Source organism: Methylobacterium sp. ARG-1 (assembly GCF_001262595.1).
Lineage (GTDB): Bacteria > Pseudomonadota > Alphaproteobacteria > Rhizobiales > Beijerinckiaceae > Methylobacterium > Methylobacterium brachiatum.
Window position 1 is genome coordinate 1 of the sequence record NZ_LHCD01000031.1, and the last position, 57189, is coordinate 57189.

Sequence of the window (57189 nt, forward strand, 5' to 3'; positions counted from 1 at the left end):
TGGTGTGCGGTGGTAGGCGGTGATTGTTCCGTTGCGTGGATCCCGCTCTACGCCGCTCTGCTGACTGCCCAGATCGACCGCCAGCATCTCGCTCAACACGCCCTGACCATCTGAGGCTGCCAGCACGCGCCGATGCGCGTCGACCAGCAGGACACGGGTCCGGCTTCGATCCTCGGGCGACACGCGTACACCCTCGACGATCGTGCGCGCTTGCGGCTCCCAGTCGAAGTGGATCGCCAGCACACCTACCGGGCGCCCCTTCGTCTCGCCACCCTCGCGCACGCTCGCCGCGTAGGTCGCGACCTGTGCCCCGTGGAGACCAGCCTCCCGGCGCACGTCGGCACAGATGTAATCGTCCCCGGAGGATAGACGGGCTGCTTCTCGGAACCAGGGTTCACCGGTGACGCTACGCCCGCGGACGTCCGGGTAGCGGTCCGGCCGGCCATTGGCGAGGACGCGTCCATCCAGGTCACACAGCCAGAGATCGAGGTAGACGGTGTAGGCTGACAGGATCACACCGAGACGCTGGCTGGCATAGGTGACAGCAGCCTCATCCGGTTCTGCAGCGCAGGTCGTCACGGCTGCGTCCGTCGCCCACCAACGCACGTCGCAAGTGCGCTCGTAGAGGTTGCGATCGATGAGCTCGACTGCGTTCAATGCCAGATCGACAAGGCGCTCGTCTTGGGCTCGGCCGGCCATCGCCCGAACGGCCTGCTGCAGATCACTGACACGACCTGAAAGATGCGTCTCCAGCTCGCGAGCGAGTGTCTCCACCTCGCTACCGATGGCACGCACCTCCTGAGCGACGACGGAGAAGCCGCGCCCCTGCTCCCCGGCACGGGCGGCCTCGATGAGTGCGTTGAGGGCAAGCATCTTGGTCTGCGCGGTGATCTGTTGAATGCGGCCGGCCTTGTCCTGCGCGATGCGTCTGACCTCTTCCGTCAGAGCGGAGACCTGGGCGAGCGTGTCGGGAGTCTCCTGCTTGGCCGAAGCCGCAGCGACGTGAAGGTTGGCGTAACGCATTGTTGTTCGCTTGATCCTGGTGCCGTGCGAGCTGTATGGCCTCCGAGACGTTCCGGAGAGGTTGTTCTCACAACACTGCAGCAGGATGGAGACTGCATTAACAGAGATAACGAAGGGTAAATACGATCTCTATACAGCAAAATCGATCGTTTTATACCACTGGCGGTTGTTGTGGCTTTAAGTGTAAAAGCGGACAAACCTGAATGGGTCTGAACCTCTGATCTTGCTGTGGATGAGGGCATCGCTGACGAGCGCCACCCTATCATCCTTCTCGACGCGGTAACCATGGCTGCCGTACCCGCCCGTCCAAGAGGCGAGAAGCAGGTGCAGAATGGGTGATGATGTAGCAGGTATCCTGCTGACCCTGGCAACTGGGAACGCCGAGCTGCGTGAGCAACTTGCCGCCGCGCAGGACATGCTGATGGAGACAGCGGTCAACGCTGGGAACCTACACGCTCTGATCGAAGCGGTTCTGGCTGAGCGGGATGCCTGGCGGGCGGAGGCTGGGCGGCTCGCAAGGAGCGGTGTTCAGGTGGCGTAATCGTTCAGTCGTCTCTTGCTTGACGTGGGTTGAGACGATGCATCGATTAGAGACGCTCCTGGTTGGGATCGCGAGCGGAATGCAAGACGGCCGGTGTGTCTGATCCGCTCTCGCCCCCTCGGTATGGACTGGCTTAGCTCGTCCTGAACGAGGGGCTACTTATGAACCGACACATCGCCGCAATCTTGCTCACAACGGTTGGGCTGGGCGCATGCCAAACAGATAGCCCAGGACCGCAGCAAGGCGGGTCAGGCCTCCGGGGAGCCACGCTTCTCCAGGAAGATGTCGCACGCCTCAGAGCAGATCGCGATGCCCGTCGGATCAGCTACACGGAATGGGCCGAGCGCACCCAGGCGGCCGCACGAGCAAGTGTGCCGCTGAGCCAGCAGGAGGAGGACGCGCTGGAGTACCGCAAGCAGCTCGCGCGCCGTGTCGATGCCGGCGAGATGACGCCGGCGCAGTTCGATCACGAGAATGAGCGCGCTCTGCAGCGGCTGAAAGCTCAACGAGGTCGAGCCTGATCAGCGACAGCCTCTCACAGGCCTGCTACAGCAGCGTTCTTCCCGTCAGTGCGCCCCAGGCGTTCGCGACACCGTAAGGCGTGTCGGCGGGTAAGCTCGCGACGACAGGTGCTCTCCGGGCCAGTTCCCCGCAGAACGCCCGTGAAGCCTTGGCCGGGCAGTCGCGTGAGGGTCGGTGCAGCGCGGGGGATCTGGACAACGCAGGCGCCGGCCCATGGCCCCTTATCGTGGGCAATGCGATCACTGAGTGAGAGGGCTGCAAAGGCCGCCCTCCCAGCCGAAAGTTAGCGGTTACCGGGGGCTCCGCTCGTTCCGTTAGGCTTGGATCCCGATCCTGCGTCGTTCGCCCCAGTGCTATTCATGGTGCCTGAGCGGCTCATTCCGCCGGTCGAGGGACCACTACCGGCAGAACCAGGTGACGATCCAGAGCCAGCATCGTTCGGACCGGTGCTGTTTGCGGTTCCAGAGCGGCTTGCACCCCCTGAGCTGCCCTCAGCGGCGAATGCCGGGCAACTAAGGGCAAGGATGGCGGCGATGGCAAGCACTGCTTTCATGGACGTATCTCCCTTTGTATCCGCCGGGTCGGACGTGAGAGCCGCCGTGCGGTTTTAAGGCAATTGCCTTACTGCGAAGCTGTTCCTTTGCCGGCGACTGACACCTCCGCGGAGGCTGGCGCTCCTGCTGTGGACGAGGCCTGCGCCGACGGCTCCCCAGCCGATATCCTTGTCGACGCGGTAACCATGCCGGCCCGACGCATCACAATGGCTGGTGGCGCAAATTTCAGCCTACCAGCCGTCGACAGATCGCTCCTAGCGGCGATGTTCGCTGCTCGCGCTCATTCGTCTGGAAACGTAGTCACCGGAGCGCGACTCCTGACCGAAGACCAGCCAGCCGAGACCAAAGCCAATCGCGCCCGCGATGAACAAGCCAGTCATCGTACCGCTGTCCACACCGCCGATAGCGCGACTGCCCTGGCGGTAGTAGCGGGAACCATACTCGGAGGCACTGTCCCAAGCGTCCGAGGCCCTGCTTGTGGCATCCCGCAATGTCTCCCTGGCCTGATCGGTGACGCCAGCACCGCCGCCGGATGAGCCACCAGCTTGGCTCGATCCCGGCCGGCCGTCAGATCGTCCAAGCGGATCGTGTGTGCGGATGTCTGCCATGTTCAGCTTTCCTCCTGGGCTCGCGTTGGAGCGGATTGGGTGCGCATTATCCAACAGAGCACCTAATGAGCGGCCGGTGGACCGGATTGGCCCCGCGTTGGATCGAACACGCGAGGAATGAACCGTGCAGCGGCGGAGGTGATCCCTGCCAAATGAAGTTTGAGTGCCCTGCCGGGATCGCACCGGTACGCCTTCTCAGGCGTAGGGACCGCCGAACAGGTCGCCGATCGCCTTCCTGCGGAACAACATGCGCCAGCGCCGCCGCTGATGCTCCGGGCGGTCGTGGATCATATGTGGCAGCCCTGGCAGAAGGCCGCGAGGTTGGCGTCCGCGTTGTTGGCGGTGTCGTGATCCCGGTGGGCGGCGGCCAGGACGACATAGGTCCGGCGGGCACGGCCAAGGATATCAGTGCCCGACCTGATCCGGATCCGGCGCCCCCATCCATCGCGCCAGCGGCCAGCCTCAGCGTCCCACCAGCGGCCATCGCCGAGGTGATAGACCATCTTGCCCGTGCGGTCGCCCGCAGCTCTCACAGCGGCCCTGGGCTCGGCCGAAGCGGATCGCCAGCGACAGCTCCCGCCAGTCGATCGGGTAGAAGTAGCGGTGCTCGGGCCGGATCGGCATGATGGCGGCTGTGCGTGGCCTACGGTGAAGAAAGCGTAGCCCTTACCTCGTCGCCCTCGGCTCGATGGCTTCACCCAAGCGCCCAGAAGAACGAGAGCGTACCTGCCAAAAATAAGGTTGAGGAGGCGACCACGGCTAGGCCCTCACGATGGTAGACGACGAAAGCTCGGAGATGGCTGAGCATGAGGGTGCCGGATCAGAAGAGTGAGCATCACGCTCATCCTGAACCTTGACCGATTAGGGGCATTCTTCGCCGTCCACAGGCGGTCATCGAGCACCGTCGCATCAGAGCCACACGCGGCTGGATGTGCTGGTGCACACGCCCCGGTGACCGGATTATGCGTACTCATTTCTTCGAGGCCGTCGACGCCCCCTCGGGCGGCCCGATCCAGCGGCGCAGTGACCTTCCAGGTTGCTGCGCCGTTGTCGTTTCCTCAGCCCCGATGGCGCTCGTGCCGCCACAGCGCGATGGCGACACGGCGAGCCTCGTAGGATCGCCGGAGCGGTGTCCCAAGGTCGCCTTGGCCTTCGGGGGTGTAGGCGTAGATCAGGACGCCCTCCGGCCCATAGTTTCGGCGCATCTCAGCGCGCCAACGACCATCTGCTGTAGCGAGGGCCGCCTCCGTAAGGGCGAGACGGGTACGGTCGGGTGAGAGGGGTTGTTGAGCGATCATGTCGCCGAACGCGCCGATCTTGCGGGAGGTTCGCGAGACCGTCTCGACAACCTCAGGGGGGCATGCCTACCTGTGCAGTATGCGCTACGCCCTCGCCGCCGCCATGCTTCTCATGGCTTAATCAGCCAGCGCCGAGCCGTGGACCAAGCACCCAGATTTGAGCCGTGACGTAGTGCCGATGGCCGAGTCGCCGGACGAAGGCCCATCGGGCGAGCGGAACGCCAAGGGCTATTTCGAACGGCTGGATCGCGCGGGCTTCAGCTGTGACGCTCAGGACAAGGCGCCTCGCCGCGTCGTCATCCAGTGCAGCAACGGACGCGGAAACTCCCTCACCTATCGCGGCGCGTTCGTCGGGGCTGGCTATCTGGATCTCACTGAAGCAACGGTAGACGGACACCGCCTGAGCAAGCCCGAACTTATCAGGCATCAATCGGGCGTCTGGAGCGGGGAGCTTCGATCCCCGCCCCGGTAGGCACGCTCTTGGTCTCAAACCGTCGCCGACTGCGCGTTCTGCAGCGCCAAGCTGTGCATGTTGCCGAACGCGCTTTTCATGATGCGGGCAGTCTGCCGTGGGTTTTCGGCCCCCGTCACCGTCGTGGTTTGATGGAACGTCTGGTGGACCGCCTTGCTAGTGCTGCCGCCGTTGTTGACCACAGAGCTAGGACCACCGGGGATAGGCGCCATGGTCTTCAGGGGGTCAAAGTCCGGCATCTGCATCATGCGCGGCACGCCCGGAATGTGGATCTGCGGCGCAGCGCTTGAACCGTCCGTACCCTTCACGTCTATCTTCGGAGCTGTGATATGGATCGACGACTGCGCGGCCCGCTCGACCGCTCCCGGCGCCGGCTGTCTCTCCAGCGGCATGGTGGAAGCCTTCGGATCGACCTTGCGCATTAGCTCGACCGCTGTCGCATTCTTGGCGCCAACCAACGAGGCCCATTCATTCCGCAACCCGGTCGAGTTGGCACCGCGCTGCCGGGCGAGTGACGTCCCCCCATCGCTTTGGTCCGACGTGAGTGCGAGTTTTCCGGTTGTGTGAGACCCTGACGGGAGGAGCGGAGCCGTGAAGAAGAGCAGGTTCACTGAAGAGCAGATCGCCTTCGCGCTGAAGCAGGCCGAGACCGGGACACCGGTCGCGGAGGTGCTCCGCCCGAAGCCTAAGCATGTGAGTTCATGAACTGATCGCCCGCCGATCGTGGCGCAAGTGGCGGAATTTTCCACTGTAGCTCGGCCCCGCCTCCCGATCTGATCACGGGTTGGCGGGGGAGAGCCAGCGTGCAGCGAAAACACCTGTTTTTGCTCGGTGTACTCCCTGCACGTGGTTTGGGTCAGGCTGCTGCGCGTTCCACTGTCTCAGCAAGCTGGCTCGCGATTGCATCCCCCTGGTAGATCTCGTCTACCGCCTGCTTCAGTTTGGCTGCGTCGTCGGTGCGGCCGAGGGCTTTGGCATAAGCTGCCGCCGAGCCGAAGCCGGCTAGACCGTAATGCGACATGCGCTGGTACTGCGCGATGATGGCGACGTCGCGCAACTTGCCGTCGCCCGGCGCTTCTTTGACCCCATGCTTCAGAGCTTCGGCCACCAGACCCTCCATTCCCTTGCAATGCTCGGGTTTGGTCTCGCCGCCGTTGGCTTGGATCAGACCTTTGAGCACATCGGTGTGCTTCTGGATCCCGCCCACCGACTGCTCCAGCATATGCTTCAGCTTCGGGTCGCTGACTTGGCCGCCAAGCTGCTGCACGGCCTTGACCATCTGGTCGTTGGCCGACCAGAGATCCTGCATCTCATCGAGGTAGACTTCTTTCAGGCTGCCAGGTGCCGACATCGTTTCCTCCAGCTCGTGCTCAATGCCTCGCAAACCGAGTGAGCATCACCGCGTTCCTGCAGTTAGGCTGGCCGCGTCGTTCCGCCCAGCAACGATTAGATCCGAAGGCGGTCCCTGCTTCGTCTGGTGGAACGCAGATAGGCAGCCAAGGTTGTCGCCCTTGATGCCTTCGGTCCAGTCAACGAGACCGTGTAGTTCAGGAGAAACGATGGCGGCCGATCCGAAGCCTCTCAAGCTATGGGACCGCGACAAGGGCAAGGTGGTCGAGGAGTTTATGCCTGACCATCAGACCACATATGAGACAAGGCCACTCAAAGCACCGGGGCAGTGGCTCCGCGCCACGCCAGCCTTCGACAAGCTCTACGCGCTCTACCAAGACGCGCCCTGGACACGACGCAGCATCGAGCCGTTCGTGCGCGAGTACAAGATCGATATGAGCGAGTTCGAGCCGCGTCGATACCGCTCCTACGCCGACTGGTTCGTGCGCGAATTCAAACCGGGCGCTCGCCGCTTCCCCGACGGCCCAAACCAGATGGGCGCCCCGGCCGAAGCGCGCTACTTCGGCTGGGAGCGGTTCGGGCCCGAGCAGCGCTTCCCGGTCAAGGGGCAGTCGCTGGCGGCAGAGGATATCCTCGGTAGTGCCGAGCGTGCGAAGCCCTTCCTCGGTGGCCCCGTCCTCCTAATGCGGCTTTCACCGGTGGACTATCACCACGTCCACTACCCGGACGACGGCCGAACCGTGGAACATCTGCGGCTCGGGCGTAGTCTCTGGACTGTGGCGTGGACGGCCGTCCAGAACATGCCCGACCTCTACATCCGGAACGAGCGGCAGGTGAACATTCTGGAGACCAAGCACTTCGGGCGGCTCGGCTTCGTCGAGTTCGGTGCACTTACCGTTGGTCGCATCGTGCAGCGTCACCCGCTCGACCAGCCATTCGCGCGCGGCGCGGGGAAATCGGTGTTCAAGTTCGGCGGCTCCGCGGTGGCGATTTTTGGCGAGCCAGGCGCTTGGAAGCCCGCTGACGACATCCTGGCCCATACGCCCGAGGGCATGGAAACCATCGTGCGCCTTGGCGAACCTGTCGCGACAAGCGTTGAGGCTGTGCCCTAAGCCCCTCCCACTGGTCGTTGCCAGCGGAACCATCGCGTGCCGATTGTCCGCACCGCTCAACCTTTTACCCCGATCTTGCGGCCGTTCATGGCGCGCGGAGATGCCATGACACGTGCTGATATCCTCGCTGCTCTCTGGTATGGACAGGACCCGTTCTCGAACCCGCCCGCTGACCTTCGAACGTTGGATCTCCAGGGGTGGCGCAGCCAGCATGCCTTCCTAGACGACGCAGTTCGCGAATGGCGGCCGAGCGTCATTGTGGAGGTCGGCACCTGGAAGGGTGCGAGCACCCTCTACATGGCCAAGGCGATGGTGGAGTACGAGATCGCGGGCACAGTCATCGCGGTCGATACATGGCTTGGTGCCGTCGATCACTGGGCCGAACCCAGCCTCTTTGCAGAACTCTCGACTGAGCACGGCTACCCGAGCCTCTACCGGACGTTCTTGGCGAACGTCTTGCGTGAAGGACTGGCCGATCGAGTGGTGCCTCTACCGCTCGACTCGGTGAATGCGGCCGAGTTGATGCGCCTTCGTGGGGTGCAGGCTGACGTGATCCACCTTGACGCGGGCCACGAACAGGCTTCTGTCGCCGCTGATCTGCCAGCGTGGTGGCAAGTCCTACGACCCGGCGGTATGTTCATCGTCGATGACTATGACTCATCGGGCGGGCGTTTCCCCGGCGTCCAGCAAGCGGTCGATGCGTTTTGTGCCGCGCAATCCGTTGCAAGGCTATGGCCCTTGATGGGCAAGTGTAAGTTTCTAAAGCCGATGGTTTAATAGAGGGCGCAAGATAGAGGAGGGTTGGCCGGGTTGAGGTGGTGTTTAGCTTGGTATGAAGTGATCTTCGGGGCTGTCCGCGGCTCGGCCCCGCCGCCTGATCTGATCACAGGTTGGCGGGGGAGGTCGACGATCTCATCAGCGGATGGAGCTTCTATCTACGCGTGATGAACATCCTCACTTATCAACTCTGACAACCTGTTCGCTGATGAGATCTTATCTCGCCTGGATCGCCGTCGTGGATCTTTCGTGATTGATTTATCCCTCGGTATTGTCCTCTGAAGACTGTAAATTAATAGCCTCCATCTTCTTCGCAAGCATATCAATGGCGTCTTGCACGACAGGCGGCCACGGCACCCTGTTGTCGTGCAGAAACCGGGCAGCGCCCACCAGCGCCGTGAGGGCGCCTTCAGCGAACGGGCGTCCCATCGCCTGTGATCCAAGAATTTGATTGGCGAGTGTCGTCGATAGGGTAAGAACTTCGGCCACCTGGTCGGACCGTACCTTAACGTCGCTCACGCAATTTACCCCTCGTTTTGATCTGATCTTCAAAGAGCGTTAGCTTGCATCATCGGTAACTTCAGGGTGCCGGGCATTGCTCCGTAGAATGAGCTGCGTTTGATAGCGGTACTGCCCACAGCATGTCAGCCAGCGCTGCTGTTTTTGACCTCTCACGCGACATGGCCATCTGGTGGAACCAGATCGCAGCCCCGCTCTCCGCACGGGTCGATCTACCCTTCCGAGGGAACAACCCCATCGGCGTCTGACCGAGCGCATGTCAGTCACCTAAGCGCCATCGACGCCGTCGGTTTCCTTTCGCAGGCAATAAAACTTTTAAATCGTCAAAATTAATATCGTCGTTTCTAACTTCTACTGAAATTACCTTGCGGTGTCTAAGCATGTTTTCGTAGCGAGCAAACTGGGGAAGCCTTCGATATGATTTTTCGAGGAAATTAAAGATTGCAGCCTCTGCACCCGTGGGGCGTCCGGCAAGCATCCACAACGACAGCGAACTTACAATATAGATGACAGTGCCTAAAACTACTAAGAATACCAGCTCGGCAAGTGCCGGAACCATATTGCTCTTTTCAATTAGGCCATATTTTGCAAATAAAACTGTAGCTGCCATCAGAAAGGCGCTTATGATACTCCTCCATGCGCTCAGCAATTGCGTGTGAATGGGCAGAGCAATTATTGTTTGTATTGCAAATGCCAAATAGATGTTAATTACAATTTCTGATATGAGACGAGCTGCAATCAATCCATAGAAACCAAATTCGACAAGTCCAATGATCAAAATTGGCAACTTAATACAAAACTCTATCGCATGTCGTTTTACGAGCAAGTGCATTTCATCGAAAGCAATCAATGCTGGCGAAGACGGGATCACAAACACTGTCGGTATCAAGCTTAGCGAGAGCCATTGGAATAGCCAGACCGATCCAAGGAAATTTTCCCCAAGAATAATTCTGATTAATAGATCTGCAACCAGACTTTGCCCAACAAGTATAGGCAATCCAATCATGGCTGTGGCGTTGGCCGCTGTTTGATAACTTTGGCGGAATTTTGCGCGGTCCCCAATTTGATGCGAGAAGGCCGCAAGCAGTGGTGCTCCAAGGGGTGAAAAGATAGAATTTACGACAATCACGGCAACGTCATTGGCTGTTGTGAATAGTCCCACACTGTTAGGCGACTGCAGTTTACCAAGTATAAGTCGCTCTGATTGCCAATTAACCGCACTAATTATTTGGCTTGCACTACTAAATTTTACAAATTTGATAAATGTAGGCATCTCAGCGAGTGAAAATGTGGGTCTGTAGGGAGCGAAAACATAAGATAATGCCGCGATGGAAATTGCGCACCCGACAGCGCCAACCGGCATCGCCCAGTAGCTATCTGTGCACAGTGCCATACTTATAGAAAGTATAAAAGCAATTATTTTGCTCAATATGTCAATTTTTACATCGCGCGAAAAGCTGAGATTTTTATGGTAATGCGCCAATTTGGGGCTGCTAAGGCTGCGAAATGCTGGGCCAATCCCGAAACAACAGACAAGAGGTACAAGCCGATTATCGTCATATAAAAAAGAAATGGGAAACGCCAAGCATAAAGCAATAAAACTAAGAATTAGGCCGCGTAAAGCACCAAGTGTAAATGCTGTGTCGTAATGCGATTTGCGCTGCTCCGGAAGCCTAACAAGAATTTGATGAATTGGCAATTCCAAAGCCGTCTCTAATATCGTGACTATACTTGATGCAATTGCCACCAATCCGAAATCACTCGGAACTAGAATTCTAGCAAGTATGATGATGGCGACTAGATCGACCAATCTAGTGGATAATTTTGTGACAATCAGTATGAAGCCACTCTTGGCAGTCTTTTCGCCTACAACCATAAAAACTCTCGCGCCTTATTTGCAGGGAATTATTGGCGTTCATATCGATTATTCAGGTAGACCATCGTCTTTTGACCTTGATCGTGCGATTTGAACTCTGCCCCTTCTGCCCCTTCTGCTGCGGGTACCTGACGTCGTTCCCAAGAGTGAACTCCAGGCCAGGGGTGCGCAACGAGCCCGTACATCGCGATGGCAGTCACGATGAGGCTGAACCACCTCGTCGAGACTGTGCCGCCGATCTGCTCTCATCAAAAGGTCACAGCTCATCCCGCCGCGCCGTCGCCTGTTCCTGCCCCCATCCGCCAGAGCACACCACGCGGATGTCCCCGTGCGCTCTGTAGGTGAAGACCTTCCGGTTGGTGTCGAAGGCGCGCCAGCTTTGGATCGTGCCGCCGTGCCAAGACCGACCCTTCTTCGTCTCGTGCAGATAGATCCGTCCGCCGACCGCTTCGTCAGCGCGTTGGTCGGAGACGGTCCAGTTGCCGCTTTCGTAAACGTCCGGCCCGAGCCTGGTGTGGTAGCGTCCCTGCGGGCAGATGAAGTGCAGGTCGATCATGCGGACATCCGTCGAGCGATGATAGCGACAGCTTGGAGGCCCGCAGCCACGGCTGCCCATGCTGCACCATAGCTACTCCACGTCCCCTGGTCTCGCATCGCATCGGTCAGTGGCTGCCAACCTCCACCGTCGACCGTCAGGACGATATTGACTGGAACAGGAACGGCTGCCGAGAGCCACCAGAAGGCGGCTGCGCCCGCCGCAGCGATGGCTGAAAGCACGTCCAGCACGAGCGAAAAGCTAAATCGGCGCATCAACGCATCTACAGCTCATCAGCGGGCTTGCCGCTCTCGATGCACGTAAGACGCCATGACGACGGCGGTCAGCGCGGTCGCGGACGCGATGTAGGCCACTTCTATAAGGCTGATGATAAAACTCTCCGGTCGCACAAGAGCCAGCCACACCATGAACAGCAAGCCCGCGATCGGCACGCTGAGAGCCAGGACGCTGATCACGAACACCAACCAGTGCGGCATTGCCTTAGGCTGGCGCGGCGCCGGCAGGTTGTCATCGCTGATGCGTGTCACGGCGCCTTCCGCTCTCGGAACCTGATCCCGGCTCCGCCGCCGTTCTCGGGGATGAACTCAAGGCCGGCGGTTTCGAAGGCTTCGACGGCAGCCTTGTTGTTCATGGTGGTCAACCGCGCGTCTTCGTCCTTCGCCTCAAAGGCGCCGATCGTAGACTTCGATAGTCCGGAAGCGGCAGCGAACTCGCCTTGACCCCAGCCGAGCAGCGAGCGCGCGGCTTTGCACATGCGGGGGCTCAATCGGGGTAGCATACGCGCTCCAAGCTATATTTTTTTGCAGGTCTGTCGACACGATGCAGTTGCGGTGAGATTGTATTCCTGCATCCGGGATACAGCAATGCCCCACCGCACCGTCTCCTGGAACACCCTCTCCCGCAGCCTGCACGACAGTCGCCCGGCCATCGCCCCCGGCATGCTCTCCGCCAAAGCCCGCATCGACATGACGGTGCGCATCACCCGCCGGCCCCTGTTCGTCGCCGGTCAGTTCGACCGCGGCGCCATCATGTCGGCCGCTGCTTCCGCCGCCCGCGCCCATCAGTACCGGTTCAGCTGCACTTGGGGCGAGGCCATGTCGGTCTGCCTCACCGCCGCGTGGCGCGCCGCCAAGATGGCTCGCCACATGGCTGCGCACTAATAGAATGAGTCCAGAAGCCGTTTTCGGGCTCCTGATCGCCTGAAAGCCGAGATCGACCAGACACTTGGGCCACTGAGTTGACCCTCCCTTTTTGACCACCGCCACGAGCCCTCACCGGAGCCCGAACGATGACGCACGCCCGCATTCCCGATTTCAGCCAGCCCGTCTCGGTTCGTGCTGCTACCAGCGCCCGGCGTCCGCTGCCGGTAGACCGCCGATACATCGCCATGCCCGACGAGACCCAGCCCGGCACGATCGAGGCCTGGGAAGCCGTCTATCCGGTCCGCCCGGACACCGCGCACAGCCGCAGCCTCCGCTTCCTCGACACCGCCGGTGAGCTGCTGGCGGCCGTCGCCATCATCGGCGGCGGCATCGTCCTGACCGGCTTCGCCACCCTGCTCTGACCCGACCCGCAACCGAGCGGGCCGGTCGCCCGCGTCCCTCACATGAGGATACCGCGATGTCCCTGCGCACCTCCCTGAAGAACCTGATCCGTCGCGATCCTGCCGCCGGCCTGCGCGAGCGCGCGGCTGAGCTGCGGGCCAGCATTCCTGCGCCCAAGCCTGAGGCGCCCGAGCCGACGCATGCCGACCAAGCCGCACGGGCTGGCCTGACCGGCGACGTACTGGCAGGTAGTGGCATCGACCACCGCGACGGTACGGTCTCCTATGCCGACGCTACCGGGAAGGTCTCGCGCCGCCCGATATCGTACTGGGTCGGCTTCAACGCCCTGCAGATGCACAGCCACGTCCAGGGCGAGATCGCCCGCCGACGCATCGTCGAGGCCAATCCGCTCCCGGCTGACGAGTATAAGGCTTGGGACGCCAGGATCCGGCGCGAGCTGCGGTCCGATGCGGTGTTCGCACTCGCCTTCTATCCCGATCGAGCGTTCAAGGCCGCCCAGGACCTGCGCAGCGGAGCCGAGCCCATCTCTGCCGAAGTGCGCGCTTCCGGCGACGCCGACCTGATTGCGCTCGACCCGGAGTGGGAGGCCGCCCGAGACCTCTACGCCCAACGGATCCAGGAGCAGAACGCGGTTTCAGATGCCGCCCAGCCCGGCCCGTCGCACGATCAGCCTCATGTCGAATGGGCGCGGCAGGTAGCCGAGTGGCGCGAGCAGACCGGCGTCGAGGCTGCCGAGGAGGCATCGGCCGAAGCGCTCGACGCTCTGTGCGAGATTGAAGACCGTATCGCTGAGCTGCCGGCGGCGTCACTGGCCGGCCTTCGCCTCAAGGCCCACGTCGCCCAGCGCAACGACGACATCGAAGTGGACTGGCCACAGAAGCTGGGCGAGGGCCTGACCTGGGAGCTACTCGCGTTCGGCGCCGACGGCTTGGCGGGCGAGAACCCCGCCGGAGACGCCCTGCTGCTGCAACTCGGCCGCCAGTTCGAGGCAGCCCGCCAGCGCGAGACGGCGGCGTGCGACGCTTGCAACGCCGCGCAGGAGGAGGCGGACCGGCATATGCCCGAGCGCCCGGCCGCTCTCTTCTTCAGGGCGTCCGACCATCCGCTACGCTTGGGCAAGTTCCTCACCCACCCGGATCACCTCGAAGGCACGGAGGTCACGGCCGACGACATCGCGTGGATGAAGCGCAAGCCCTACGTTCGCGAGGTTCGCCGCCCCGTGCGCCCCGAGGACAACCTGCCGGCGGACGCGCGCACGGTCGTCGAGACCTACCCGTGGCCGGAGGCTCAGGAGCGGGCGGACGAGATCGTGACTGCCTGGGAGGCGTGGCATGCTGAGAAGCTGCGGATCCATGGCGAGTACGTCACAGAAACGATGGACGCCGCCGCTAACGAGGCCGGAGACCTCGCGACAGACCTCGCGCTGCGTATCGCCGAACTGCCAGTGCGCACCGTAGCCGGGTTCCGGGTGAAGCTCAGAGCGCTGGCATGCTACAACCCGAGCTTCTTCTACCTAAACCCGCCGGAACTACCCGATCCGGATCAGGCGCTGTCGCACTCGCTCTGGCGCGACGTGCGGGATGAGGCGGCGACGGCCATCGAGCCAAAGGCGGCCTTCACCCCGCCCGCTAAGCCCTCGCCTGTGTTCGCGGCGATCGCCGACGGCGCCCGATCTGCTGCCGACGACGCCCTGTCTGATGCCCGGGTCTCGCCCGAGCTGCGGAAGGCTGTCGAGGCGCATTGGGACGCGACCCTCGCCATGCTGCTTGAGACCGACGAGAGCAACGAGGCGTCGAACGCCCGCTGCGGTGCTGTCGAGCAGACCGCCGCCGCCCTTTGCGCCGTCCCGGCCCGGTCTTTCGCCGACGTGCGGTGCAAGCTGGCGTTCCTGCTGCCCGAGATCCTGCCGGACGTGAACGGCAGCGTCCCGACCGCCTTCCTAGAGAACATCCGCGAGGACGTGGATCGATTGGCGCAGCAGACCGTGCCCGCTCCTATCGGCACCAGCCTTGTCGGCCAGATCGACTTCGCCTCCGGCTCGATGGAGGATCTGCGGTCGCTCCGGGACATAGCAAACACTGTGGGTGAGATGGCCTACGCCATGGCCTGGACGGGACGGTGCAAGGCCCACGCCATGGCGATCGCTACAACGCTGCCGGCAAGCTGATGCAGTGGCTCGGTGATGCCCTGGCCGACGTGGCGGATGAAGCCCGCAAAGAGGCTCAGCGGCGCCGGCCGACGACGCCGAACGAGCGCGAAACCCGTCTGAAGATCCTCGCGGGCCCGACCATCGAGAACGGTGACCCTGACGAGATCGCGGCATTCGCCGGCCAGATGCTGGCTCACACCGCGGCCGAACTGGCCGGGCGCTGATTGGCGCCCGCCATCCTTCCCGTAGCCGTGCGTACCGCCCCGGCCGGTCCCTGCCGGGGGACTACCAGTCCCTCCCAGCCCTCGAGACCAAGATCATGAGCAAAGTCGTCCCCTTTCCGGGTCACCGTAAGCTGCCCGCTGCCCAGCCGATCCCACGCGAGGAGTTCGAGCGGTTGGCAGAGCTAGCCCTGGATATCGTCGACCGCATCGTGTCCATCTTGGACAGCGAGGACGGTGATGCTGACCGCGAGGACGGCGGGGATGCCGAACCCAGCCTCGGGTCCCCCGAGAACCATCATGGATTGCAGGTCGTGTGGATCCGGGGCACCGATCGAGATCTTGAAATCGAACGGTGCCAGCCGGATGCGAGCCTCTGATCCGTCTTCCCTAACCGCCGCGCTCTCACCCATATCCATCAAAGCTCGGTGCACTGGATCGGCACGGTCCGGTTGGTCGTGGCACGGTGTCGGACGCAGAACGTCGCCCCCGTGCCTTTGCAGACGTAGGAGGCCGGATGCCGGCAGGCGGGCATCGTGCATCCGACCACCTCCACGGGTTCGACCCTGGCCCCAGCCGCGACCCGCTCGGCCTTCGCCGCTTGGAACCCCTGGATAGGGGTGGAGGATCGATGTGTGGATGTTTCCAGGATTATGGGGGGCTGCCGAACGGCCCCCTCCCCTAAGTGCCGTTCGGTCCCCCTCCCCATCGCCGGTTCGGCCCCCCGGACCAGGCGTGGTTCAGTCCCCCGATCAGGAGCTAGTTCGGTCCCCCTGGGGGGTGAAATCGCTCCGTTCAGGCTCGAACGACAGAGTTGGGCCTCGACCTCGCTCTTCAGGTACGGGAACCCTCCGGGGGTGAGCTGGACACTCTGCGAGTTCGGGTTCGGCAGGGCGCCGCGGCGCAGGCCGGGCGGCACTCTATCATCCTCGACCGGCCGAGCAGGTCTCGGGACAGAGGCTGGTTCGGTCTCATGGGCCGTCGGTATCGGCTCGGCATCGGCGACACCGATCGCGCGTGGCTTCGGCTGGGTGCCTGTGGGGACCCCGCCGTGCGGATCGCGCACTTCGCGCTTTGCCCTTTCTGCGTTCTCCTTCGGATAGATGTGCCGCATCGATTTGCCGTTGCGCACCTCCATGACGAGGACGACGTGCCCGTTCCGCTCAAGCTGCCGCAGGCCCTCGATCACCCCCGACGGACTGATCCCGAGCATCTCGGCCATCCGGCCGTTCGTGCGCCAGCATGCGGCGGTCTTCGAGTTGAAAGCGTCGGCGAGCAGGGCGCCCATCCGCACGCCCGGTAGGCCGATGCCTGCGCCCGAGATGACGTTCACCAGCCAGGGGCCGATGGCGCTCCACTTCTGCCCCTGCGGGTACGTGATGACCCCTTCCTTTGTCTCGCTGAACGGCATGGCCCGATCCTCCGACGGGCCGATGACCGACTCGGACAGAAGGAAGCGAAAACCGTCGAAAATCGCGAATGTGGTTTCGTTTCAGGGCATCCGCACGCCATTACGCTCACGAACGGCCGGTATCGACCTTTTGGCCGGCTGACCTCAACGCGGGCAGCCTCACGGATCGAGATATTCAGCTTGACTACGAAGCTCGCGATTGGCGCTCTGCCTCGTGTTAAGGATCGGGCGCAAGGGCGTTGAGCTGAGCTCGCATCGCCTTGCCGGGTCGGAAGTGGATGGCGGTTCTAGCCTCGACCTCCACCGCCTGACCGGTTCGCGGGTTGCGAGCGGCGCGGGCTTCCTGATGCCTGACCTCGAACGCGCCAAAGCCGCGCAGTTCGACACGGTCGCCATCCACCAAAGCAGCGCCGATGCGATCAAGGATGGCGTCGACGACTGCATCGACATCCTTGGCGTAGAGGTGCGGGTTCTGCTCCGCGATGCGGGCAACAAGCTCGGATCGGATCATGAAAGTTCGATGCCGAGTCGTTCACTGGACCGCAACCGCGCCATGGCCTTCCCGATGACAGGCCGCGTTGCGTATCAGCCGTGCTGGTCACATCGGATGCTCCCTCGCCCCGTGAGCAGATCGGGGCGGGGCCGAGCTTTAACCGCCCTGCAGGCTATCGGCGAAATCGTCGGGGATCTCGCTGCAATGACCGAGGTTTGTGACGCCTTCCGGTTCGCTGAGATCAATGTCCGCCACAATTATTGGGGCAGCCACCTCAGCATCCTTGACGATGCTCTCAGTTCATTTCAGATGCTGTGACGTAGCTTCTTGGTTCAAACGCACGCCTTGCCATTCGGCAGCACCACCTCATTGTAGGTGCTCTTGTAAGTCTGTCCCCCCCGCACCGGCCAGGGCACGCTCGCCTTGAACGTGAACTGGTTGTTCGCCCCGCCGACGAACCGCATCACGTTGCTGCCGAACATCGCTGGGTACGGGACACTCACCTCGGCCAGCACGTAGCGCATCCCCGCCAACTGGAAGCCTTCCGGCACCTTCAAGTCGGTCGCTGTCCCTACGGTCCGCGCCGTCCCATTGTTCGTAGCATAGCTCGAACACACGCGCGGTTGCTGGCCGGCGCCATCGATGGTCACACCGAGCACGCTCACCACGATCCTGGCTGCACTGTTGGGATACGGCGTAAGCACGAGTTTGGCCGATGCCAGGATGTCGGTCATCGTCGCCGAAGCCATCGTGGCCTGGGTGTCCCCCTGGGAGGTGAGATCCGCCACCGCACGCGCTAGGAGGGTGACCTTGCGGTAGTGGTCGATCGCCCGCCCGAACTCGGTCACGCCGAACAGCAACGCCAGCATGACCGGCAGGATCAACGCGAACTCGATCGCCGATACGCCGCGATCGTCATCCCGGAAGCTTGAGACCGCCCGTCCGTGCTGGCTCATCCCGTGCATCAACCGCCTCCCCTCCGGTTCAGCAACCCTGCCCCGATGACGTGTCGTAGGGCTCGGTTCGAAACACAGCCGTGGATTGAAGCAGCCGCGCGCCATCGCTGAAGCCGGGTAGCCCGGCGTAGAGAAAGCTGAATGCCACGCGGTACTTGACTGCCGCGGTGAAAACCACGATCGCCCCCGGCTGCGCGCAGGCGTAGCTCTTGCCGAAGCCCTTGGCCCAGTCGCCGGACTTCGTGTCCAGCGGCGTCGGCACAGTGCCGTTGGCGAAGGAGTCGCTCAGGGCGACATTCAGCTTCAACGTGTTGCAGTCGAACACGGTGGCGACACGCGACGTGCTCGTGCCGCACATGGCGGTCTTGATGTTGGCAAGCAGGGTGCTGGCGTCGGTTTGCCCGGTGTTCGCAGTCTGGAACTGGCCCGTGTAGATCGTCCGACCGGCGCGCTGAAGTGCATCGTCTAGGTTCCGTGTTGCCCAGACCATCAGCGTGGTTTGTAAGATTACCGCGAGCAGGGACAGAAACGGCAACGCTACCAGCGCGAACTCGACCGCAGTCGCACCATCCTCCGTATGCACCAACCGAGCGATAGCCGAACGCGGGGCTGACGAAATTGGGCGACCAGGAAGATCTCGGCGACGGGGCATTCGAAGCACTCAGAATAGGTTGTATGCTACGACATTGGGCACGCTTCGGCGGTCTATTCGACGATCCGAAGCTTCTTGTCGGAGACTTTCACGAGCGTCGGGCAGGAGACGATGACACGAATATCGTCGTAGTCGCGGTCACTGCCCGCGTTTGGCGGGCGATCCTCCCACCCGTAGTACATGTACTTCCCGTCGCTACAACTCGTTGTCGCGGTTGCGGGATTATGCGTCGTGTGGCTGTTGGGCAGGATGCCGCCACTCGACTTGTTCTTGCACTGGTTGGAGTTGTCGCAGACAATTGTCTCTAAGATTGGATTGGCGTTCATATCAAGAGAATTCAGGCTACCATTCGCGTAGACGCGATAGCCCTTCATGCTCATCGACTGGATGCGGAGCCCGGTATCGATGGTGGTGTCGGTGTAGTATTGATAGATCTCCTGGTTCTTGTCGTCCCAGGCCGAGCGCGTGTCGCGAGCATTGCGGACATTGCGCAGCATGTAGCTCGGTGCTTCGTTGGCTCCGCAGACCGGCATGGCGTTCTTCGAGTAGTCGGTTGGCGGGCTGCCGTTATCGGCAACGGCGACCATGCCTCGACGCCCCTTGTCGGCTTCAGCCTGTCTCTTCGGGTCAGACGAGTAGCAATAAATATAGATCCGGTTGTAGTCGGCGGCCTCAGGCGAAAGCTGGCTGACCGTTGGTGGGGCGGTCTGGTAGACTGGTGCGACCCGGTTGACGGTGGTCGCGGTGCTGACCGTGATCTGCCGAGGCATGCCGGGCAGAAGGTGTAGTAGACTGGTCTTCAGCGTCGTCGAGATCGTCACTCGATAGTTCGAACCATCGACCCACGTACCGTTGACCTGAAACCCGCTAGACGTGTTGCCCGAGCCGAGTCGAGACGTGAGTTGAGCGTTGGCGAGGCGCAGGCCCTCGGTGGCTGCCGCGACTGTATCCGCGTTAGCGACAAGCAGTGCAGTGGCATCGGCGATGCTGGACTCGACGGCTCGGACGCGCACGGCGTTGCCATAGTCGATGGCTAGCCCCCCAGCACCGAGGAGCAAGGGTAGGCTGAAGCCGAAGATTACGACGACGTTGCCGCCTTTGCTTTTTTTGAGGAAGGCCCATAGGGCACTCATGGCCTGTCGCACGAATACCTCCCAGCGCGGCCAGCCCTCGAAGCTGAGTGGACGTTGCTGTATCGTTCATCACGCATGCGCAATGGATTTTAAAATTGAGTTTTAGTCCATCGATACGCGGGAATTAGAACTAAATTCTAACCCTGTAATACGTGTGTTGGTTAACTAAATCTAAAAACACCGCATTTCTCTATGATTGTTGTGCTGCCTAGTACACCGTTCTCGTCGTCTGCTCCTACGACTGACAAGACAGTTTGAAGCTACATCTCCATCCGGCTCGGCCCGAACAGCAGCAGCTCACAGTACAGTCGGGGTGGCCGCCATAATGGCAGCTGCGACAGCGTTCCTGATCGTCTTCTCCTGCGGACCGACTCGGTTCGCGACTTCCGAAGGGCTCATCTTCGAGGCCACAAGCGCGGCGATGTCCAGACTGTGACCGCTGCCGAAGTGATAGGGGCCCGCCACGGGATCCCGCATGTACAGGTCGATCGCTGCGACGATCTCGGAACTGCTGATGCGCCCGGCCCTGCGCAGGTCGGCGATCGTCAGGAGTCTGGCGTGCATGGTCGCGCTGATCATTCCCTGACGTTGACTTAACCGTGCCGCCCGGCCGACATGGGCTGTTCCGGCCGGGCCGCCTTGGCGAGTCGAGAGCCGGCAATTCAGGAGACCGTCGCCGCGAGATAGACCCTGAAAAGCCAACAGCCCCTTCCCGGCAAGGAAGAGGCTGCTGAAAACCTGGGGCCTGTGGGGCCGGTGTCACTACCCCCCCACAAGCCATGAGACCCCCCGGGGTGTCAAGACGGTGACCCTGACCCAGCAAACTGGTCCGCGCTGAACGCAAGTTTTTCGGGCGTCCTCAACCCTGAAGGCGGGTGGATGCCATGCCTTGCAAACGCTTTACGAACGAACAAACCGCCTTTGCCCTGCGGCAGGCGGAGAACGGTGCGGCGGTGGACGAGGTCTGCCGGAAGATGGGCGTGTCCGAGCCGATCTTTTATCGCTGGAAGAAGCAGTTCGGCGGCATGGGTGTGCCAGAGACTCGGCGGCTGAAGCAGCTGGAGGATGAGAACGGCAAGCTCAAGCGGCTGGTCGCCGACCCGACGCTGGACCGCTCCATGCTGCAGGAACGTACTCAAGGATCAGTGGTGAGGCTCGCCGCTAGCCGCGAGGTCGCCGATCACCTGCAGGTGGCCTACGGCTCGAGCCGAGCGTCGGGTCTGCCAAGCCACCGGTTTGGGCCGCTCGTCTCAGCGTTACTGCATGCGCCGATCCACAGGTGGATCTGCGCATGCGGCTGAAGGAGCTCGCTGCCGCACGGGTGCGCTACGGCTACCGACGGCTGCACATCCTGTTACGAAGGGAGGGCTGGGAGGTGAACCATAAGCGCACCTACCGGATCTACCGCGACGAGGGACTTTCGATTCGGTCCAAGCTGCCCAAGCGCAAACGAGCCTGGCGCTATCGCCAGGGACGACCGGTGATCGGTGGACCTAACGAGGTCTGGGCCATGGACTTCATGTCCGACCGTCTGTTCGACGGGCGTCCATTCCGGATCCTGACCGTCGTCGATTGCCACACGCGAGAGGCGCTCTCACTGACACCGAGAGCCAACTTCCGCGCCTTCCAGGTGACCGAGGCGCTCGACGCCTTGGTCAGGCTGAGGGGGCGGCCGAAGAGCCTGCGGGTCGACAATGGGCCGGAGTTCGCCGGCCGCATGCTCGACCAGTGGGCCTACCTGAACGGGGTCGAGATCGACTTCTCACGACCGGGCAAGCCGACCGACAACGCCTACATCGAGTCGTTCAACGGTCGCCTACGAGCGGAATGCCTGAACGCCTCGTGGTTCCTGTCGCTGGCCGATGCCCGCGAGCGCATCGAGGAATGGAGGTGCCACTACAACGAAGATCGACCCCACGCGGCCCTGGGCGGCTTGACGCCCCGAGCCTTCGCCAACCAATCTGTCACAGCCCGGGAACTTGCATAGGCCGTGGACCACAAACGGGGTCAACTCCATGAGGACCCGGAGGCTCACCTTTCGGCCGGACCAAAATCCGGGGGCCCTCAACACGGTCGGACCCCGCTTCCGCTTCAGGTGCGATCCCGAATGATGCTCCTAGGATTTGGTGCAGCCTACGAGGATTGAAGGCAGCTCTTCGATCAGAACAGCGAGACGTGGTGAAGCTACCCAATCCCGCGCACTCAAATCGGGTGCGCTTTGCGAAGGTCGGCCGTAACCTTGCTGTGTCCTGCAGGGCAAGTCGAGAGCTATAAGATGTCGATCGCCGTACCGAACGAACCGCCCGCCTCTTTTACACCGGACGCCTGGGCCTTGGCGATCATGCGCAATCCGAACGTGAAAAAGTCGGCCGAGCATATCGCCTGGTTGATTTCGTCAGATGTCGCCTTCTCGACGGAAGGGTGCACAGCTGATGACGCCGATATCGGCGCTCGGCTTGATCTGGCTCCCAATAGCGTCAAGAATGGACTTATTGTCCTGCGCATACATGGCTTTATCACGTGGTCGCGCTGCAGAGTCGACGGCGCTCGCGTTCGTACGATCCGCCCTGCTTTTTCCCGATGGAAAACCGGTCCTGCTGAGACAGGGCCTCTAGGTGACGCTCCGGCCCCGATAGCTGTCGCCGCGCCTTCGCCTGCGGGGGACAAGCCTCCGCGTCGACCTCGCCGATCCAACACGACCGTCTGCCCGATGCCTGAGCCGCTATCGGCTCAGACGGACGTGCCCACCTCGCCTGATCACATCGCCCCGGAAATCGCCTGCACGTTCGCAGATCGCACCCAGAATGGGTGCGATGCCGACCCGTCCCCCGTGGAACCTGAAGCGAACGAAGATGCGGCCGACAGCACAATCGGAGACGACATCTTGCGCATGTTTCCTGATCCGCCGTCGTCGAACAGCACCCACGATGGGTGCGATGCCGGGGTGATTCCGCAAATGGCCACCCTGCGTGGATCGAGGAAGCGCTACGATCGAAGCGTACCTCTCTGGGTGCAGCCCACCGACGTCCAGCATGCCCGTGCCGCGTTCCATGCCGAGCGCCTTCCCTGGGATCCTCGTTGCGAGCACGATAGCTGCAGGTCGCCGTGGATCGCCTCGATCTGCGCTGAATCCGGGGCCGTGTTCTGCGCCCAGCATTCCGGGTACGCGAACCTCCCGGTTGCGCTCGCGCTGTTTGGTCTCGATCGGCGGCGGTAGCCGAGCGTTTTTCGTCATCCTCTGTCAGCTTCGTCCAGAGCGGATCTGAGACGTCCGCCATTGCTGGCAACCGTTACTGTCAGTCGCAGTAACGTGGGGGTGACTAAAATGATCGGTGAAAACCAGACCCGTACACCGGAGACGGAACGTGATTTTCTCAAACGCGCCGATAATCTCGCGAGGACGGCGGCGGTGGAGCTCGGACTGACATGCGAGTACACTCCGTTCGATAAGGTCGTCGAATGGTTTCACGGCTCGGATTTTAGATGGAAGCCGTCGACGATCCGAGTGTATCGAGCCGCCATCCGTTGTGCCCTGGAGAGCTGCTGCCAGAACCCGGATGCTCACGACGAGGCAAGTGCGGCTTTGGCGCGATTGAACGCCGAACCGGTGCGTCCCATGCCTGTCAAGGGCGCGAAACCGAGAACGAGTGCGCGGAAGCGGAAGTCGGCCAGCATCGCCGAGATGAGGGAGATCTCTGAAGTGTTGCTGCAGTCGCAGCACCGGTACGCTGCTCTCGCCCGCCACATGCTTTGGCTCAATACCGAACTCGGCCTGCGTCCGATTGAATGGTCGACCGCCCGCCTGGAGGGAACCACCCTGGTGGTGACGAACGCCAAGGCCACCAATTCGCGCGCGAACGGCGAGGTCCGCCACCTCGACTTGAGCGATCTCAAGCCCAGCCTCGCTACCATGGTCAAAGAGCTGCTCGCGATGATCGAGGCGGCCTTGGAGACCAGCACTTGGGTCGAGATCGCCGCGGGCATCCGACACCTGTTCTCGTGGGCCTCCGCGAAAGCGGCCAAGGCGGTGCCTTCGTTGCGGGGCGCGAAGATCAGCCCCTATACGACCCGCCACATTGCCGCTGCACGCGCCAAGGTTGCGATGGATGAGGCGAGTGTCGCCGCCTTACTCGGACACAACTCGACGCGAACCGCTCAATCCCACTACGCCCGCCCGCGCACAGCGAGGGGGTGGACGCCTACGAGGGTCGGAGTCGATCCCTCTCATGTGAAGACGGTCCGGCGGACGTATCGGGCAAGGGGCGCGAAGCTCACATCCACCTCACCCGAGCCGCTCAAGATCTGACGCGGGCGACACCGGCCCGGGCAGATCCATGCCATAGCAGCCTTGCGATATTCCAAGCCCAGAGCGAAGCGAGCCTCCCGGTCCCTCTCACCGGATCTCGCAGGCCAGCCATCGATCTGGCGCCGCGACGCTTCCTACGAGCGTCGCGGCGCCAGATCTTTTTTGCTGGTAGCTCATACAAGTCGCCACGGCTGTTGGCCGGCTCCGAGCGGATTGAGTGGTCTGCGGGCGGAAGCGGTGGGCGATCCCGGACCCTGGCGTCCGCAGCCGTGCTCGATCGCGGACACAGGGATGCAGACGTCCTGCGCGAAGCGGTGCGGGACCATGCGCTGGAGACCCCGGCTGACCCGGACGCGGTTCCGGTTCTCTCTAGGCCGCGAGATGAGGGTAACTTCGTCGGCGCCCGTTCCCTAGCGTTCGCGCCATGCCTTGGCGATTTGATCCGATAGCGGTTTGATCAGGTAGCTCAGCGCCGAGCGCTCGCCGCTTTGGATATAGGCGTCCGCCGGCATCCCGGGGACGAGGCGCACCACGCCCAGGCGTGCCAGATCGGCCGTGGTGAGGGCGATGCGTACCGTGTAGAAGCTCGCGCCCGTCTTGGCATCCTGGCTGATATCGGCGGAAACGCGGGTGAGCTCGCCCTCGATCTCCGGGGTTGTACGCGCGTTGAAAGCGGGAAGGCGAATCAGGACCCTCTGACCGAGATGGACGCTATCGATGTCATGCGGCTGGATGCGGGCTTCGACCAGCAGCCGATCGGCGTCGGGAACGATCAACATGGCGGGCTCGCTCGGCGTCACCAAGCCGCCGACCGTATGGACACTCATCTGGTGCACGGTTCCGTCCTGCGGTGCCCTCAGCTCGATGCGTTTCAGCAGATCCTCGGCGGCGACGCGCTTCTCGACGAGTTCCGACCATTTCGCCCGGATCTCGCCCAGATCCTTGCCGACCTCGGTACGCATGTCGCCGTCGATCTGTAGGATCTGCAGCTCGGTCTCGGCGATCCGCCCGCGGGCCGACGCGGTGGAGGCCGTGAGCTGGCCCCGCTCGCCTTCCAAGCGTGTCGCGTCCCGTTCAAGCGCCGTGACGCGCGACAGGGGGACGAGATTCTTTGCGTAGAGGTTGCGAACGCCTGCAAGCTCATCCTTGATAAGCGCGATCTCACGCGTCTTGGCGGCGGCCTGCTCGATCAGCCCGGCGATCTCTTCCTGGAGCTGATTGACGCGCTCCCGCATCTGGGCGCGTTGCCCTTCGCGGCCGGCCAAGCGGGCTCTGTACAACCGCGTCTCACCCTCGAGCAGATGGGCTACGTCAGGTTCGCGCGCCGCTCGCGCGGCGATGCCGGGCGGGATGGCGAGCGCCGTCATGCCGTCGCGTTCAGCTTCGTCGCGCGCCCGACGCACCGCGAGCTCGTCCAGCGCCTTGAGAACTATATCCAGGTTGGCGCGTGTCTGCGTCTCATCGAGGCGCACGAGCACGTCGCCCGCCTTCACGTGCGAGCCGTCCTGGACATAGAGTGCGCCGACGACCCCACCGGTCGGGTGTTGGACTTTCTTCACATCCGTTTCGACCACCACTTGGCCCGGCGCGATCACCGCACCGGCGATCTGGGTGAGAGAAGCCCAGCCGCCGATCCCGAGGACGAGGGCCAGCGAAAGGCCGATGCTGAGGAGAAGGTGGGCCCGGATCGAGCGAGCGGTGGCGTAGCCCGGTTCGGGCGGGGGCCCGAGATGGATCTCAGGGGTGAGCGTGTATCCCGAGTTCATCAAGCGACCTCCCGGAGCGAACCCGTCTCGTCGGGAACCGGGCCCGGTTTCAAGACGCGCGCGAGCACCTGATCCTTGGGCCCGAACGCCCGTACGCGTCCATCGGCGATCGCCAGGACCAGATCGACGCCGGCGAGCGCCGAGGGGCGATGGGCGACGACGATGCAGATACCGCCGCGCAGGCGCACCCCGAGGATGGCCCGGGTCAGCGCGAGCTCTCCCTCGGCGTCGAGATTGGCGTTGGGTTCATCGAGGACCACCAGAAACGGATCGCGGTAGAGCGCCCGCGCCAAGCCGATGCGCTGGCGTTGTCCGGCCGACAGGCCCGTCCCGCCCTCTCCGAGCGCGGTATCGTAGCCGCGCGGGAGGCGTAAGATCAGCTCGTGGACCCCGGCTGCACGCGCGGCAGCAACCACGGCTTCTGGCGACGCATCCGGCTCGAACCGGGCGATGTTCTCGGCGATCGTGCCCGCGAACAACGCGACCTCCTGGGAGAGATAGCCGAGGTGCGGCCCGAGGCTCGCGCTCGTCCATTGATCTAAACTCGCACCGTCGAGCCGAACGGTCCCGCGCATCGGCGGCCAGACGCCAACGATAGCCCGGGTCAACGAGGACTTGCCTGACGCGGACGGACCGATGATCCCCAATCCCTGTCCGGCGACCACCGAAAAGGTCGCGCCCTGGAGTACACAGCGCCCGGTGCCGGGCAGCACGAGACTCACGTCCTCGACGGACACGCTGGTCACGGGGGCGGGAAGGCGATGCGGCTGAGCCTCCGGGGGAATGCGCGCCAACCCAGCGGCGAGGCGTCCCCAGGCTTGCCGCGCGGCGACGATGCCTTTCCAATTGGCGATCGTCAGCTCTGCGGGAGCCAGTGCTCGTGAAACGAGGATCGAGGCGGCGACGATGATCCCGCCGGTTGCCTCCCCACGGATAACGAGCCAAGCGCCGATCGCCAGGACACCCGATTGGAGGGCCGTGCGAAGCGTCCGTGCGAGGTTGCTGAGGAGACCGGTCCTATCGGAGGTCGTCAGCACCGTATCGCCGTAGCCGCCGTTGGCAGAGCACCACCGGGCGATGAGACGCTCCCGCATTCCGAGCGCAGCCACAGCTTCGGCGTTTCTCCGCGCGGCTTCGGCGAGGCCGAGGCGGGTGGCGCCGTGCGCGGTCGAGGCCCGGAGAGGATCGCGCGTCGCATGCTCCGACAGCACGGCGATGGCGGCGAGCACCGCACTCATCGCCAACGCTGCAGCGCCGATCAGGGGATGGAACAAGAAACAGATGGCGAGGTACACCGGTATCCACGGGAGATCGAACAGGGCGCCGGGACCCGACCCACTCAGGAAGGCGCGCAGCGTATCGAGATCGCGCAGCGGCAGGAGGCCTTCCCCGAGCGTCGTCGCGTCCGACGGGACCACGCCCGGTGGCGTCCGGAGGGGCGCCCGGAGGATGAACTCGAGGACGCGCTGTCCCAGGGTCTGATCGAGCAGCGCGCCGGTACGGACCAGGATGCGGCCGCGCAGGACCTCCAACCCCCCTTGGAAGGCGTAGAGCAGCAACGCCAACGCGATCAGCCCGACCAAGGTCGGCAGCGAGCGGCTCGGCAGGACCCGATCGTAGATTTCCAACATGAAAAACGAGCCGGTCAGCATGAGCAGATTGATGAGACCGCTCAGCAGCGCGACGCCGAGGAAGCCCGCGCGACAGCGCTTGAGCGCCCCGGAGACCTCACAGGCCACATGCGATTTAGACACCGGCCCACCCCGAAATTCGGCCCGCCGACGACCCTCGCCGACGCCTCCCGGTGGTGAGTAACAAAGATCAAGGGACTATTAACCGTGTTGTGAAAATCCGGGTTTAGGGACGGGATATGGTCCCCTCGCGATGAACCGGCTCCATGTTCCGTATTTCAATCCCACGAGCGACGGCTTTGCTGACCGTGCTCGCGCTCACCGCGTTCCTCGGGAACGAGAACGGGTGGTGCGCCAGTGCAATCGAGCGCGGAGATATCACGGAGGCGAACAGAGCCGCTCAGGCGCGGATGGATGCGTTCCAGGCACGCCAGCAGGTTTCAGCTGAGCGGATCATCCGCTCGATCTGCATCGGTTGCCTGCCCGTCGTTCACGTCAGCATTCCACCGACGGTCGATCGCTCGGGTGCCGGGGTCGGCACAGAGGCCGCGACGGCGACATCCGACGCGGCCAAGCCTCGCAAGCATCCCCGACAGATGGCCGCCGGCTCACAGCATCGGCGCATCGGACTGCGGTCCCTGCAACGGATCCTACTCGCCGGCCTGATCGTCCCGGACGAGGACTAAGGCGGTCGTGCGCTTCGGATGATCCTCGCCCATTCAGGCGAATGATCACTCCGCCTGGGCCAAACGATCCCATATCATCGACGGTGCCAGGGATGCCGCAACGACTCTTTTCCAAAGTTCGCCTCTCGCCTGGTGGAGGACTCGGGATCCGGCGGATGTCGCCGGTTCTCGCCGCGCTGGCGGTGACGTTCGCCGTACTTGGAGCACGCGCCGCCTATCCGACCCCGTTTCTCCGGTTGCAGGCGTTGGCCTTCGACACGCTCCAGCGGGGGGCCGGTCGCCCGCTCTCCGATGGCGGCCGGGACGACGTCGTCGTGATCGACATCGATGACGCGTCGCTGGCTCAGATCGGTCAATGGCCGTGGCCGCGCGATACCGTGGCGGCCCTGATCGAGATCCTGCAGGACAGCGACGCCCGTGCGATCGGGCTCGACATCGTCTTCTCGGAGGCCGATCGCACCTCCCCCCGTCGCCTCGCGGCGGACTGGACCTCCCGGCTCGGTCTCGCCGTGGTGTGGTCCGACGGCGCGACCGGTCGATCGCTGCCGGACAACGACGACGTTCTGGCGCGTGTGTTCGCCCGCGGTCGCGTCGTCGCCGGCTTCGGTCTGATCCGGGACCCGAACGGAGCCGGGCGACCGAAGGCAGGTGGCCTCCTCCGTCAGGACGCGGCCCAACTCGAGGCGCTCCCGCCGTATCGCGGTGCGATCCGGAATCTGCCGGCGCTCGAGCAGGCGGCCGCCGATCAGGGGAGCTTCATGGTCGCCGGGGAGACCGACGAGATCATCCGGCGCATGCCGCTCGTCCTGAAGCTGGAGGATGCGCCGATACCCTCGCTGGTGTTGTCCGTCCTTCGCCTCGCCCACGCGCAACCGACCTCAGTCCTGTTGAGGGGCGTGCGATCCGCCGGCATGACCGGGGCGATCGTCGGCTATGATCTCGAGTTCGCGGGCCGGAGGATCCCGTTGGAAGTCGACGGCTCGATGCGACTGCGCTTTTCCGAGCGGGGCGAGCGCTCGACCGTGTCGGCCGCGCAGGTCCTTGCAGCGAGGCACGATCCGGAAAAGCGCGAGGCGCTGCGCCGGCGGATCGCCGGACGGATCGTCCTCGTCGGGGCGAGCGCTCTGGGTCTGGTCGATCGGCGTGCGACCCCGTTCGACGGCTTCGAACCGGGCGTGAACATCCACGCCGGTGCCATCGAGCAGATCATGCGCGGAGACATTCTGGTTCGTCCGTACTGGGCGGGGTCGGTCGAGACGTTCCTCGCGGTCGCGGTCGCTGTGGCGGCGGCGACCCTCGTCGCCGTCACACGCCTGCGCTGGCCCGTCGGTCTGCTCGCCGCGGCGTTCGCGGCGACGGTCGGCCTAGTCTGGACCGGGTATCGATGCGGCGTGCTCATCGATGCGAGCGTGTTGCTGGGGCTGCCTCCCCTGGCTTTCGTGATCGCCGCCCTGATCCGGCACTACGTCGCCGAGCGCGAGGCGCGCGCCTTGCGGTCGGCCTTCAAGCAGTACCTGTCCCCCGATCTCGTGGAGACCTTGGCGCGCGATCCCTCCGGGCTCCGCTTGGGCGGCGAGGAGCGGGAGATGACGTTCCTGTTTACCGACGTCGAAGGGTTCACGAGTTTCACCGAGCGCTCCGAGCCGTCGGAACTGGTCGAGGCGCTGAATGCCTATCTCGACGGCGTGTGCGCCGTCGCTTTTCGCCACGGCGGCACCATCGACAAGATCGTCGGCGATGCCGTCCACGTGATGTTCAACGCGCCGCTCGATCAACCCGACCATGCCTCCCGGGCGGTCGCCTGCGCCCTCGAAATCGATGCGTTCGCCCGGGACTTCGCCGCACAGCACGCGAGCGGCTTCGGCGTGACGCGGATCGGCGTGAACACCGGCCCGGCGGTGGTGGGCAATTTCGGAGGCGCGCGGCGCTTCGATTATACGGCCCACGGGGATGCCATCAACACGGCGGCGCGCTTGGAGGCGATCAACAAGCGCTTCGGCACGTCGATCTGCGTCTCGCGGGCGACCGTCGAGAGAGCCGGGAAGGTCGCCGGCCTGCGCTTCCGGGCGGTCGGTGGGATCATCTTGAAGGGCAAGGCCGCCGCGACCGAGATCTACACGGTGGTCGCGCCGACTAGGGCGAATGGGGCGCATCTCGACAGGTACGATGCGGCGTTCGCAGCGCTTGCCCGGCGAGATCCGGGCGCGTCCGAGCAGATGCGGCGCGTGTACGCCGACGATCCTGGAGACCCGTTGGCGGCGTTCCACGCCGGCCGGTTGGACGCCGGCGAGAGCGACGTGGTCTTGAACCGCGCGGCCTGAATCGAGCGGGTAATCCTCCAAGCCCGGCCCAGGATTCGCACGCGCCATCACCGGATCCTTAAGCAGCCCCCGGCAGAATGACACGCGGCGGCCAGTCCCGTCGCCGAACTCCCGAGGCGTCGATGCTGCCGACACACGATCCGATCGATCAAGCGCGATCGTCCGGAACCTTCGGTCTCGTCGAGGCCGTCGAGCACCCGGGTGGCGCCGGCGCGGTCATCGCGGTCGAGGCCGAACTCCTGTTTCGGGGGCACTATGCGCGCGTCCAATCGGATCTCGTCGTCTCGGACGCGCACCACCGCGTCGTGATCCACGATTACTTCGACGCCGCCATTCCTCCCGTGTTGCGATCACCCGACGGCGCCTCCCTCCCGGGGGCGCTGATCGCCTCTCTCGTCGGCGCCCAGCAGGCGCGGGTGGTCGGCGAGAACGCCCCGGAGGCACCGAGGGCGATCGGCCGGGTCGAGAGTGCCAGCGGCGGCGCCGCGGTGCTGCGCAACGGCGTCACGGTGGCGCTGCACCCGGGCGATCCGATCTACAAAGGCGACGTTGTCCAGACGGATGACGGCGGCAAGCTCGGGCTCACCTTCGTCGACGGGACGGCGTTCAACCTCGACGGCGAATCCCGCATGGTCGTCGATGGCATGAACTTCCAGCCTGGCGCGGCCGGGAACAGCGCCCTGTTCAGTCTAGTCCAGGGCATTATCACCTTCGTCGCCGGTCAGACCGCGAAGTCGGGCGACATGAAGGTTGTCACCCCATCGGCCACCATGGGTATCCGCGGCACCGCGGTGCACGTCGAGATCGCGAGTGATCACGGGGCGGTCAAGTTCTCGGTCATGACCGAGCCGGACGGGCATACCGGACGCTACGATGTGTTCGACCGCGACGATCCTAACCATGTCCTGTTCACCGTCTCGGATCCCGCCACGGTGACCACTGTGACTCCGAACGGGCAGGGACAGGTCGCAATCAACAGCGCCTCGAAGACCGCGGTCGAGACCGATCACGAGACCGGGTTCCTGAAGAGCGTCTTCGCGACCGTCGCGAGCGGGGTCCAGAACCCCCTCGTCGCCGTGCCGGGCCCAACCTCAACCCCAACGCAGACCCACGCTCCGGCCGCAGGGTCGTCAAGTCCCCCGAACCTCGTCGCACCCCCGACGATCGCGCCGCTCCCGGCCTCGCCCACACAGCAGGGATCGCCCGGCGACCATTCTCAGGCCGAGCCTCGGACTGTGAACCCCCTCCTCGGTTCCTCGGATGCGCAGAGCTCGAGGGCTCAGGACATCACCGTCCCTGCGAGCGTCGCTACGATACAAGAGGCCGCGCTACATTCGAGCGCCACCGCTCAGGTGCAGCCGCAGCCCGCCACGGAAACACCTCCGTCTGTGCTAGCCGGCGCTTCGAGCACAGGGAGTGTCGCGGTCGCGTCGTCCCAAGTCGCGCCGGCCGCAGCGGCGGCAATTCTCGCCCCAGAGGCAGCGACGCTCGCGGTCCCGGAGCCACAAGCGGTCGTTCAGGTACGGCCGGAGATACAGAACCCAGCACCTGAGCCGCCCACAGCCTCTTCCGAGCCGACACCGTCTGCACACCAGGTTGCGCTCCCGGCGGATCTCAGCACCCCGGTCGCTAACGCGGCTGTGGAACCCTCAGAGCCAAGCGTGACGGGATCCGTGCCGGTCGGAATCGGGACGGCCGTCGGTATCGGCTCCGCAACAACGGCGCCAACCCCCGACCATCCGCTCTCTGTGGCTGACGCCGCGGGCGCGGTGATCGCCGCCGCGCGGTTGAGTGCCGATCCCGCACACGGCCTTCTAGCCAACGTTTCAGGGGCCGCGGTCGCCTCGATCGGTCCCGTCGGCGGGGCCAGCGTGGCGATGGCGTCCGGTCCGCTGACCCTCGCCGGCCTGTACGGCACCCTGACGGTGCTGGGCGACGGCAGCTACAGCTACAGCGCCGATCACGCCGCCGCGTTGGCAGCCGGCGGGACTGGGATCGACAGGTTCGCCTACACGGCCCGAGACCTCAGCGGCCACACCGCCACGGCCACGCTCGCCCTGACCGTGACCGGGGTGAACGATGCCCCGGTGTTCGACGGGGGCGCGACGCCCGGAGCGACCCTGAGCTTACCGACCCCGGTGGGCTCGGGTGTCGAGCACGCCGCGGGCAGCCTGCACTTCAGCGACCCCGATCTCATGGACCGCCCGACGGCCTCGGTCGTCGCGCAGACGATCAGCGCGCTCGATGCCTCGGGCCACACGCTGAACCTCACCGCCGCACAAGCCGCGGTTCTGGAGCACGCCTTCACGATTGCGGCGTCCGGGGCGAGCACGAACGCGGGCTCGGTCGCCTGGAGCTACGACCTTGCGGACGCGGCGTTCGCTTTCCTCGGCGCCGGCCAGACGGCCCGCGTGACCTCGACGATCGCGGTCGACGACCACCACGGCGGCGTCGCCACACAGGACGTCGTCATCCGCTTGGCGGGCTCCGACGCGCCACTACCGGATCCGCCCGTGACCGGCTCGGTGCCGGTGGGTACGGGCGGCGGTGCTGACACCAGTCCGACTCCCCCCATCCCCGGCCATCCGCTGTCCGTAGCTGACGCCGCGGGCGCGGTGATCGCCGCGCGGCTGAACGCCGATCCCGCACACGGCCTCCTGGCCAACGTTTCAGGGGCCGCGGTCGCCTCGATCGGTCCCGTCGGCGGGGCCAGCGTGGCGATGGCGTCCGGTCCGCTGACCCTCGCCGGCCTGTACGGTACCCTGACGGTGCTGGGCGACGGCAGCTACAGCTACAGCGCCGATCACGCCGCTGCGTTGGCAGCCGGCGGGACTGGGATCGACAGGTTCGCCTACACGGCCCGAGACCTCAGCGGCCACACCGCCACGGCCACGCTCGCCCTGACCGTGACCGGGGTGAACGATGCCCCGGTGTTCGACGGGGGCGCGACGCCCGGAGCGACCCTGCACTTGCCGACCCCGGTGGGCTCGGGTGTCGAGCACGCCGCAGGCAGCCTGCACTTCAGCGACCCCGATCTCACGGACCGCCCGACGGCCTCGGTCGTCGCGCAGACGATCATCGCGTTCGATGCCTCGGGCCACACGCTGAACCTCACCGCCGCGCAAGCCGCGGTTCTGGAGCACGCCTTCACGATTGCGGCGTCCGGCGCGAGCACGAACGCGGGCTCGGTCGCCTGGAGCTACGACCTTGCGGACGCGGCGTTCGCTTTCCTCGGCGCCGGCCAGACGGCCCGCGTGACCTCGACGATCGCGGTCGACGACCACCACGGCGGCGTCGCCACACAGGACGTCGTCATCCACTTGGCGGGGGCTGCGGCGACCGTATCGCCGGCTCCGTTCGCCCTGGCTGACATCGGCGGTGTCGCCAAGGGGGAAACCATTACGGTGGATGCGCAGCACGGTGTCCTTACCAATGATACCGGCCACGGGGCGAGTGCAAACCTGAGCGTGAGCTCCCTCGCGAGCGTGAACACCGGGCTAGCGGTCCCGGTGATTGGTCCCCTGGCCGTTCCCGTGTTTGGCGATTACGGCATCCTTACACTCTCCGCCGATGGGAGCTATAGTTACCACGCTTATTCCGGCGCACTGCCCTCGGGCATCATCGCGCAGGACGTTTTCAATTACCTCGTCGCCGATCAGCAGGGGCAGAGTTCGAGCGCAAGCCTGACGATTACAGTTAGTAATCCGAGTATGGCTTACATCGCTGCGGCCGGGAGCAATAATGGGTCCGGTCAGACATTGTCCGGATCGAGCGGTCCGACGGTACTGGACGGCGGCAACGGCGACGATCACCTCAACGCGGGCAATGGGCCAACCGCGCTGATCGGTGGTCCCGGTGATGATGTCATGACCGGCGGTGCGGGGCCCGATATCTTCGTGTTCGGCGGGCAATTCGGACATGATACCGTCCACGGCTTCGACGTCACCAAGGACGTCCTTCAATTCGACCACGCCGTGTTCAACTCCGTCAGCGCTGTCTTGGCGGCAGCCCGCGATAGCATCGGCGGCGTCGTCATCACCGACCCACTCGGTGACAGCCTCACCCTTCTGAATGTCACGAAGCAAGCGCTGATGGCGCATACTGGCGATCTCCACATCGTGTGATCGCGTCCGCGTCGCTTCGTCGGCAATTAGGGGCTTCTTGACCATCCTCGTACACAGCTTGTCGCCTCGATACCCCGGGGCGCAGGCTGTGCGACTGTTTGAGACTGACGGCTCCGTGCTGACGATGGGCGCCCTCCTTATCGCAATGGCGGCCAAGCATTTCGTCGCCGATTTTTTGGTCCAAACCGAATGGATGGCGCGTGGCAAGGAGCGACTGGGTGGCTGGGGGCTCCCGCTGGCGGCTCATGCCGGGGTACACGCACTCGGCACCTTGGCGGTCGTAGCGATCTTCAAACCAAGCTTATGGTGGTTGAGCGGGATCGATCTGATCGTCCACTGGCTGGTCGACCGCGGTAAGACGCTCTGCGCACATCGATTTCAGTTTTCGATTACGGACGCGCGGTTCTGGTGGCTGATCGGCTTCGATCAATTCCTGCACCAGGCTACAAATATCGGCCTGTCGTTAGTGATGGTGACTCTGTAACCCCCTCGTCCGAGCGGTGCCCGGGCGCGGGGGGAACCGGTTCTTAACGGCATGCCTTCCGTCCGGCAGAGGGCGCGTCGACGCTCCGGCGATATTCAGGTTTGCTCGACCTGCGCTAAGATCAGCTGCGGGGGTATAAGCCCGAGCATATCGCTCTGCCTCACCGGCACGCCCGACTTGATTTTGTGCATGGCGCCCGCGTGTGAAAGCAACCGAATGCTACAGCCTGCCGCCGGCTGCGGATGTCGACATCGATCGGCAACAAGGCGTCCTCAAATCGCGCCGTAGGATGGTTCCTTTAGAGGTTTCTGTGAGGCTTTCCGCGCCCAAGCTTGGTCGATCTCTAGCCGCGAGTCATCGTGCCCGTCGTGTCACCGCCGTCATTGCATCGCGTGCACCTCTGCGCCGGTGTCACACTTTTCAGCGAGGGAGACGCGGGCGATGCCGCCTACCTCATTGAGGAGGGGCGCCTGGAAATTCTCGCGACGCGCTCGGGCGGCGATCTCGTATTGGCGTGCCGCGGGCCGGGCGAGGTCGTCGGCGAGATGGCAATCCTCGATGGTGGAAAGCGCTCGGCCACCGTCCGGGCACTGGCAGACAGCGTCTTGATCGTCATCACGCGCGAGCAACTGGCGCGGCGAATTTCCGGAACGGACCCCATCCTCCGCATGTGCTTGAGCGTCGTACTCGAGCGCTACCGGGCAACGGTCGCGCGGCTTGAGGGCGCCGGCTGTCGACCGGCCGCTCCACCTTCATCCGAGACACACAACCCATCTCCATACTTTCGCGAAGCCATCGAAACGCTGCGGCTCGAGCAAGAAATTCAGTCCGGCATAGATCGGGCTGAGTTCTTCATGGTGTTTCAACCGATCGTGAGGCTTGAGACAGGCCATACCGTCGGGTTCGAAGCGCTGATGCGATGGCAGCATCCGGAAAGAGGCTTGCTCCCGCCTTCGCAATTCATCCCGGTGGCGGAATCGTCGGGACTGATATCCCGACTGACCCTGGTTGCCTTGAAGATCGTCGCCGAGCTGATCCCTCGTTTGCCAGATTGCAATGGGCGCGACGGGCCTGGGCCTGGGAAGCTGTTTCTGAATCTAAATATCGCCGCACAGGATCTCTTTGAGGGCGACTTTCTCGATTTGGTCGAGAGTTTGGTCCGGGGTGGGAGATTTGAAACCAGCTCGCTACGCTTTGAGGTTACGGAGAGCGGTCTTATAAAAGACCCCGATCGTTCAATCGCAACGCTCCACAAGCTCCGTGAGTACGGATTTGGAGTCGCTATCGACGATTTTGGGACGGGATATTCCTCGTTGAATTATCTAAGCACGCTGCCTGCCACGGCTATCAAGATCGATCGCGGCTTCGTCCGATCGATGATGGACGATCCCAAAAGCTTTAAGATCATACAGATGATCGTTCGACTTGCCGACGAGCTTGGACTACCGGTCGTGGCGGAGGGCATCGAGCGGCCGGAGCAGGCCGTGGCGCTGAACGGAATGGGATGCGTGTATGGGCAGGGCTACCTTTACGGTAGGCCCATGCAGTTTATGGAGGCTTTGAGTTCGGTTGTAGATCTGCCTCGGTAAAATCCTGATTTATTTTTAAAAATCTCATTTTCTGAGCTTGGCCGGTTTCAGACACGGATGTCGACGACCCGCCGCTGTCCGCCGACAAGTCCTTTATCTGCGTGATCCTGCAGCCCGGTCACGATCGATCGAGATATTTCGATCAGAACCCACTGAGGTTCGTGTCGACACTCGAGCGCTGCAGCGGCGCGCGCCGATTGAATGATCTCTGTGGCGCGCACGACGCCGACCGTGTTGATCGAGGCGGTGATGGTCATGGCTCCGGCCTCCTCGGACGAAAGGGGACCATGCGACCCATGAGGGGCGCGTTTATCGAATTCGATCAATTCGATGGATCTGCTGGGAGTCGTGGCTGCACAGCCCGTTGGTCTGCAGCATCGGCAGAAATCAATCCAACAGCGCCGCCAAGGTCACGCTTTATCCGCGAGTGATGTATGCGCGCGGGGTTGACTGGCCAGCTGGAACAAGCTGCGCGAATGGCCGGAGGAGGCGAGCCAGGGCGGCGCTCCGACCATCTGGGAGCGAAGGTCGATTTCCAAGGTCGGACGCCGACGCATCACCCGACAGGCTGGCCGAGTTCGCTGGGTTGGCGACCGCGCTGGTCGAACGCATGCTCGAACAGCACGTCGCGGGCATGATGATTCAGCCGAAGCAATCCTATATGCTCGCGACAGCCACCCAGATGCTCCAGGCCAACGGTGTAGTGTGGCCATCGTCCTTCGAGCTGGTCTTGACAAAGATCGCCCGGCGCGCCGAGCTAGTCCCGGAGATCACGGAGGTTGCGTCCCACGGCGATGATGTCGTGGTGCATATGTCCCAGTTTCTCAGTGACGTTGAGCGCACCCAAGGCAGCCGGCGGTGGACGACGAGGACTGCGATTTCGAGCACTCTACTTTATCCGGACCATACATTCGCGAGGATGAGATGGTCGATGTGGAGATTTTTCGGTGCGCGGGTACGCAGGATCCTTGGCGGTTGACCGTCGTCCACATGTCCAGCGGTGCCACGGAATGGCGGGAGCGCTTCGCGACGGAGCTGGACGCCTACCGCGCCTTCATGGAGGCCGTCGAGCGGGACGGTCTCGCGTCGTTTGGCGCCGCCGTCAGCCGGATAGTGCACTGATCCGGACCGCCGCCCGAGGGGATGAGCGTCGAGCGTGATGGCCAGTGCACCTGCATACCGGCTCCGTCGATGATCCTCCATCGCCCGCGGTTCGCGCCTCGCACGAACGCCTGACGGCTTCAGCGCTTTCGATTGGCTCGCTGTCGTAGCGCACCATCGGATAAGATCACCGGTCCAGCTGATTGCAAGCTCCGGTGCTGTAACCCTGCCGCCACGGCGCCTCCTAAACGGCAGCCTGCCCCGGCCACCCCGGGTATTCCTAGGTATTAAGTGGTGGCGGTGTCATCGGTCCGTCACGAAAATTCTATGCCAGATAAACGCAACTCTCAGTCTGTATAATTCGCAGGCGTGTAGCTAGCGATCGGTCTAGAGAAGGTAAGGGAATCCGAGTCGATGCCTCAAAAGATTCCGTCCGGCGCGCAATCGACTCCTTTTACGATCACGACTCCCGATACCTACACCTTGGACGCCGGTACGACGCGGACACAGACCGCCGGAATCGGCGTGTCGGTGACGGCGGCGGCCGGACCTGTCACGGTCGATATCGAGGGCACGCTCAACGACACCGCATCAGGCCAGCGCGCGATCAACGTCGCGAACAACCCGATCGCCGGCACGATCGCCATCGGTGCGAATGGCCGCGTGCAATCCCTCAACCAGGACGCCATCCGCAGCCAGTCGGTGAACGGCAAGATCGATCTGACCAACCTCGGCCAGATCGTCGCCAGCAGCGCGAACTTTACGCCGGGCGTCGGCGGGACCAACCCGGGGACCGAGTTCGCGATCACCTACAACGCCGCCCTCGGCGCCGCGGGGGCGCCGACCACCGACTTCATCAGCGGTGGGACCCTCACCAACGGCGCTCCCGGCAACACCGCGGCGCTCATTCAGAGCGATAACGGCGACGCGATCCGGCTGGGCTCACACCAGACTCTCGTCAATTACGGCACGATCAACGGCAACGGACCGGTCAACGACGCCGCGACCAACAACAGCCTCAACCCGGTCGGTGGCAGCACCTCGACCGCGACGACCTACGATGTCTCCCGCGGCGTCCGGATCAATCAGGACAATGCAACAAGCGATCGGATCGATAATTTCGGTACGATCACCGGCGCCCAGCACGGCGTCGACGTCGGCGTGACCGGGGCGACGAACATCCGCGTCGTCAACGAGGCCGGCGGGCAGATCATCGGGCGCAACGGTTCGGGCGTCGGAGCCGACACGACGGGGGCGTCGGCCACCACGGTGCAGGTGACGAATTCCGGTCTGATCCGCGGCGCCTACGCCCCGCAATACGATCGAGCAGGCTACCGAACCGTGGACGGCGACGGCGACGGGGTCGACATCGACGGGGGCGCCACAATCGTCAACCGCGCCGGTGGCACCATTGAGGGGACGGGAGCGGGCGGCTACGACAGCAACGGGCGCCTCAACAACAGCGAAGGCATCTCGATCGGTGGCGGCAGCGTCAGCAACAGCGGCACGATCCGCGGCGCGGCCTTCGGGATCGTCGTCAACAACGACTCGAACCCCGCCGGCAGCCGCAGCGGCGTGGCGGCTACGCAGATCACGAACAACGTGGCGGGCACGATCACCGGGCAGAACGGCTACGCGATCCGATTGGAGAACAAGACCGGGACGGCCGCCGACAACGACACGATCACCAACTTCGGGACGATCACAGGGAACGGCGGGGTGCCGTCCGGGACGGTTTTACGTCAGGACGGCGCGGCAGATCCCGGCACCGTCGGGACGCTCGACGGCCGGACTTACACCGCCGCCGACGCGGGGTCTTCCCGGTTCATCCGCGGGGACGGATCGGCGATCCAGACCGGCGAGGGCAGCGATACGCTCTCCAACTACGGTGTGATCACCGGCAATTCCGGCCGCGCCATCAACCTGGAGGGCGGCAACGACACGCTGAACCTATACACGGGATCCTCCGTCGTTGGACGCATTGACGGCGGTGCAGGGACGGACACGCTTAACCTACGCCTCGATGATAGAACCGGTGCGGACATCGCCCTCGGCGCCAGCAGCGGCGCCACGACGGGCAGCCTCGGTGATGTCGTCAACGTCGAGGTGCTGGCTGTACAAAGCGGCACGTGGACGGTTCAGGATGCTCAGACCTACGCCTCAGGGATCACGGTCGGCCGGGGCGCTGGGTTATCGGTCGGTGCGAACGGGTCTCTGGCGGGCGATGTCGCCAATGCCGGCACGCTGGCCTTCGCTCACACCGGAAATCTCGCTACGACGGGGGCCATCTCTGGAAGCGGCTCGGTCGTGCAGGCGGGGACCGGGACCCTCGCGCTGTCGGGGGCCAACACCTATTCGGGCGGCACGACGATCCAGTCCGGGACCCTAAACCTCGGGGCAGCGACCTCGGCGGGCACAGGGGCGATCACGTTCGCCAGCCTGTCGGGTACCGCCACCGCACGGCTTGGGCTCGACGTTGCCGCCCAGCCAACGGGCAAAGGTGCCTTCACCAATACCCTGACCAACTTCGGCTCGGGGAACGAACTCGCTCTAGCCGGCCTTACCGACCCCAGCGTCAGCTACAATAGTGCCAACAGCACCATCACTGTGACCGGGACCCGTACGGGCGGCGGGCAGGTGAGCGAGAACTTCATACTGTCGGCTCCGCGCGCGACCAGCTTCACGGCAGCCGCCGACGGCCAAGGCAATACGATCGTCCGCGCTGCAACAGCAACCAACCCTACGACCCCACCCAATCCAGCTCAGCCGACGAGCCCGGCGGCGGCAGCCAATCCGACGGACGCCGCTCAGCCCACCAATTCCGCTCCCTGCTACGTGACCGGCACGCGCATTCGTGTGCTGCGTGAGCGTACGATCGTGGACGCTTTGGTCGAAGATCTGCGCGTGGGGGACCTAGCGCTCACCACCTCCGGCAAGCCCTGCCCCATCCGCTGGATTGGGTCGCGCAGTTATCCGGGCTTCACCGCCCCGCAGCACGACCGTCCCGTACGGATCAAGGCTGGGGCTTTGACCGAAGGCGTTCCCGCCCGCGACCTGCTCGTCTCACCCGACCATGCCTTATGGCTCGACGGCTTGTTCGTAGCTGCCGGTCACCTCGTCAACGGCACCAGCATCACCCGCGGCGAGACGATTCGCGACCTGACCTATTGGCATGTCGAGCTAGACAGGCACGACCTGCTCCTGGCCGAGAACACCCCGGCGGAGAGCTTCCTGCCAGCCCCGGGCGTACGCCGCCAGTTCGACAGTCAGGACGCGAACGACGCCCCGGCATCGCCCGTGCCCTACGCCCCACGAACTGAGCTCGGGTCGGCCCTCGCCGGGTTGCGCCGGCGCTTGATCCAACGTGTCGGCTTCTCGAGCGAGTCCGATGGCATCGGCGTCGTGCGGGCGTGGCTAGACCTGTGCGACGGCACCCGCGTCGCTGGCTGGGCTCAGGACACGGCGTACCCAGACGCCCCTGTGTGCCTAGACATCGTGGTAGATGGTGCAATCGTGGCGATGCCAATGGCCGCCGAGTACCGGGCCGATATCGCGGCGGCGGGGATCGGTGACGGCCGCCACGGCTTCGATCTCACCTTGGCGATACCACTGGCGATGGGCGTCCCACACATCGTCGAAGTACGTCGTTCGATCGACGACGCGGTGATTTGTGCGATGGCCGCAGACGCGGCGGGCGTGTGGACACCCTTGTTGGCGGCGTGATCCGTGAAGTCTGAACATACTGTCAAGGGCGGTTCTATGAGATCAGCGTCCGCTGTGCGAGCAACCGCGCATCACCTTCCAACCCACAGCCGGTGTTCTTTCAGCGGAGGCGGGTGTTGTGGCACTGAGGGCGAGCTTCGAACGGCTCTGCCCCTTACGTAAAGAGCGCAAAGGCCTACCCAGCGTACGCTGGGTAGGCCTTTCGTTTTGGTGATCTTTCGCTCGTACCGTGAACGGCTTTCCGGGCTGCTGAAAGACTATGGCCATACGGGAACAGCTCGAATGCCGCTCGCACGTCTCGCAGTGCTTTACCTCGGTGCCGACTTTAGGCGTGATGATCGGCAAGTCGGCCATCGACCTCTGCGACCGGATCCTACTAATGGGGCGGCTGCAGGCCGCCTTTGAGGCCCGTTGCAGGATCAGGCCGAGATCCGGTCGATGAGGCTAGAGAGCTGAACGATAAGAAAGGGGCCATGCACATCCTTCGGGTTCATTGCGAATCGAGTCCCGAAGCAGCCTGTTGAGAAAAGTGTCGCTAAGCGGCCTGGATATTCTGAACGACCTGCAGATCCAGCCAGAGGTCCAAGCGCAATGGGCCCTGCTTGCGGAATGCGACCCGCGCACGCTGCGCTTGGCCATCGCGGAGGAAGGTTAGATGCTCGGGAATGCCGCCAGCCGTGAGCACACGCACATGAGCGCCACGATCGTCGGATGCCAGGATCGAGCAGGGCACGTCGAAGCTGCCGAGCCTGATGGTCGCCGCTGGATGCCGGGAGGCGTGAACGAAGTGCTTGTTGGCCATGCTGTACGCGTCCTCCTTATCGGAGATGACAGACTAGGCCAGATCTGATGCGTTTTGTGTCGCAGCGCAGCAACGGCGCTGGCAAATGCGTGAATGCTGCCATCCGTAATGTTTCGACCCTGAGTTATATGCGGTTCACATGCCCCATCAAGGTTATGCCCTACGTCATAACCTGCAGACCGCTTAGCGTAGTTCGCGGCCAAACCGGACCGTGCCGCGCGCAGGGCGGTCGGACAAGCGGCGGGTCGCGGCGTTGGTTCGATGCCTTTGTAATGCCGGAACGTATCGCGATGCAGCATCTCGATCACGCTGACTGTCTCAGCCTTTATGGTCGGTCGGCCTGTCCCGCCATTGCTGCCGCCGCTGCTTTCAGCCCCCATTGCACCAGAGCTTGAGCGTCGTAAGCGGATTTGGCCTCGGCATAGCACCGCAGTTCAGGAGCATTGCCTGAGGCCCGGAAATGAATCGACCGGCCGCCGTCGAGCCCGATCCTGATCCCATCCTGTTCATCCACCGATTGCGGCGAACCGATCAGCCGGAGGAATTCGCCGCGGAAGGTTTCCTCGCGGAGCCGTGCGAGAAAGGCGCCGCTTCGCTCCGAAGGGGTGTTGGGCAGCCGGTCGCTCGCCATCTCCCCCGCGTCGAGTGAGTTTATAAGATCGGCCAGGGACGTTCCCGCCGCGCGCGCCGCGGCGAGTGTCGCGAGGATCGGTAGCATCGCGTCCCGCGTCGGCAGAGCGGCCAGAGTCTTATCTCCGAGGGTGACGTCCGATCCGAGCAGGAATCCGCCATTCGCCTCGAACCCCACGACGGCCTGCGCGCCGGCGCTCTTGGCCTGTTCCATGCCGGCAATGACGAAGGGTGAGCCCACCTTGGTGCGAATGACACGGCTAAAGCCGCCGGACTGCTCGAGAGCCGAACCTGCGGTCACGGGCACCACGACCGTATCGGCACCGAGGTAGCGCGCGGTGATCAGCCCGAGCACATCCCCGCGCACGATCCGCCCAGCGCCATCGGCCACCAGGGGCCGGTCCGCGTCGCCATCCGTCGTCACGAGCACGTCGAAGTCGCCGGACGCCATGACCTCCATGATGAAGGCAATGTCCTCTGGTCGATGCGCCTCGGTATCGATCGGCACGAATCTGTCCGACCGGCCGATCGGCGTAACGCTCGCCCCAAAGCTCGCGAGCAGATCGGTCAGTAGGTCGCGAGCGACCGAACTCTGCTGATAGACCGCGATGCGTACGCCCTTCAGGACCTCGGGGGAGAAAGCTTCGCTGTAGCGTTGATGGTAGCGCTCGGTGGCACCGGGTTCTGATGGTGTCGGAGCCGATGTCGGCAATTCGCCAACAGCTGAGACATCTCCCAGAGCTGCCAGGATGGCAACTTCGTCGGCCTTGGTGATCTCACCGTCGGGCCGATAGAATTTCAGGCCGTTGCGGTCCTCGGGGATGTGGCTGCCCGTGACCATGACGGCGTAGGCTCCACGCCGCATCGCTTCGAGAGCGAGGGCTGGGGTCGGGAGAGCCCCGCAGTCGATCGCCTCGAAGCCGGAAGCCGCCGCAGCGCTCACCACCGTCGCGGCGATGCCCGGACTGCTGCCGCGCAGGTCCCGTCCGATCACGACTTGGTGGAGGCCACCATCTGCTGAGGCGGATTGGAAGAACGCGCTGGCGTATGCGTAACTGGGCCAGCCTAGTAGATCCGTCACGAGACCCCGCAAGCCACTCGTTCCGAATTTTAGACTGCTCACGGCATTTCCATGCGTTCAGGCGCCGGGATGCACCCATAACCTTCATGCCGTGAATCGCTTGCCGCCACAATGGTCGACACCGAAGGCGACGTGCTCCCTGCGCCAGGCAAAGAAACAGGGGAAGTCGATCTCAAACGCTATGCGTTTTGCCCGATAGATCCCTTTCGGGTCGGTTTCACCTTCATTAAGTGGTTCAGCCCTGTATTTTACTAACGACGTGCTTAACCAAAAACAATCCAATGGCTGCAGATGTCAAGCCAAACATGATAACGTACATATGATCGACTTGAATGCCTGCATAGGGATAGTAAGCTGACCGTACCCATTCGGCCAACTGCATGGCCGGATTGAATTTCATCCAATAATAGACTTTCTCAGGCATATAGCTCGGCAGAAACATAACGCCGCTGGAGACATATAAGATAATACTGAACAGCGCGTAGCCGATCAGCCATCCCGGAAAGAAGCCGATGATCGCCACGTTGATCGTACCGATCCCGACACCGAGGATGATCGCGGCCACGTAGCCGCAGACGGCAGTAAGCGGGTCGGCTGGGATCGGGTCGGTCCCGATCACGATCAGTACGGAACTGACGACCAACATGGCGAGGAACCCCGTCACGATCTCAACGAGGATACGGGAAAAGATCAGATCGAACAGTTTAACCTGTGGGTAGTAGGTCAACGGTCGGTTCATGATCACAGATTTCATAACCTCGCGGGAAATGTACTGAAACACCAGCACCGGGACCGCGCCCGTCGCGAAGAACAGCGCCCTGTTGTCGCCGAGCGGCGCCGCGAGCTTCTGGAAGGTATAGATCGCGATCAGCATGAAGACGTGTACGCAGGGCCAGAGCACCACCACTCCGTAGCCCCAGATCGAGGCGCCGAAGCGCGTGCGCATGTCGCGCAGAATCAGCGCGTGCAGGACATGCAAGTAGGACTCGGCCGGGCTCTTCTGCGTCTGCGTCTGAGCCGTCGGGAGAGCGGACATCGGTGTGGCCTCTGCGTTTCTTCGCCTGCTTCGGCGAAAAACTGGGCTAAAGTGCGTTGGCCGGATGCACGGAAGCGGCTGTGCCTATGTCGTCAGGGTGTAATAGTCGCGCATCAGGTTTTCGTACTCGGCCGCCTGGATCGGCATCGAGAGCTCGCCGCCGGACGAGATGTCGATCGCCATCAGCCGGTCGTTGAGAGCGGCGGGGTTGTTCGCCAGGGCGTAAGGCAGGACCTGGCCGTTCGGATGGGCGCGCAACCGGTCGCCCTGTGCGCCAAAGTTGAAAGCCACCACCGGCAGGCCAGTCCGTAGCCCCAGGGTCAGGGCATACGAATAGGCCTCCGGCCAGATCGCCGGAAGCAGGATTAGGTCCGCAGAAATCTTGGGCAGGAGGTCGAGGATCTCCGCGTCCTCCCAGTGGTCACCGGTCTCGGCGATCTGCAGGGCCGCCCGTGCGACCCGATCAAGCGTCGGGTCGTCGGTCGAGTAGCGGCCCGTCTCGGTGACCCCGGCCTGTTCCAAGCCGCTCCTCAGTGCTGGGTCGGAGTAGCCTACGATCGCAAACCGCAAGGGTAGGCCTCGCTTGCGGGCGTCGGCAGCTAGAGCTTGAAGCAACAGACCGCCTTCGGGGAGGCTGATCGCACCCAGCACCGCGACGCGGCGCACGCGCCCCGGCCGCCGCAGCGCGGTCGAGCGCACCCGGCGGTCCGCCTCGACATGCGGCCGCACCGTGATCGCCAGATCCGGGTACACGCCCCCGATCCGCCCCGCCGTGTCGGCCGACGGCGCGAACACCCGCGCCGCCCCGGCCAGGAACCGCCCGAACGCCGCCCGCCGCTCCGCCGGATCCGGCTCCTCGTAGCCGTCCGCGTCCGAGGCCAGGCAGTCCCGGCACAGAGACACCGGCGCCAGCCCGCAATAGCGCCCGTCCGGCATCACCAGGTGGTTGCGGTGGCACACCGGTGAGAAGTCGTGCAGCGTCCAGGCATACGGCCGCCCCGAGCCGGACACGAGATCCATCAAGGCGCGGGCCGCGTTCCAGCGCAGCCCCGCCAGCGAGTGCACGTGGATCAGCAGCGGCGCCAGCTGCGCCACGAACGCCGCCACCGCCTCGGCATCGCGGGGCAGGTACAGGCTGTCCAGGCTCGGCAGGTACACGAACTCCCGGCTGCGATACGAGACGTTGACCTGGCTGTTCCGGGCCCGGTCGACCGAGAGCAGCACCACGGCGGTGCCTTCGGCCTTCAGCCGGGCGATCATGTCGTCGATGTGCCGCTGGATGCCCCCGCCCCAGCTGTGGGTCACGAACAGCACCGCCCGGCCGCGGAAGTGCCGCGCCAGCCGGTACAGGTCGAGCCGCGCCCGGCCGCGCCGGCCGGGATCGGCCTGGACGAACTGGCCGACCGCGGCCGGGTAGTCCGGGTGCTTGGCCAGCAGCGCCGCCTGGCCCTGGTCGTACTCGCCGCCCGGGTCGAGCCCGAACGAGATCTGGCCGGCATGGTAGACGTACACGTCCTCGGCGAGCAGGTTGGAGAACCCGGCCTTGCGGGCGCGCATGCACCAGTCGTTCTCCTCGCCGTAGCCCTTGCCGAAGGCGACGTCGTCGAGGGGGCCGACCGCGTCCAGTGCCGCGGCGGTCATGTACATGCAGAACCCGACCCCGGTGGGCACCTCGACGGAGCGGCCGCGGTTGAGCAGCTTGGCGGCCTGGTCGAGCTCGGGCCGGGGGATCTCCAGCGCCATGGTGTTGTTGGCGTTGAAGCGTGGGTAGCTGCAGATCGTAGCGTTGTTCGACAGCGGCGTGACGCTGCCCACCGGCGGGCGCCCCTCGATCTCCGCAGGGGGTGTTTCGGCGTGGGCGACCAGCCGGTCGAGCCAGTCGCCGAACACCTGGGCGTCGGAGTTGAGCAGGACCACGGCGCGGCCCTGGCGCAGGGACAGGCCGCGATTGACCGAGCGGACGAAGCCGAGGTTGTCCGGGTTTTCGACGAGGTGGAACAGGCCGCGGCCGGCGAGGTCTTTCAGGTCCACGGTGAGGTCTGGGTCGGGGGATCGGTCGTTGACGGCAAGCAGGGTGAACGGGGTTTTCTGCGGGGCGGACAGGCAGGCATGGATGGCGCGCAGGGTCTCGCCGCGGCCCTTGTAGACGGGCATGATCACGACGACCCGGGCCTGGGCGAGGGTGAGGGCGCGGGGCAGGCCGTCCCAGTCCCGGGGCTCGGGGGCCTCCATGGCTGGCCAGCTGCCGAGATCCTCGGGGCAACCCATCAGCCCGGCGGCGCGACCGGTCCGCACGTAGTGCAGGAACGGCGATTCACCCGGCGCGAACAGGTGGCCGTAGGCCCTACGGTAGAACCGGGTCGAGAAGGCCTTGCTCGGATCGCGATCTTCCTCTTGGCCGTGGGACAGGAAGTGGATAGCCGGGCCGTTTTCGAAGCCGCGCGTGTCGGGATAGCGCTTTAGATACCAGGCCGCGTCGAAATAGGGTTCGATCAGCCAGGCCTGCTCTAGCAGGTCCGCATCCTCCGCCGCGGGCGGCGTATCGTAGCCAGGATCGAAGGCGTCGCTCGAGAGATCGGTGCCGCGCAGCAGCGCGGTAGCGAGATAGTGGACGAAGGGGGCGATCCCCGTCGGCTCAATGTACGGATGATGGGCGCGGTAGGCCCAGCCGTTGAAGTTGGCGCGTGGGTTTCGGCCCCGGCGCCAACCGGTGTCGCAATAGTCGCGGACCGCGTCGACATCCTCGGCGAGGCCGTAGCGCTGCCGGTAGAACACGCGGTCGAAATGGGGCGCGATCAGTCCGATCTGCAGGTCCAGGGACGCCGCCCGGTCCAGGGCCTCCCGACCGATCGCGTCGAGCCAGCCCAGGTCTTCAACGGGCGGACGCGCTGGAGACAGGCCGCAGACGCCTAGCAGCGCATTGAGGGTCGAGCGGCCCCGGCCCGGATCGCGCAGCTCCCGCCAACCGGTCCTCGAGAAGTGCACGTAGGGCGCTAATCCCTGCACGTCCGGGTAGGTTGCCCGGTACCAGACTTCGTCCACGGCGGGAAACTTTGGCTGGTCCTCGCCCAAGAAGGGTGTGCCGCCGGAAAGCAGCGTCTCGGCGACGTACCGGAAGAACGGGTCGCCGATCACCGCCCGGCTGCCGGCCCGCGCCTGCACGAAGCCGGCCGGGTCGAAATCCTGGCGCGGGCTGCGCATCGCCCGCCAGCCACCGGCCACGTAGCCTTGCAGCAGCTCCGCGTCGGAGGCCGCCTCCGACCCGTCCAAACCCTGCCGGTAATAGGCGGCGTCGAAATAGGGGGCCAGCGTCTCGGACTGGAGGGTGAGGGCGTCCTCGGGATCGGGCCGGGCCGGGCCGCCGTGCAGGACGTAGTGCACCAGCGGGTTCTGGGTCGCGTACGAGATCCCCCGGGTCAGACAATAGGCCAGGGTGTCGAAGCGAGGCGACGGCTCGCGGCCCTCGCGCCAGCCGGAGGCCATGTAGTGGTCGACCGGGTCGACGCCGGCCGCCTGCAGGTCGGGGTTGTTGGCCAGGTAGAACGCGCCGTCCACGAGGCGGCGGGCCAGGCGCTCGGCCTGCCTGATGTCGGGCTTGGGCAGGTCGCCGCCCTGGGCGCGCTGCGCCGTCACCCAGTGCAGGAACGGGTTGATGCCGGCCCTGGCCAGATACGGGCGTGCGGCGAGGTAGTCGGCGGTTGAGAAATCCGGTCGCGGGTCCCGGCCCTCGCGCCAGCCGGCCGCGAGGTAGTCCCGCACCGGATCGACTGTGATGCCGTACCAACTCGCGTAGAAGCCCGCATCGACATACGGCTCCAAAGCCGCGATCTGCTCCGCCCCCGACGCGATATCGTTGGCCGGCGGAAGGCCGCCGCTGGCTGCGAGCCGGACCAGCGGATTGCGGCTCGAACGCGCTCCGGCGGAACCAGCCCAGCTGTGATACAGGCCGTAGAGGGTCTTCAATGCACCGCTCTCACGCCGCCGCACGGAGCGCTTGATCCGGGATGCGGATCCCACCGGCGGCTGAGTCGAGGCCTGTAGCTCGGATGAGCATGATTTCGCGGGGGCTGTGTCGAGGCGGATCATCGGGCTCAGCGAGCGGCTCGCCGGTGGACCTCGCCTATCGGAACACGCGTCCGCGGTAAATATGAGGTTTCGGGCTCGCCGCCCTGCCCTGCGGTCCGACGATCAGATCAGGTCCGACCGCCAGGTGACGTCCTCGCGCACGATGCGCGCGGGATTGCCGGCGGCCACGCAATTAGCTGGCACGAGTCCGGTGACGACCGCGTGCGCCCCAATGATCGCGTTATCGCCGATGGTCGAGCCCTTGAGGAGCGTCGCCTGGTTGGCGATCCAGACATGATTGCCGACGCGGACGGGTTTTGCCGGGTTCAGCCGCTCGCCCCCGGTCCGGCTGATGATCGAGTGGAAATCGCTCGTCGTCATCCAGACACCGGACGCGATCGAGCAATCGCTCCCGATCTCGATCACCTTTGCCTCGACCGGGTTGAGATGGACCAGCCCGGTGAAGCCGGTTCGGTCGCCGATGCGAAGCATCGAGCCCGGGCCGATATAGATGTTGGCCATGCCGAGCCGGACATCCTCACCGATATCGAATTTGCAGTTCGACTCGATGACGATATGCATGTCCTTGTCGGAGACGCAGCCGCGTCCGATCCGGATATAATTGTTATCGCCGTTGATATATATCTTACCGGCCTGAGCATGTTGATCGCGGGAGTCGATGTCGATGACATTGTTATCTCCCTTATCGACGATATTCAGTGGCATGGATGGCTCTGCGAGGTCGGCGTCATGTCTGCCCATTTACGACTCGGACCGTATCGGCGATTCGCGCGATGCGCCCCGAAGTCACAAGAGCGAATTCGGCGTAGGTTGGACGGTCTCGGCCGGGCGGGATCGCGTATCATTGACATTCGGGAGTTCCGCTGGCGCCGGCCAGGTCCAGGGGAAACGTTTCCGATGTCTCTAGGACAGACGACCGGTTTCTCACAACTCCGCCCGCTGTTGACGCTCGGAAGGTCCTATGACCTATGGCCGCCAGCGGACGCGTATATGCGGTGAGGCCAGCCGATGGCTGAAGACAATACCCTGACGAAGGCCTTGGTGGACGTGCGGGCGCGGAAGGCCGCGCTTCAGGGCGACTATGACCGGATCGCGGCGGAGCTCGCGAAGCTGCGGGCGGCGGAGGCTGCGTTGACGGCGATCGTCGAAGGAGTCCCGCTGAAGGATCCCGCAATCCTTCACACCTCGGACCTGTCGGGGGCGTCCGGTGAGGACCGCACCTCGTCGGGGCGCAGCGGTCGCCGCGGGGCCCGCGGTCCCCGGGCAAACTCGGCCAAGGGACGGTTGAAGGCGTTGCTGGGCAGCGCAGGTCCGCAGGGTCTGTCGCATGCCGAGATCGCCGAACGGCTGTCCGATGTCGCCCCGAACACCCTCAATACCTACCTCAGCATGATGGTGACGGGCGGCGAAGCGCTCCGGAAGGGCGATTTCTTCACGGCCGCCGAGGGATCACAGGACGATCCCGACGACGCTCAGGACGAGGCCGACCGGGACGACGAAGCGCCCGAAGGCGAGGATACGGATCACGAGGCCGCCCCGGCTCACTGAGCGGGCGGCGGGCCGAGGGCGTCGGCGCGAGAACGGTTTCGCGTGACGGTCGACGTCGGACCACCGCCATCGGCCTCCGTGCGGGGGCGCCATCGCCGCCACGGCTCGCGACCGCGGCGTCGGCCTGCTACCATCATCCCGCCGTTCCCATCGGGGCGGCGTCATCAAGGGCAGTGCGCCATGCGGTCGATCCTCTTGCTCTGCTCCCTGCTGCTCCTGCCGACGCAGGCCTGGGCGGCCTGCCGGTGCGCCTGCGTCAGGGGTGTGATGCGGCCGATCTGCCAGCAGACCGATATGGTCGAGCCGATCTGTACGGGGCTGTGCACGGATTCCGTCCGCCCCGAGACCGTCGTCAAGCCGCTCTTCGGCGGGCAGCAAGCCTTCGGCCCGGTCGAGTCTTTCGACCCTGCGCCCCCCGGTCTGGTCCAGAAGGACCTGAACCTGAGCACCGACACGCGCGGTAATCCGCTCGGCACCGCCGGTGTCCAGGGCGGTAGCGATGCGTTCTCCGGCTCCGCCGCTGGGGGCGCGTCATCGCGCTAATGAGGGCCGGGTTCGAATCGCCCCGGTCGGTCGTCGGATTGTGCTGAAGACCGTCGGATCTGCGTTTCCAGGCGGTCTCAGGCTGGAGCCGACAGGCGCCGGATGATCGGCAGCATCAAGGCGCCGGGCGGGGCGGCCGGCACGGGAAAGATCGTGGCGGTCTGATCCGTTTTCACCCGCGGCAGCCGCTCGATCACAATCCGCAGATTGGGAATCGTCCGGGCCATGGTCGCCGCCAGGGTCTCGCCGGCCGTCTTGGCCATCACGTATTCCAGGGTGTCGCGCGGCGCCTCGTCGATCGCGGTGGTCGAGGGATAGAAGGCCGCCAGGCCGTCGCGCCGTTCGAGGCAGAACAGGCTGAGATCGTAGAACGCGTAATTGTAGATCCGCATCATCTCTTCGAAGCAGGACGGCTCGAAGGGCGCCCGCTTCTGCCGGAAGATGCGCGGGGTCGCGAAGTGATACAGCTGGGACGGCTTCATCGAGAGGGATTGCAGCTGCGGCGCGACCGGCTGGGCGGCGTCGTAGTGCAGGACCTGGCATCGCCCGCCGCCGTCCCGGATCTCCTGGGCGATCGTCTCCGCCGCGTTGGCTCCGGACGCGTAGGTGATGCAGACAGTGCCGCCGCCGGCTGCCAGCAGCTTGGCCGTCGCCGCACCGAGGCCGCGGGATCCGCCGACGATAAGGGCGGATACGTCGGAGAATTCATCCGGGCGGACCAGGGCCGCGAGGTCCGCCCAACGCTCCTGCTCGACCGGGCGCGGGCGCACGAAGCTCTCAACCCGGGCGTCGAGGCCCGGCCCGCTGGCTTGGGTCGTCACCGACTGGACCATCGGTTGAAACCGCTTCACCGCATAGGCGAGGTTCGATCCCTCGGCCGTGTCCGTCAGCGTCACGTCGATCTTCGACAGGATCGAGTGCAGGCCTGGCACCACCATGCCAACCAGGGTGGAGAGGCCGCCGAGGGTCGCCACCCGGGCGGAACCGATGGCGCGCGCGAGCCGCGGCACCAATGCGGCGATCGCCTCCGGCTCAGGGAGCCGGAAGGCCCCCGACGCCCCGGTGATGGTCTCGGGCTCGACGGTGATCGGCTCGACCGGGATCGCCGCGGCTGCCGCGTCCACGGGCTGGGCGTGCGGTCGCTCTTCCCCGAATGCCGCCTGGATCGTCGCCACGCGGACGCCGTCCACCGACAGCGAGAGACGCAACCGTCTCGCATCCGCCTCGTGCACCACGAGTTCGCTGCGGTCCCCAACCAGCACGAAGCGCTCGAACCGCATCTGCAAGGTGCTGAGCCGCGCGAGCGGGTAGGCATCGGCGCACGCATCGAGCGCCCACAACGCCGCGTGAACCCCGTGGACCGCCTGCCCCCCGGCGAGCGTCCGCCGTGCCGCCTGGGCATCCATGTGCATCGGATTCACGTCGCCGGTGGCCTGGGCGAACGTGATCTGGTGCTCCTGCGACCACATCCGTGATGCCAGGGAAGCGCTGCTTGAGCCGGCTCCGTCCATCGCGACGTTCCTCATCGACTGACGCTCTCGAGTCCGCGCGCCCGGGCGATGCGGGGCCGGATCCCGACACGGCCGGCCCCCTTGCTTTATGATATCGGATCTCGCAAGAGGGCGGCGCTCGCATAGTCAGGATGGGGCCGGTCGATCGCCGGAGGGCAGGCATCCGTTGGGATGTCGCAGGGACCGGTATTAGGGATGACCACGGCTCGCGCACTGTCGCTCGGCTTCGTCGGAAACGTCGTCACCAACCCGTTCGGGAAAGTGTCGGGGCGCCTTGCAGATCTCGCCCAGGTCGCATGCGAGCATTTCCCCATCGGGCAGATCGAGCAGGTTCTCGCTGGCCCTGCATCCGTCGACACCCTCATCGTCCATCTCGACCATCGCTGGTTCTTCGATGTCGCTCCGGACGAGACAGCTCTCGCGCGCGCCCGGGCGCTGGCCGAGCTGGTCTTCGCTCGCCTCGCCCACGCGCCCGGGACGGTCATCCTCAACACCGTGCCGTTCGTGCCGGTCTCGTCGGTCGAGAGCGACCTTCACGGGCAGCTGGACGCTTTGGCGCGCGTGAACGCGGTTTTGTTCGATCTCGCCCGCGCCAATGAGCGCGTCAGCGTCATCGATGCGGCGGGAGCCCTGGCCAATCTCGGCTTCGCCAACGCGCTGCGCGAGCGCAACCGCTACCTCTATCAGATGCCCTATGCCCCCGCCGCCGTAGACGCGCTGGTCGAGCGCTACGCCGACGCGATCGCGGCCCGGCTGCGGGCACGCCGCAAGGTGGTGGTGGTCGATGCCGACAACACCCTCTGGGGCGGCGTCGTCGGCGAGGACGGCGTCGAGAACCTCGAGGTCGACAGCGACTATCCGGGGATCGTCCACACCCAGCTTCAGCGGCAGCTGCTGCGCCTGAAGAGACTCGGCATCCTGCTCTGCGCTGTCACGAAGAACAACGATGCGGATTTTCGCTCGGTCTTCGAGCAGCGCGCGATGCCCCTGCGCCTCGACGATTTCGTGGCCTATCGCAGCAACTGGTCGGAGAAGAGCGACAACATCCGTGAACTCGCCGAAACGCTCAATCTCGGCCTGGATAGCTTCGTCTTCATCGACGACAATCCGTTCGAGATCGAGGAGGTCCGCGCGCGGCTGCCCGGCGTCGAGTGCCATCTCTTCGACCGGACCCGCCCCGAGCAGGCGCTGACCCTGCTCGATGGGATCGCGTCCCTGCGGGCCCGGAACGTCACGGCGGAAGACCTCTCGAAGACCGAGCAGTACCGCGGGGAGGCGCAGCGGCAGGAGCTGCAACGCTCGGCCGCCTCCATGGACGAGTACCTCGCCTCCTTGGACATCCGGTTGCACATCACGTGCAACAACCCCGGCGCGCTCCGGCGCATCGCGCAGCTCGTCAACAAGACCAACCAGTTCAACCTTACCACGCGGCGCTACACCGAGGACGAGGTCGCCACCGCGATGCGCGAAGGCAGCGTCTACGCGGCCCGGGTGGTCGACCGCTTCGGCGATATGGGCATCGTCGGCGTCGCCATCGTCCGGGGCGGCGCACTCGAGACGTTCCTGATGAGCTGCCGGGCGCTCGGGCGCCGCATTGAGAGCCAAGTCCTGCGCTACGTCTGCCAGGAAGAGGCCGACCCGGCTTTGCGGGCAAGCTATCGCCCCAGCGCCAAGAACCGGATGGTCGAGACCTTCCTGGACGAGAACGGGTTCGCGCTCATCGGCTCTGGCCCCGAGGGCAAGGACTATCGATTGACCCGAGGACCGGATGACACTGCCTACATCCACATCGTCGCCGAGTGAGGCTGCGGCCGCGGCCGCCGCCCGCACCACGCTGGACCGTCTCATCGAGACCTGGGGCCGGCCGGAGCTGAGCGGCCTCGGCCCCGAGGACGACCTGTACGAGCGGATCGATTCCTTCGCGGTGGTCGAGTTGCTGCTGGAGACCGAGTCCGAGGTCGAGAAGGCGGTTGGGCGCTACGTTCCGCTGGCCGACGAGAGCATCCTCGACAGCACCCGCTCGCCGCTGCACCGGCTCCAGGACTGGTTCGACTACGTCGCGCAGGCCGTCGCCCGTGGCTGAGCTGCGCTTCCGGCATGCCGGGATCGCCGGCCTCGTCACCACGGTCGGCGGCCGGGCGCTCGCCTTCGACGCCGAGGCGGCCGATCTGGGGATGTCCCCCGAGGAGGCCGAGCGGCTCAAGCGTGCGATGGGGTTCACCACCCGCCACGTGGTCGCACGCGACGACACCACCACCGCCGACCTCTGCCTCAACTCGGCCCGGGAACTCCTGCGCGGTCTCGACCTGCAGCCGGCGGATCTCGACGGGCTGATCCTGGTCACCCAGACGCCCGATTACAGCTCGCCCTCGACGGCGATCGGGATGCAGCATCGCTTAGGCATGCGCACCGACACGCTCTGCTTCGACATGCGGCTGGGCTGCAGCGGTTTCGTGTACGGGCTCTCGGTCGCCTACAGCCTGGTCGAGGCTGGGCTGAGCCGCGTGCTCCTCTGCTGCGGCGATGTCGCGAGCCGCATGGTTGCCACGAACGACCGCTCCATCACCCCGATCATGGGCGATGCCGGCGCCGCCGTTCTGGTCGAGCGACGCGAGACCGAGAGCGTCTTCCTGCTCCACAGCGACGGCTCCGGCGAGAAGGCCCTGTTCATCCCGCATAGCGGGTTGCGCGCGGATCCCGAGGATGCGGACAAGCCGGCCTCCATGCATATGGACGGCGCGCAGGTGTTCAATTTCTCGCTCAAGCGCGTGCCGTCGCTGGTCACCGATATCCTCGCGGCCGCCGGGATGGGGCCGGAGGAGCCGGACTTCTACGTCCTGCATCAGCCGAACAAGTACATTCTCAAGAATCTGCAGCGGCGCTTAGGGCTCGACGACGGCAAGCTTCCCTCGGGCACGCAATCCGTCTACGGGAACCAGAACTCGGCCTCGATCCCCGGTACGATCTCTGGCTTCCTGGCGGAGGACTTCGCGCACCGGCCTCTGCGCGCGGTGCTGGCCGGGTTCGGCGTCGGTCTGAGCTGGGGCGCGTGCACGCTCATCACCGATCGGATCTATGCTCCACCGGTCCTGAAATTCGAGGAGACGACGTGATGACCGAGGCTGGGTTCCTGGACGAGCTCGGCGCGATCCTGGATCAGCCGGGGCCGCTCGCGCGCGGCCAGAAGCTCGGTGAGATCGAGACCTTCGACTCCCTCGGCATCCTCAACATCATGGCCCTGTTCGACACCCTGGGCCTCGAGGTGGAGCCGTCGCGGATCGCGGAAGCCGCGACCACCGACGATCTCCTCGGCATCGCCAGCGCGAAGCTGCAGGCCTGAGGCCGGGCGATGGCGGAGTCCGCGGGACACATCCTCGTTGTCGGCGCCAGCAGCGGCATCGGCCGGGCCGTCGCCGAGCGCTTCGCCGCGCAAGGGGCTGTGACCGCCCTCGCCCGCCGGGCGGACCGCCTGGCCGAACTGGCCAAGGCCGGGATCGCCACCATAGCCGCGGACGTGACCGACCTCGGCGCCATCACCGGGACCCTGCAGGCCGCGGTCGCCGAACGCGGGCCGCTGACCGGCTTGGTCTATTGCGCCGGCCTCCAAGTCATCAAGCCGATGCGCAGCCTGAGCGTGGAGGAGGTCCAGCGCCTCTACACCACGAACCTCGTGGCTCCGACCCTGTTCGCCGCCGCGTTCGGCAATGCCCGGATCTCGACCCGCGACGCGGTATTCTGCGCCGTCTCCTCGGTGGCCGCCCAGCGACCGGAGCCGGCCATCGTCCCCTACGCGGCCTCGAAGGCAGGGCTCGACGCGCTGATCCGCGGCCTCGCCCGGGAGCTCGCCCCCCGACGCGCGGTTGGGGTCGCGCCGGGCTGGCTCGACACCGAGATGACCCAGGCGCATGCGCGCCTCTACGGCGAGGGGTTCAAGGAGGCGCTGGAGAAGCGCAGTCCGACGGGCGCGGCGAGGGTCGCGTCGGTTGTCGATGCGATCGCCTTCCTCATGTCCCTCGAGGCGCGGCACGTAACCGGCGAAATCCTGCGGGTTGACGGCGGAGCGTCTCTATGAAGGGTGGACTCACATGACGGCTGGAGCCAAACGCTTGGCGCTGATCGGCGGCGGTGGCTTCTCCAAGGAGATCGCCGAGGTTGCGCAGCTGATCGGTTACACGGTCGAGGCGACCTATTCGAGCCAGCCGAGCGTGCAGGTCGGCACCTACAGGGGCTACCTCGACGAACTGCTGGCCAACCGTGCGGAGTACGCCGGCGTCGCGCTGGCAGTGGGCGGGGTGAGTCGGGCGGCGATCCAGGCCCGGTCCGAGATCATCGCGTGGCTCGACCAACACGCCCTGCCCTGCCCGCCCCTGGTGTCGCCGCATGCGATCGTGAGCCAGGGTGTGGCTTTAGGCGCGGGCGCCTTCGTGGCGCAC

53 protein-coding genes and 3 pseudogenes (1 of these 56 only partly in view) are annotated in these 57189 nt (G+C 64.6%); 29 read left to right on the forward strand and 27 right to left on the reverse strand.

Annotated elements, in window-relative coordinates:
- Positions 1–1023, reverse strand: a 1023-nt coding sequence (locus AKJ13_RS23010; protein WP_050735463.1) for a methyl-accepting chemotaxis protein, incomplete at its 3' end; no start/stop codon positions are given.
- A gap of 331 nt (positions 1024–1354) precedes the next feature.
- On the opposite strand from AKJ13_RS23010, the gene AKJ13_RS23015 reads away from it, so the two are divergent.
- Positions 1355–1564: a hypothetical protein gene (locus tag AKJ13_RS23015; protein WP_050735464.1), complete on the forward strand. Its 210-nt coding sequence runs from the start codon at positions 1355–1357 to the stop codon at positions 1562–1564.
- 248 nt (positions 1565–1812) lie between these two features.
- On the opposite strand, the gene AKJ13_RS23020 is transcribed toward AKJ13_RS23015, so the two are convergent.
- The 4 genes and pseudogenes from AKJ13_RS23020 to AKJ13_RS32785 form a co-directional block, all read right to left on the reverse strand.
- On the reverse strand, positions 1813–2070 hold the full coding sequence (locus AKJ13_RS23020; protein ID WP_050735465.1) for a hypothetical protein: 258 nt from the start codon (positions 2068–2070) through the stop codon (positions 1813–1815).
- A gap of 824 nt (positions 2071–2894) precedes the next feature.
- The gene (locus AKJ13_RS23025) at positions 2895–3248 is read right to left on the reverse strand and encodes a hypothetical protein (RefSeq protein ID WP_144426348.1); all 354 of its coding nucleotides are present in this window, start codon (positions 3246–3248) and stop codon (positions 2895–2897) included.
- Between the two features lie 195 nt (positions 3249–3443).
- A pseudogene (locus tag AKJ13_RS23030) lies at positions 3444–3872 on the reverse strand (hypothetical protein).
- Between the two features lie 434 nt (positions 3873–4306).
- A complete protein-coding gene (locus AKJ13_RS32785) occupies positions 4307–4453 on the reverse strand; it encodes a hypothetical protein (RefSeq protein WP_244471691.1) in 147 nt (48 codons plus the stop codon).
- Between the two features lie 271 nt (positions 4454–4724).
- Between AKJ13_RS32785 and AKJ13_RS31545 the strand changes: the two genes are divergently transcribed.
- Positions 4725–5018 (forward strand): hypothetical protein, encoded by a 294-nt coding sequence (locus AKJ13_RS31545; RefSeq protein WP_144426349.1) that lies wholly within the window; start codon positions 4725–4727, stop codon positions 5016–5018.
- Positions 5019–5032: 14 nt separating this feature from the next.
- Here AKJ13_RS31545 and AKJ13_RS23040 read toward each other — a convergent pair whose 3' ends face one another.
- Positions 5033–5440, reverse strand: a complete 408-nt coding sequence (locus AKJ13_RS23040; RefSeq protein WP_050735468.1) for a hypothetical protein — start codon at positions 5438–5440, stop codon at positions 5033–5035.
- A gap of 169 nt (positions 5441–5609) precedes the next feature.
- On the opposite strand from AKJ13_RS23040, the gene AKJ13_RS33305 reads away from it, so the two are divergent.
- A complete protein-coding gene (locus AKJ13_RS33305) occupies positions 5610–5723 on the forward strand; it encodes a transposase (RefSeq protein ID WP_348270965.1) in 114 nt (37 codons plus the stop codon).
- A 151-nt stretch (positions 5724–5874) separates the two neighbouring features.
- Here AKJ13_RS33305 and AKJ13_RS23045 read toward each other — a convergent pair whose 3' ends face one another.
- Positions 5875–6369 carry a ferritin-like domain-containing protein gene (locus tag AKJ13_RS23045; RefSeq protein ID WP_050735469.1) on the reverse strand — a complete coding sequence of 165 codons (495 nt, stop codon included), beginning with the start codon at positions 6367–6369 and terminating at the stop codon, positions 5875–5877.
- A gap of 208 nt (positions 6370–6577) precedes the next feature.
- On the opposite strand from AKJ13_RS23045, the gene AKJ13_RS23050 reads away from it, so the two are divergent.
- Positions 6578–7480, forward strand: a complete 903-nt coding sequence (locus AKJ13_RS23050; RefSeq protein WP_050735470.1) for a phosphatidylserine decarboxylase — start codon at positions 6578–6580, stop codon at positions 7478–7480.
- A gap of 36 nt (positions 7481–7516) precedes the next feature.
- Positions 7517–8257, forward strand: coding sequence for a class I SAM-dependent methyltransferase (locus tag AKJ13_RS23055; protein WP_244471692.1), 741 nt, complete (start codon positions 7517–7519; stop codon positions 8255–8257).
- Positions 8258–8515: 258 nt separating this feature from the next.
- On the opposite strand, the gene AKJ13_RS31550 is transcribed toward AKJ13_RS23055, so the two are convergent.
- The 5 genes from AKJ13_RS31550 to AKJ13_RS23070 all read right to left on the reverse strand — a co-directional run bounded on the left by AKJ13_RS31550 (position 8516) and on the right by AKJ13_RS23070 (position 11962).
- Positions 8516–8776, reverse strand: coding sequence for a hypothetical protein (locus AKJ13_RS31550; protein ID WP_064774658.1), 261 nt, complete (start codon positions 8774–8776; stop codon positions 8516–8518).
- A 259-nt stretch (positions 8777–9035) separates the two neighbouring features.
- Positions 9036–10652: a lipopolysaccharide biosynthesis protein gene (locus AKJ13_RS31555; RefSeq protein WP_144426350.1), complete on the reverse strand. Its 1617-nt coding sequence runs from the start codon at positions 10650–10652 to the stop codon at positions 9036–9038.
- A gap of 256 nt (positions 10653–10908) precedes the next feature.
- Positions 10909–11208, reverse strand: coding sequence for a hypothetical protein (locus AKJ13_RS23060; protein WP_050735472.1), 300 nt, complete (start codon positions 11206–11208; stop codon positions 10909–10911).
- A 272-nt stretch (positions 11209–11480) separates the two neighbouring features.
- Positions 11481–11735, reverse strand: coding sequence for a hypothetical protein (locus AKJ13_RS23065; protein ID WP_144426351.1), 255 nt, complete (start codon positions 11733–11735; stop codon positions 11481–11483).
- A complete protein-coding gene (locus tag AKJ13_RS23070; RefSeq protein ID WP_064774659.1) occupies positions 11732–11962 on the reverse strand; it encodes a helix-turn-helix transcriptional regulator in 231 nt (76 codons plus the stop codon). The genes AKJ13_RS23065 and AKJ13_RS23070 overlap by 4 nt, the downstream gene beginning before the upstream one ends.
- Positions 11963–12071: 109 nt before the next feature.
- Here AKJ13_RS23070 and AKJ13_RS23075 point away from each other — a divergent pair, with 109 nt between their 5' ends.
- The 5 genes from AKJ13_RS23075 to AKJ13_RS30685 all read left to right on the forward strand — a co-directional run bounded on the left by AKJ13_RS23075 (position 12072) and on the right by AKJ13_RS30685 (position 15523).
- A complete protein-coding gene (locus AKJ13_RS23075; RefSeq protein WP_050735475.1) occupies positions 12072–12368 on the forward strand; it encodes a hypothetical protein in 297 nt (98 codons plus the stop codon).
- Between the two features lie 128 nt (positions 12369–12496).
- Positions 12497–12772, forward strand: a complete 276-nt coding sequence (locus AKJ13_RS23080) for a hypothetical protein (RefSeq protein ID WP_050735476.1) — start codon at positions 12497–12499, stop codon at positions 12770–12772.
- A gap of 56 nt (positions 12773–12828) precedes the next feature.
- Complete coding sequence (locus tag AKJ13_RS23085; RefSeq protein WP_050735477.1) at positions 12829–14940, forward strand: hypothetical protein; 2112 nt, start codon at positions 12829–12831, stop codon at positions 14938–14940.
- Positions 14940–15146, forward strand: a complete 207-nt coding sequence (locus AKJ13_RS23090) for a hypothetical protein (RefSeq protein ID WP_050735478.1) — start codon at positions 14940–14942, stop codon at positions 15144–15146. The genes AKJ13_RS23085 and AKJ13_RS23090 overlap by 1 nt, the downstream gene beginning before the upstream one ends.
- Before the next feature lie 95 nt (positions 15147–15241).
- The gene (locus AKJ13_RS30685) at positions 15242–15523 is read left to right on the forward strand and encodes a hypothetical protein (protein ID WP_082317075.1); all 282 of its coding nucleotides are present in this window, start codon (positions 15242–15244) and stop codon (positions 15521–15523) included.
- A 38-nt stretch (positions 15524–15561) separates the two neighbouring features.
- Here AKJ13_RS30685 and AKJ13_RS23100 read toward each other — a convergent pair whose 3' ends face one another.
- The 6 genes from AKJ13_RS23100 to AKJ13_RS23125 form a co-directional block, all read right to left on the reverse strand.
- Entirely contained in the window at positions 15562–16554 is a 993-nt protein-coding gene (locus tag AKJ13_RS23100; protein WP_050735480.1) for a hypothetical protein, read from the reverse strand.
- 217 nt (positions 16555–16771) lie between these two features.
- Positions 16772–17065: an integration host factor subunit beta gene (locus tag AKJ13_RS30690; protein ID WP_082317076.1), complete on the reverse strand. Its 294-nt coding sequence runs from the start codon at positions 17063–17065 to the stop codon at positions 16772–16774.
- 314 nt (positions 17066–17379) lie between these two features.
- Positions 17380–18012 (reverse strand): TadE/TadG family type IV pilus assembly protein, encoded by a 633-nt coding sequence (locus AKJ13_RS23110; protein ID WP_050735482.1) that lies wholly within the window; start codon positions 18010–18012, stop codon positions 17380–17382.
- A 19-nt stretch (positions 18013–18031) separates the two neighbouring features.
- Positions 18032–18586, reverse strand: a complete 555-nt coding sequence (locus AKJ13_RS23115) for a TadE/TadG family type IV pilus assembly protein (protein ID WP_050735515.1) — start codon at positions 18584–18586, stop codon at positions 18032–18034.
- Positions 18587–18708: 122 nt separating this feature from the next.
- Positions 18709–19800 (reverse strand): pilus assembly protein TadG-related protein, encoded by a 1092-nt coding sequence (locus AKJ13_RS23120; RefSeq protein WP_082317077.1) that lies wholly within the window; start codon positions 19798–19800, stop codon positions 18709–18711.
- Between the two features lie 285 nt (positions 19801–20085).
- Positions 20086–20367 carry a hypothetical protein gene (locus AKJ13_RS23125; RefSeq protein ID WP_244471693.1) on the reverse strand — a complete coding sequence of 94 codons (282 nt, stop codon included), beginning with the start codon at positions 20365–20367 and terminating at the stop codon, positions 20086–20088.
- 305 nt (positions 20368–20672) lie between these two features.
- On the opposite strand from AKJ13_RS23125, the pseudogene AKJ13_RS23135 reads away from it, so the two are divergent.
- From AKJ13_RS23135 to AKJ13_RS31565, 4 genes and pseudogenes are all read left to right on the forward strand, one after another.
- Positions 20673–21775 (forward strand): annotated as a pseudogene (locus AKJ13_RS23135) (IS3 family transposase).
- A 288-nt stretch (positions 21776–22063) separates the two neighbouring features.
- Positions 22064–23005, forward strand: coding sequence for a hypothetical protein (locus tag AKJ13_RS31560; RefSeq protein ID WP_144426353.1), 942 nt, complete (start codon positions 22064–22066; stop codon positions 23003–23005).
- A gap of 108 nt (positions 23006–23113) precedes the next feature.
- Positions 23114–24094 (forward strand): hypothetical protein, encoded by a 981-nt coding sequence (locus AKJ13_RS23145; protein WP_144426354.1) that lies wholly within the window; start codon positions 23114–23116, stop codon positions 24092–24094.
- 225 nt (positions 24095–24319) lie between these two features.
- Positions 24320–24462: pseudogene (locus tag AKJ13_RS31565) on the forward strand (IS701 family transposase); the annotation flags it as partial.
- A gap of 42 nt (positions 24463–24504) precedes the next feature.
- Here the strand turns inward: AKJ13_RS31565 and AKJ13_RS23150 are convergent.
- Positions 24505–25860 carry an HlyD family type I secretion periplasmic adaptor subunit gene (locus tag AKJ13_RS23150; RefSeq protein ID WP_050735487.1) on the reverse strand — a complete coding sequence of 452 codons (1356 nt, stop codon included), beginning with the start codon at positions 25858–25860 and terminating at the stop codon, positions 24505–24507.
- On the reverse strand, positions 25860–27599 hold the full coding sequence (locus AKJ13_RS23155) for a type I secretion system permease/ATPase (protein ID WP_280137122.1): 1740 nt from the start codon (positions 27597–27599) through the stop codon (positions 25860–25862). Before AKJ13_RS23155 ends, AKJ13_RS23150 begins: the two co-directional genes overlap by 1 nt.
- A 191-nt stretch (positions 27600–27790) precedes the next feature.
- Between AKJ13_RS23155 and AKJ13_RS32445 the strand changes: the two genes are divergently transcribed.
- From AKJ13_RS32445 to AKJ13_RS23180, 5 genes are all read left to right on the forward strand, one after another.
- Positions 27791–28177 carry a hypothetical protein gene (locus AKJ13_RS32445; RefSeq protein WP_050735489.1) on the forward strand — a complete coding sequence of 129 codons (387 nt, stop codon included), beginning with the start codon at positions 27791–27793 and terminating at the stop codon, positions 28175–28177.
- Positions 28178–28332: 155 nt separating this feature from the next.
- Positions 28333–30498: an adenylate/guanylate cyclase domain-containing protein gene (locus AKJ13_RS23165; protein WP_050735490.1), complete on the forward strand. Its 2166-nt coding sequence runs from the start codon at positions 28333–28335 to the stop codon at positions 30496–30498.
- Between the two features lie 122 nt (positions 30499–30620).
- Positions 30621–34622 (forward strand): VCBS domain-containing protein, encoded by a 4002-nt coding sequence (locus tag AKJ13_RS23170; protein WP_050735491.1) that lies wholly within the window; start codon positions 30621–30623, stop codon positions 34620–34622.
- 124 nt (positions 34623–34746) lie between these two features.
- On the forward strand, positions 34747–35106 hold the full coding sequence (locus AKJ13_RS23175; RefSeq protein ID WP_050735516.1) for a DUF3307 domain-containing protein: 360 nt from the start codon (positions 34747–34749) through the stop codon (positions 35104–35106).
- 359 nt (positions 35107–35465) lie between these two features.
- A complete protein-coding gene (locus AKJ13_RS23180; RefSeq protein ID WP_082317080.1) occupies positions 35466–36695 on the forward strand; it encodes an EAL domain-containing protein in 1230 nt (409 codons plus the stop codon).
- A 47-nt stretch (positions 36696–36742) separates the two neighbouring features.
- Here AKJ13_RS23180 and AKJ13_RS23185 read toward each other — a convergent pair whose 3' ends face one another.
- Complete coding sequence (locus AKJ13_RS23185) at positions 36743–36952, reverse strand: hypothetical protein (RefSeq protein WP_050735493.1); 210 nt, start codon at positions 36950–36952, stop codon at positions 36743–36745.
- 601 nt (positions 36953–37553) lie between these two features.
- On the opposite strand from AKJ13_RS23185, the gene AKJ13_RS23190 reads away from it, so the two are divergent.
- Together AKJ13_RS23190 and AKJ13_RS23195 are read left to right on the forward strand one after the other, a co-directional pair.
- The gene (locus tag AKJ13_RS23190; protein ID WP_050735494.1) at positions 37554–37817 is read left to right on the forward strand and encodes a hypothetical protein; all 264 of its coding nucleotides are present in this window, start codon (positions 37554–37556) and stop codon (positions 37815–37817) included.
- A gap of 393 nt (positions 37818–38210) precedes the next feature.
- On the forward strand, positions 38211–41519 hold the full coding sequence (locus tag AKJ13_RS23195; RefSeq protein ID WP_082317081.1) for a Hint domain-containing protein: 3309 nt from the start codon (positions 38211–38213) through the stop codon (positions 41517–41519).
- Between the two features lie 535 nt (positions 41520–42054).
- Here AKJ13_RS23195 and AKJ13_RS23205 read toward each other — a convergent pair.
- The 5 genes from AKJ13_RS23205 to AKJ13_RS23225 all read right to left on the reverse strand — a co-directional run bounded on the left by AKJ13_RS23205 (position 42055) and on the right by AKJ13_RS23225 (position 49895).
- Positions 42055–42321, reverse strand: coding sequence for a hypothetical protein (locus AKJ13_RS23205; protein ID WP_050735497.1), 267 nt, complete (start codon positions 42319–42321; stop codon positions 42055–42057).
- Positions 42322–42646: 325 nt separating this feature from the next.
- A complete protein-coding gene (locus AKJ13_RS23210; protein ID WP_050735498.1) occupies positions 42647–44074 on the reverse strand; it encodes a phosphomannomutase in 1428 nt (475 codons plus the stop codon).
- 193 nt (positions 44075–44267) lie between these two features.
- Positions 44268–45068: an ABC transporter permease gene (locus tag AKJ13_RS23215; protein WP_050735499.1), complete on the reverse strand. Its 801-nt coding sequence runs from the start codon at positions 45066–45068 to the stop codon at positions 44268–44270.
- 84 nt (positions 45069–45152) lie between these two features.
- A complete protein-coding gene (locus AKJ13_RS23220) occupies positions 45153–49031 on the reverse strand; it encodes a glycosyltransferase (protein ID WP_050735500.1) in 3879 nt (1292 codons plus the stop codon).
- A gap of 225 nt (positions 49032–49256) precedes the next feature.
- The gene (locus AKJ13_RS23225) at positions 49257–49895 is read right to left on the reverse strand and encodes an acyltransferase (protein ID WP_244471694.1); all 639 of its coding nucleotides are present in this window, start codon (positions 49893–49895) and stop codon (positions 49257–49259) included.
- A 267-nt stretch (positions 49896–50162) separates the two neighbouring features.
- On the opposite strand from AKJ13_RS23225, the gene AKJ13_RS23230 reads away from it, so the two are divergent.
- On the forward strand, positions 50163–50702 hold the full coding sequence (locus AKJ13_RS23230; RefSeq protein ID WP_050735502.1) for a hypothetical protein: 540 nt from the start codon (positions 50163–50165) through the stop codon (positions 50700–50702).
- Positions 50703–50882: 180 nt separating this feature from the next.
- On the forward strand, positions 50883–51245 hold the full coding sequence (locus AKJ13_RS23235; RefSeq protein WP_064774660.1) for a hypothetical protein: 363 nt from the start codon (positions 50883–50885) through the stop codon (positions 51243–51245).
- Positions 51246–51322: 77 nt separating this feature from the next.
- Here the strand turns inward: AKJ13_RS23235 and AKJ13_RS23240 are convergent, their stop codons facing one another.
- Positions 51323–52771: an SDR family NAD(P)-dependent oxidoreductase gene (locus AKJ13_RS23240; protein ID WP_244471695.1), complete on the reverse strand. Its 1449-nt coding sequence runs from the start codon at positions 52769–52771 to the stop codon at positions 51323–51325.
- A gap of 180 nt (positions 52772–52951) precedes the next feature.
- On the opposite strand from AKJ13_RS23240, the gene AKJ13_RS23245 reads away from it, so the two are divergent.
- The 6 genes in view from AKJ13_RS23245 to AKJ13_RS23270 are tightly spaced (at most 34 nt apart) and all read left to right on the forward strand, a layout consistent with a single transcriptional unit that may run on beyond the window.
- A complete protein-coding gene (locus AKJ13_RS23245) occupies positions 52952–54559 on the forward strand; it encodes an HAD-IIIC family phosphatase (protein WP_050735504.1) in 1608 nt (535 codons plus the stop codon).
- Positions 54525–54839 carry a hypothetical protein gene (locus AKJ13_RS32790; RefSeq protein WP_244471696.1) on the forward strand — a complete coding sequence of 105 codons (315 nt, stop codon included), beginning with the start codon at positions 54525–54527 and terminating at the stop codon, positions 54837–54839. The genes AKJ13_RS23245 and AKJ13_RS32790 overlap by 35 nt, the downstream gene beginning before the upstream one ends.
- Positions 54832–55869 carry a ketoacyl-ACP synthase III gene (locus tag AKJ13_RS23255; protein ID WP_050735505.1) on the forward strand — a complete coding sequence of 346 codons (1038 nt, stop codon included), beginning with the start codon at positions 54832–54834 and terminating at the stop codon, positions 55867–55869. Before AKJ13_RS32790 ends, AKJ13_RS23255 begins: the two co-directional genes overlap by 8 nt.
- Positions 55869–56096: a hypothetical protein gene (locus tag AKJ13_RS23260; RefSeq protein WP_050735506.1), complete on the forward strand. Its 228-nt coding sequence runs from the start codon at positions 55869–55871 to the stop codon at positions 56094–56096. Before AKJ13_RS23255 ends, AKJ13_RS23260 begins: the two co-directional genes overlap by 1 nt.
- A gap of 9 nt (positions 56097–56105) precedes the next feature.
- Entirely contained in the window at positions 56106–56828 is a 723-nt protein-coding gene (locus AKJ13_RS23265; RefSeq protein WP_050735507.1) for an SDR family oxidoreductase, read from the forward strand.
- A 34-nt stretch (positions 56829–56862) separates the two neighbouring features.
- Positions 56863–57189, forward strand: partial view of an acetyltransferase gene (locus AKJ13_RS23270; protein ID WP_244471697.1) — the 5' portion only. It continues 303 nt past the right edge of the window; only the first 327 of its 630 coding nucleotides appear in the window; it begins with the start codon at positions 56863–56865; its stop codon lies beyond the right edge, outside the window.

Excerpts from the sequence above, each read along its gene's own strand:
- AKJ13_RS23015 (WP_050735464.1), top strand. The coding sequence starts at position 1,355 with ATGGGTGATGATGTAGCAGGTATCCTGCTGACCCTGGCAACTGGGAAC.
- AKJ13_RS23025 (WP_144426348.1), bottom strand. The coding sequence starts at position 3,248 with ATGGCAGACATCCGCACACACGATCCGCTTGGACGATCTGACGGCCGG.
- AKJ13_RS32785 (WP_244471691.1), bottom strand. The coding sequence starts at position 4,453 with ATGCGCCGAAACTATGGGCCGGAGGGCGTCCTGATCTACGCCTACACC.
- AKJ13_RS31545 (WP_144426349.1), top strand. The coding sequence starts at position 4,725 with ATGGCCGAGTCGCCGGACGAAGGCCCATCGGGCGAGCGGAACGCCAAG.
- AKJ13_RS23040 (WP_050735468.1), bottom strand. The coding sequence starts at position 5,440 with ATGCGCAAGGTCGATCCGAAGGCTTCCACCATGCCGCTGGAGAGACAG.
- AKJ13_RS23045 (WP_050735469.1), bottom strand. The coding sequence starts at position 6,369 with ATGTCGGCACCTGGCAGCCTGAAAGAAGTCTACCTCGATGAGATGCAG.
- AKJ13_RS23050 (WP_050735470.1), top strand. The coding sequence starts at position 6,578 with ATGGCGGCCGATCCGAAGCCTCTCAAGCTATGGGACCGCGACAAGGGC.
- AKJ13_RS31555 (WP_144426350.1), bottom strand. The coding sequence starts at position 10,652 with ATGGTTGTAGGCGAAAAGACTGCCAAGAGTGGCTTCATACTGATTGTC.
- AKJ13_RS23060 (WP_050735472.1), bottom strand. The coding sequence starts at position 11,208 with ATGATCGACCTGCACTTCATCTGCCCGCAGGGACGCTACCACACCAGG.
- AKJ13_RS23070 (WP_064774659.1), bottom strand. The coding sequence starts at position 11,962 with ATGTGCAAAGCCGCGCGCTCGCTGCTCGGCTGGGGTCAAGGCGAGTTC.
- AKJ13_RS23075 (WP_050735475.1), top strand. The coding sequence starts at position 12,072 with ATGCCCCACCGCACCGTCTCCTGGAACACCCTCTCCCGCAGCCTGCAC.
- AKJ13_RS23080 (WP_050735476.1), top strand. The coding sequence starts at position 12,497 with ATGACGCACGCCCGCATTCCCGATTTCAGCCAGCCCGTCTCGGTTCGT.
- AKJ13_RS23085 (WP_050735477.1), top strand. The coding sequence starts at position 12,829 with ATGTCCCTGCGCACCTCCCTGAAGAACCTGATCCGTCGCGATCCTGCC.
- AKJ13_RS23090 (WP_050735478.1), top strand. The coding sequence starts at position 14,940 with ATGCAGTGGCTCGGTGATGCCCTGGCCGACGTGGCGGATGAAGCCCGC.
- AKJ13_RS30685 (WP_082317075.1), top strand. The coding sequence starts at position 15,242 with ATGAGCAAAGTCGTCCCCTTTCCGGGTCACCGTAAGCTGCCCGCTGCC.
- AKJ13_RS23100 (WP_050735480.1), bottom strand. The coding sequence starts at position 16,554 with ATGCCGTTCAGCGAGACAAAGGAAGGGGTCATCACGTACCCGCAGGGG.
- AKJ13_RS30690 (WP_082317076.1), bottom strand. The coding sequence starts at position 17,065 with ATGATCCGATCCGAGCTTGTTGCCCGCATCGCGGAGCAGAACCCGCAC.
- AKJ13_RS23110 (WP_050735482.1), bottom strand. The coding sequence starts at position 18,012 with ATGCACGGGATGAGCCAGCACGGACGGGCGGTCTCAAGCTTCCGGGAT.
- AKJ13_RS23125 (WP_244471693.1), bottom strand. The coding sequence starts at position 20,367 with ATGATCAGCGCGACCATGCACGCCAGACTCCTGACGATCGCCGACCTG.
- AKJ13_RS31560 (WP_144426353.1), top strand. The coding sequence starts at position 22,064 with ATGTCGATCGCCGTACCGAACGAACCGCCCGCCTCTTTTACACCGGAC.
- AKJ13_RS23145 (WP_144426354.1), top strand. The coding sequence starts at position 23,114 with ATGATCGGTGAAAACCAGACCCGTACACCGGAGACGGAACGTGATTTT.
- AKJ13_RS23150 (WP_050735487.1), bottom strand. The coding sequence starts at position 25,860 with ATGAACTCGGGATACACGCTCACCCCTGAGATCCATCTCGGGCCCCCG.
- AKJ13_RS23165 (WP_050735490.1), top strand. The coding sequence starts at position 28,333 with ATGTCGCCGGTTCTCGCCGCGCTGGCGGTGACGTTCGCCGTACTTGGA.
- AKJ13_RS23170 (WP_050735491.1), top strand. The coding sequence starts at position 30,621 with ATGCTGCCGACACACGATCCGATCGATCAAGCGCGATCGTCCGGAACC.
- AKJ13_RS23175 (WP_050735516.1), top strand. The coding sequence starts at position 34,747 with ATGGGCGCCCTCCTTATCGCAATGGCGGCCAAGCATTTCGTCGCCGAT.
- AKJ13_RS23185 (WP_050735493.1), bottom strand. The coding sequence starts at position 36,952 with ATGACCATCACCGCCTCGATCAACACGGTCGGCGTCGTGCGCGCCACA.
- AKJ13_RS23195 (WP_082317081.1), top strand. The coding sequence starts at position 38,211 with ATGCCTCAAAAGATTCCGTCCGGCGCGCAATCGACTCCTTTTACGATC.
- AKJ13_RS23205 (WP_050735497.1), bottom strand. The coding sequence starts at position 42,321 with ATGGCCAACAAGCACTTCGTTCACGCCTCCCGGCATCCAGCGGCGACC.
- AKJ13_RS23215 (WP_050735499.1), bottom strand. The coding sequence starts at position 45,068 with ATGTCCGCTCTCCCGACGGCTCAGACGCAGACGCAGAAGAGCCCGGCC.
- AKJ13_RS23225 (WP_244471694.1), bottom strand. The coding sequence starts at position 49,895 with ATGGGCAGACATGACGCCGACCTCGCAGAGCCATCCATGCCACTGAAT.
- AKJ13_RS23230 (WP_050735502.1), top strand. The coding sequence starts at position 50,163 with ATGGCTGAAGACAATACCCTGACGAAGGCCTTGGTGGACGTGCGGGCG.
- AKJ13_RS23235 (WP_064774660.1), top strand. The coding sequence starts at position 50,883 with ATGCGGTCGATCCTCTTGCTCTGCTCCCTGCTGCTCCTGCCGACGCAG.
- AKJ13_RS23240 (WP_244471695.1), bottom strand. The coding sequence starts at position 52,771 with ATGAGGAACGTCGCGATGGACGGAGCCGGCTCAAGCAGCGCTTCCCTG.
- AKJ13_RS23245 (WP_050735504.1), top strand. The coding sequence starts at position 52,952 with ATGACCACGGCTCGCGCACTGTCGCTCGGCTTCGTCGGAAACGTCGTC.
- AKJ13_RS32790 (WP_244471696.1), top strand. The coding sequence starts at position 54,525 with ATGACACTGCCTACATCCACATCGTCGCCGAGTGAGGCTGCGGCCGCG.
- AKJ13_RS23260 (WP_050735506.1), top strand. The coding sequence starts at position 55,869 with ATGACCGAGGCTGGGTTCCTGGACGAGCTCGGCGCGATCCTGGATCAG.
- AKJ13_RS23265 (WP_050735507.1), top strand. The coding sequence starts at position 56,106 with ATGGCGGAGTCCGCGGGACACATCCTCGTTGTCGGCGCCAGCAGCGGC.